This window comes from Actinomadura rifamycini DSM 43936, assembly GCF_000425065.1.
GTDB classification, from domain to species: Bacteria; Actinomycetota; Actinomycetes; order Streptosporangiales; family Streptosporangiaceae; genus Spirillospora; species Spirillospora rifamycini.
On record NZ_AULB01000030.1, the window covers coordinates 57,517 to 113,528 of the forward strand.

The 56,012-nt window shown below is 73.4% G+C and carries 59 protein-coding genes (2 of these 59 only partly in view); 17 read left to right on the plus strand and 42 right to left on the minus strand.

Translation table 11 applies throughout. The features are described 5' to 3' along the window. Positions 1-242 carry the 3' portion of a YbaB/EbfC family nucleoid-associated protein gene (locus H505_RS0126590; RefSeq protein WP_026404409.1) on the plus strand. 229 nt of this gene lie to the left of the window's left edge, so the window shows 242 of its 471 coding nt (coding positions 230-471); its start codon lies off the left edge, out of view; it ends in the stop codon at positions 240-242. Positions 243-296: 54 nt separating this feature from the next. On the opposite strand, the gene H505_RS0126595 is transcribed toward H505_RS0126590, so the two are convergent. From H505_RS0126595 to H505_RS0126625, 7 genes are all read right to left on the minus strand, one after another. Further along, positions 297-800, minus strand: coding sequence for a hypothetical protein (locus tag H505_RS0126595; protein WP_157433139.1), 504 nt, complete (start codon positions 798-800; stop codon positions 297-299). Positions 801-926: 126 nt separating this feature from the next. Then, entirely contained in the window at positions 927-2,054 is a 1,128-nt protein-coding gene (locus tag H505_RS0126600) for a hypothetical protein (RefSeq protein ID WP_084550861.1), read from the minus strand. Between the two features lie 409 nt (positions 2,055-2,463). Beyond that, positions 2,464-2,775 carry a hypothetical protein gene (locus H505_RS50095; RefSeq protein ID WP_026404412.1) on the minus strand — a complete coding sequence of 104 codons (312 nt, stop codon included), beginning with the start codon at positions 2,773-2,775 and terminating at the stop codon, positions 2,464-2,466. A gap of 222 nt (positions 2,776-2,997) precedes the next feature. Next, positions 2,998-4,245: a hypothetical protein gene (locus tag H505_RS0126610; protein ID WP_026404413.1), complete on the minus strand. Its 1,248-nt coding sequence runs from the start codon at positions 4,243-4,245 to the stop codon at positions 2,998-3,000. 11 nt (positions 4,246-4,256) lie between these two features. Beyond that, positions 4,257-4,559: a hypothetical protein gene (locus H505_RS0126615; protein ID WP_026404414.1), complete on the minus strand. Its 303-nt coding sequence runs from the start codon at positions 4,557-4,559 to the stop codon at positions 4,257-4,259. Positions 4,560-4,748: 189 nt separating this feature from the next. Next, positions 4,749-6,203, minus strand: a complete 1,455-nt coding sequence (locus H505_RS48105) for a hypothetical protein (protein WP_051301197.1) — start codon at positions 6,201-6,203, stop codon at positions 4,749-4,751. A gap of 50 nt (positions 6,204-6,253) precedes the next feature. Continuing rightward, positions 6,254-6,553 (minus strand): hypothetical protein, encoded by a 300-nt coding sequence (locus H505_RS0126625; RefSeq protein ID WP_026404415.1) that lies wholly within the window; start codon positions 6,551-6,553, stop codon positions 6,254-6,256. A 300-nt stretch (positions 6,554-6,853) separates the two neighbouring features. On the opposite strand from H505_RS0126625, the gene H505_RS44515 reads away from it, so the two are divergent. Beyond that, positions 6,854-8,050 (plus strand): S8 family serine peptidase, encoded by a 1,197-nt coding sequence (locus H505_RS44515; RefSeq protein WP_051301199.1) that lies wholly within the window; start codon positions 6,854-6,856, stop codon positions 8,048-8,050. Between the two features lie 24 nt (positions 8,051-8,074). On the opposite strand, the gene H505_RS0126635 is transcribed toward H505_RS44515, so the two are convergent. Next, on the minus strand, positions 8,075-8,824 hold the full coding sequence (locus tag H505_RS0126635) for a hypothetical protein (protein ID WP_026404416.1): 750 nt from the start codon (positions 8,822-8,824) through the stop codon (positions 8,075-8,077). Positions 8,825-8,988: 164 nt separating this feature from the next. Between H505_RS0126635 and H505_RS0126640 the strand changes: the two genes are divergently transcribed. From H505_RS0126640 to H505_RS50100, 3 genes are all read left to right on the plus strand, one after another. After that, on the plus strand, positions 8,989-9,600 hold the full coding sequence (locus tag H505_RS0126640; RefSeq protein WP_026404417.1) for a DUF4352 domain-containing protein: 612 nt from the start codon (positions 8,989-8,991) through the stop codon (positions 9,598-9,600). Then, positions 9,597-10,196 (plus strand): hypothetical protein, encoded by a 600-nt coding sequence (locus tag H505_RS0126645; protein ID WP_026404418.1) that lies wholly within the window; start codon positions 9,597-9,599, stop codon positions 10,194-10,196. Before H505_RS0126640 ends, H505_RS0126645 begins: the two co-directional genes overlap by 4 nt. Positions 10,197-10,762: 566 nt before the next feature. Continuing rightward, positions 10,763-11,422: a hypothetical protein gene (locus H505_RS50100; protein WP_157433140.1), complete on the plus strand. Its 660-nt coding sequence runs from the start codon at positions 10,763-10,765 to the stop codon at positions 11,420-11,422. On the opposite strand, the gene H505_RS0126655 is transcribed toward H505_RS50100, so the two are convergent. The 9 genes from H505_RS0126655 to H505_RS0126690 all read right to left on the minus strand — a co-directional run bounded on the left by H505_RS0126655 (position 11,304) and on the right by H505_RS0126690 (position 17,200). Next, complete coding sequence (locus tag H505_RS0126655) at positions 11,304-12,614, minus strand: hypothetical protein (protein ID WP_157433141.1); 1,311 nt, start codon at positions 12,612-12,614, stop codon at positions 11,304-11,306. The two genes, H505_RS50100 and H505_RS0126655, sit on opposite strands and share 119 nt — an antisense overlap. 119 nt (positions 12,615-12,733) lie before the next feature. Then, complete coding sequence (locus tag H505_RS0126660) at positions 12,734-13,042, minus strand: DUF1416 domain-containing protein (protein ID WP_026404420.1); 309 nt, start codon at positions 13,040-13,042, stop codon at positions 12,734-12,736. Positions 13,043-13,102: 60 nt separating this feature from the next. Next, positions 13,103-13,942 (minus strand): sulfurtransferase, encoded by an 840-nt coding sequence (locus tag H505_RS0126665; protein WP_026404421.1) that lies wholly within the window; start codon positions 13,940-13,942, stop codon positions 13,103-13,105. Between the two features lie 330 nt (positions 13,943-14,272). Next, positions 14,273-14,338 carry a putative leader peptide gene (locus tag H505_RS52785; RefSeq protein WP_353819285.1) on the minus strand — a complete coding sequence of 22 codons (66 nt, stop codon included), beginning with the start codon at positions 14,336-14,338 and terminating at the stop codon, positions 14,273-14,275. Positions 14,339-14,456: 118 nt separating this feature from the next. Continuing rightward, positions 14,457-14,771: a TlpA family protein disulfide reductase gene (locus H505_RS0126670; protein WP_026404422.1), complete on the minus strand. Its 315-nt coding sequence runs from the start codon at positions 14,769-14,771 to the stop codon at positions 14,457-14,459. 103 nt (positions 14,772-14,874) lie between these two features. After that, complete coding sequence (locus H505_RS0126675; RefSeq protein WP_026404423.1) at positions 14,875-15,618, minus strand: zf-HC2 domain-containing protein; 744 nt, start codon at positions 15,616-15,618, stop codon at positions 14,875-14,877. Further along, positions 15,615-16,133 (minus strand): sigma-70 family RNA polymerase sigma factor, encoded by a 519-nt coding sequence (locus H505_RS0126680; RefSeq protein ID WP_026404424.1) that lies wholly within the window; start codon positions 16,131-16,133, stop codon positions 15,615-15,617. The genes H505_RS0126675 and H505_RS0126680 overlap by 4 nt, the downstream gene beginning before the upstream one ends. A gap of 28 nt (positions 16,134-16,161) precedes the next feature. Beyond that, the gene (locus tag H505_RS0126685) at positions 16,162-16,866 is read right to left on the minus strand and encodes an LmeA family phospholipid-binding protein (protein ID WP_026404425.1); all 705 of its coding nucleotides are present in this window, start codon (positions 16,864-16,866) and stop codon (positions 16,162-16,164) included. Positions 16,867-16,945: 79 nt separating this feature from the next. Next, positions 16,946-17,200: a MoaD/ThiS family protein gene (locus tag H505_RS0126690; protein ID WP_026404426.1), complete on the minus strand. Its 255-nt coding sequence runs from the start codon at positions 17,198-17,200 to the stop codon at positions 16,946-16,948. Between the two features lie 202 nt (positions 17,201-17,402). On the opposite strand from H505_RS0126690, the gene H505_RS0126695 reads away from it, so the two are divergent. Next, positions 17,403-18,122, plus strand: coding sequence for a winged helix-turn-helix transcriptional regulator (locus H505_RS0126695; protein WP_026404427.1), 720 nt, complete (start codon positions 17,403-17,405; stop codon positions 18,120-18,122). Positions 18,123-18,173: 51 nt separating this feature from the next. Here H505_RS0126695 and pstB read toward each other — a convergent pair whose 3' ends face one another. From pstB to H505_RS0126745, 10 genes are all read right to left on the minus strand, one after another. After that, positions 18,174-18,950 (minus strand): phosphate ABC transporter ATP-binding protein PstB, encoded by a 777-nt coding sequence (gene pstB / locus H505_RS0126700; protein ID WP_026404428.1) that lies wholly within the window; start codon positions 18,948-18,950, stop codon positions 18,174-18,176. 39 nt (positions 18,951-18,989) lie between these two features. Further along, positions 18,990-19,901, minus strand: a complete 912-nt coding sequence (gene pstA, locus H505_RS0126705) for a phosphate ABC transporter permease PstA (RefSeq protein ID WP_051301201.1) — start codon at positions 19,899-19,901, stop codon at positions 18,990-18,992. Further along, entirely contained in the window at positions 19,898-20,815 is a 918-nt protein-coding gene (gene pstC / locus H505_RS0126710) for a phosphate ABC transporter permease subunit PstC (protein ID WP_084550873.1), read from the minus strand. The genes pstA and pstC overlap by 4 nt, the downstream gene beginning before the upstream one ends. Before the next feature lie 160 nt (positions 20,816-20,975). After that, positions 20,976-22,082, minus strand: a complete 1,107-nt coding sequence (gene pstS / locus H505_RS0126715; protein WP_026404431.1) for a phosphate ABC transporter substrate-binding protein PstS — start codon at positions 22,080-22,082, stop codon at positions 20,976-20,978. Positions 22,083-22,479: 397 nt separating this feature from the next. Continuing rightward, the gene (gene mshD / locus H505_RS0126720; RefSeq protein ID WP_245592635.1) at positions 22,480-23,355 is read right to left on the minus strand and encodes a mycothiol synthase; all 876 of its coding nucleotides are present in this window, start codon (positions 23,353-23,355) and stop codon (positions 22,480-22,482) included. Between the two features lie 91 nt (positions 23,356-23,446). Further along, positions 23,447-24,652 (minus strand): inorganic phosphate transporter, encoded by a 1,206-nt coding sequence (locus H505_RS0126725; protein ID WP_245592636.1) that lies wholly within the window; start codon positions 24,650-24,652, stop codon positions 23,447-23,449. After that, complete coding sequence (locus H505_RS0126730) at positions 24,649-25,269, minus strand: DUF47 domain-containing protein (RefSeq protein ID WP_026404434.1); 621 nt, start codon at positions 25,267-25,269, stop codon at positions 24,649-24,651. Before H505_RS0126730 ends, H505_RS0126725 begins: the two co-directional genes overlap by 4 nt. A 397-nt stretch (positions 25,270-25,666) precedes the next feature. After that, entirely contained in the window at positions 25,667-25,861 is a 195-nt protein-coding gene (locus H505_RS0126735) for a hypothetical protein (RefSeq protein ID WP_325052979.1), read from the minus strand. Between the two features lie 163 nt (positions 25,862-26,024). Further along, positions 26,025-31,082, minus strand: a complete 5,058-nt coding sequence (locus tag H505_RS0126740; RefSeq protein WP_157433142.1) for an AAA family ATPase — start codon at positions 31,080-31,082, stop codon at positions 26,025-26,027. Between the two features lie 33 nt (positions 31,083-31,115). Continuing rightward, complete coding sequence (locus H505_RS0126745; protein WP_026404437.1) at positions 31,116-31,643, minus strand: gamma carbonic anhydrase family protein; 528 nt, start codon at positions 31,641-31,643, stop codon at positions 31,116-31,118. Between the two features lie 273 nt (positions 31,644-31,916). Between H505_RS0126745 and H505_RS52505 the strand changes: the two genes are divergently transcribed. The 3 genes from H505_RS52505 to H505_RS44525 all read left to right on the plus strand — a co-directional run bounded on the left by H505_RS52505 (position 31,917) and on the right by H505_RS44525 (position 33,930). Further along, positions 31,917-32,999 carry a DivIVA domain-containing protein gene (locus tag H505_RS52505; protein ID WP_051301203.1) on the plus strand — a complete coding sequence of 361 codons (1,083 nt, stop codon included), beginning with the start codon at positions 31,917-31,919 and terminating at the stop codon, positions 32,997-32,999. A 62-nt stretch (positions 33,000-33,061) separates the two neighbouring features. Next, on the plus strand, positions 33,062-33,583 hold the full coding sequence (gene def, locus H505_RS0126755) for a peptide deformylase (protein WP_026404438.1): 522 nt from the start codon (positions 33,062-33,064) through the stop codon (positions 33,581-33,583). 131 nt (positions 33,584-33,714) lie between these two features. Then, positions 33,715-33,930, plus strand: a complete 216-nt coding sequence (locus tag H505_RS44525) for a hypothetical protein (protein ID WP_034519943.1) — start codon at positions 33,715-33,717, stop codon at positions 33,928-33,930. On the opposite strand, the gene H505_RS0126765 is transcribed toward H505_RS44525, so the two are convergent. Together H505_RS0126765 and H505_RS0126770 are read right to left on the minus strand one after the other, a co-directional pair. Continuing rightward, the gene (locus tag H505_RS0126765; RefSeq protein WP_084550867.1) at positions 33,927-35,507 is read right to left on the minus strand and encodes a sensor histidine kinase; all 1,581 of its coding nucleotides are present in this window, start codon (positions 35,505-35,507) and stop codon (positions 33,927-33,929) included. The two genes, H505_RS44525 and H505_RS0126765, sit on opposite strands and share 4 nt — an antisense overlap. Beyond that, positions 35,504-36,235, minus strand: a complete 732-nt coding sequence (locus tag H505_RS0126770) for a response regulator transcription factor (RefSeq protein WP_051301204.1) — start codon at positions 36,233-36,235, stop codon at positions 35,504-35,506. Before H505_RS0126770 ends, H505_RS0126765 begins: the two co-directional genes overlap by 4 nt. Before the next feature lie 371 nt (positions 36,236-36,606). On the opposite strand from H505_RS0126770, the gene H505_RS48110 reads away from it, so the two are divergent. Then, entirely contained in the window at positions 36,607-38,004 is a 1,398-nt protein-coding gene (locus H505_RS48110) for a S1C family serine protease (RefSeq protein ID WP_051301205.1), read from the plus strand. Between the two features lie 181 nt (positions 38,005-38,185). Here H505_RS48110 and H505_RS0126780 read toward each other — a convergent pair whose 3' ends face one another. After that, on the minus strand, positions 38,186-39,019 hold the full coding sequence (locus H505_RS0126780) for an oxygenase MpaB family protein (RefSeq protein ID WP_026404441.1): 834 nt from the start codon (positions 39,017-39,019) through the stop codon (positions 38,186-38,188). Positions 39,020-39,098: 79 nt separating this feature from the next. On the opposite strand from H505_RS0126780, the gene arfB reads away from it, so the two are divergent. From arfB to H505_RS0126795, 3 genes are all read left to right on the plus strand, one after another. Then, positions 39,099-39,524, plus strand: a complete 426-nt coding sequence (gene arfB / locus H505_RS0126785) for an alternative ribosome rescue aminoacyl-tRNA hydrolase ArfB (protein WP_026404442.1) — start codon at positions 39,099-39,101, stop codon at positions 39,522-39,524. 148 nt (positions 39,525-39,672) lie between these two features. Beyond that, a complete protein-coding gene (locus tag H505_RS52510; RefSeq protein ID WP_026404443.1) occupies positions 39,673-41,070 on the plus strand; it encodes a hypothetical protein in 1,398 nt (465 codons plus the stop codon). Positions 41,071-41,085: 15 nt separating this feature from the next. Then, positions 41,086-41,943 (plus strand): transporter substrate-binding domain-containing protein, encoded by an 858-nt coding sequence (locus tag H505_RS0126795; protein ID WP_026404444.1) that lies wholly within the window; start codon positions 41,086-41,088, stop codon positions 41,941-41,943. Positions 41,944-41,965: 22 nt separating this feature from the next. Here the strand turns inward: H505_RS0126795 and H505_RS0126800 are convergent, their stop codons facing one another. Together H505_RS0126800 and H505_RS0126805 are read right to left on the minus strand one after the other, a co-directional pair. Continuing rightward, complete coding sequence (locus tag H505_RS0126800; RefSeq protein ID WP_026404445.1) at positions 41,966-42,766, minus strand: SAM-dependent methyltransferase; 801 nt, start codon at positions 42,764-42,766, stop codon at positions 41,966-41,968. Between the two features lie 153 nt (positions 42,767-42,919). Beyond that, a complete protein-coding gene (locus H505_RS0126805) occupies positions 42,920-43,342 on the minus strand; it encodes a MarR family winged helix-turn-helix transcriptional regulator (protein ID WP_026404446.1) in 423 nt (140 codons plus the stop codon). Positions 43,343-43,479: 137 nt separating this feature from the next. On the opposite strand from H505_RS0126805, the gene H505_RS0126810 reads away from it, so the two are divergent. Next, entirely contained in the window at positions 43,480-44,691 is a 1,212-nt protein-coding gene (locus tag H505_RS0126810; protein WP_026404447.1) for an MFS transporter, read from the plus strand. Between the two features lie 55 nt (positions 44,692-44,746). On the opposite strand, the gene H505_RS44535 is transcribed toward H505_RS0126810, so the two are convergent. Then, complete coding sequence (locus H505_RS44535) at positions 44,747-45,949, minus strand: MFS transporter (RefSeq protein ID WP_051301207.1); 1,203 nt, start codon at positions 45,947-45,949, stop codon at positions 44,747-44,749. Between the two features lie 85 nt (positions 45,950-46,034). Here H505_RS44535 and H505_RS0126820 point away from each other — a divergent pair, with 85 nt between their 5' ends. Then, positions 46,035-46,493 carry a winged helix-turn-helix transcriptional regulator gene (locus H505_RS0126820; protein WP_026404448.1) on the plus strand — a complete coding sequence of 153 codons (459 nt, stop codon included), beginning with the start codon at positions 46,035-46,037 and terminating at the stop codon, positions 46,491-46,493. 106 nt (positions 46,494-46,599) lie between these two features. Further along, positions 46,600-47,655, plus strand: a complete 1,056-nt coding sequence (locus H505_RS0126825; protein ID WP_026404449.1) for an NAD(P)/FAD-dependent oxidoreductase — start codon at positions 46,600-46,602, stop codon at positions 47,653-47,655. A 175-nt stretch (positions 47,656-47,830) separates the two neighbouring features. Here the strand turns inward: H505_RS0126825 and H505_RS0126830 are convergent, their stop codons facing one another. The 3 genes from H505_RS0126830 to H505_RS0126840 all read right to left on the minus strand — a co-directional run bounded on the left by H505_RS0126830 (position 47,831) and on the right by H505_RS0126840 (position 50,601). Then, on the minus strand, positions 47,831-48,901 hold the full coding sequence (locus H505_RS0126830) for a hypothetical protein (RefSeq protein ID WP_026404450.1): 1,071 nt from the start codon (positions 48,899-48,901) through the stop codon (positions 47,831-47,833). Between the two features lie 153 nt (positions 48,902-49,054). Further along, positions 49,055-49,819, minus strand: a complete 765-nt coding sequence (locus H505_RS0126835) for a crotonase/enoyl-CoA hydratase family protein (protein WP_026404451.1) — start codon at positions 49,817-49,819, stop codon at positions 49,055-49,057. Positions 49,820-49,827: 8 nt separating this feature from the next. After that, a complete protein-coding gene (locus H505_RS0126840) occupies positions 49,828-50,601 on the minus strand; it encodes an SDR family oxidoreductase (protein ID WP_026404452.1) in 774 nt (257 codons plus the stop codon). A 212-nt stretch (positions 50,602-50,813) separates the two neighbouring features. Here H505_RS0126840 and H505_RS0126845 point away from each other — a divergent pair, with 212 nt between their 5' ends. Beyond that, positions 50,814-51,662 (plus strand): SDR family oxidoreductase, encoded by an 849-nt coding sequence (locus H505_RS0126845; RefSeq protein WP_026404453.1) that lies wholly within the window; start codon positions 50,814-50,816, stop codon positions 51,660-51,662. 47 nt (positions 51,663-51,709) lie between these two features. On the opposite strand, the gene H505_RS0126850 is transcribed toward H505_RS0126845, so the two are convergent. The 6 genes from H505_RS0126850 to H505_RS0126875 all read right to left on the minus strand — a co-directional run. After that, positions 51,710-52,471, minus strand: coding sequence for a metallophosphoesterase family protein (locus H505_RS0126850; RefSeq protein ID WP_026404454.1), 762 nt, complete (start codon positions 52,469-52,471; stop codon positions 51,710-51,712). Then, positions 52,468-52,713 (minus strand): BON domain-containing protein, encoded by a 246-nt coding sequence (locus H505_RS0126855; RefSeq protein WP_026404455.1) that lies wholly within the window; start codon positions 52,711-52,713, stop codon positions 52,468-52,470. The genes H505_RS0126850 and H505_RS0126855 overlap by 4 nt, the downstream gene beginning before the upstream one ends. Then, entirely contained in the window at positions 52,710-53,246 is a 537-nt protein-coding gene (locus tag H505_RS0126860; protein ID WP_034520007.1) for a nucleotidyltransferase family protein, read from the minus strand. Before H505_RS0126860 ends, H505_RS0126855 begins: the two co-directional genes overlap by 4 nt. Positions 53,247-53,457: 211 nt before the next feature. Beyond that, positions 53,458-53,853 (minus strand): SCO5389 family protein, encoded by a 396-nt coding sequence (locus H505_RS0126865; RefSeq protein WP_026404457.1) that lies wholly within the window; start codon positions 53,851-53,853, stop codon positions 53,458-53,460. A gap of 101 nt (positions 53,854-53,954) precedes the next feature. Then, positions 53,955-55,280 (minus strand): family 1 glycosylhydrolase, encoded by a 1,326-nt coding sequence (locus H505_RS0126870; RefSeq protein WP_026404458.1) that lies wholly within the window; start codon positions 55,278-55,280, stop codon positions 53,955-53,957. Between the two features lie 101 nt (positions 55,281-55,381). Beyond that, positions 55,382-56,012 carry the 3' portion of an alkene reductase gene (locus H505_RS0126875; protein WP_211238571.1) on the minus strand. It continues 446 nt past the right edge of the window, so only the last 631 of its 1,077 coding nucleotides appear in the window; its start codon lies beyond the right edge, outside the window; the stop codon is at positions 55,382-55,384.

Below are 56,012 nucleotides of genomic sequence, written 5' to 3' on the forward strand. Positions count from 1 at the left end.
GCACCGCCGTCAACGCCGCCGCCACGGACTTCCAGACGAAGGTCCGCGAGGCCAGCTCGTCCGTCTTCGGCGACCCCGAGAAGCCCCTCGACCCCTCGAAGGCCCTCGCGTCCCTCGACAAGCTCGCGAACGGCTTCGCGGGCCAGATGCGCGACCTCGCACGGGAACTGGGCGTCCAGCAGCAGCGCGCCCAGGAAGCGATGAACAACTACAAGGGCAACCACCCCGGCGACCGCCGCTGACGTCCCCCCGCGACGCCCCGGCTCCCCCACCCCCGGAGCCGGGGCGCCCCCATGTCAGGCCCCGTCGAGCAGATCGAACGCGACAGGCGAAGCGATCACCAGCATCCGCAGATCACCCGCCACCTCCCCCTCGAACTCGATCCACGAACCGTCGAAGTCGGCAATCGGCGTGCGGTCGCCGTCGAAATATTGATATTTCCCGGCAGAAAAGGTCGCCCTCCCTTTGCCCACCACTTTCTCCTCGATGTCGCACAGGACGGCATCTTCCGCGTCGATCACCTGCCACCGGCGCTGCTCGATCGACTTCGTAACGGAGGCGTCGGCCCCCCCGACATGGTTCGTCACCACCTTGCCGCAGACAGCCCCATCAGGCGTGCGAATGATGGGCATGACGGTCACAGGGCCGCCGGCGACCGACTCAACCGGCGCCCGCTCGATACTAAAAAGCGTATCGCGATTCATATCAAGAAAACGCAAGAAAACAAAAGAGCGATCACGTTCACCTGCGAACATACGCCCGAGTCGACCCCTGGGCTTACCGCCAACGATCTGCTCCACCGATGCGAGCACACGATTCGCCGTGTCGCGATATTCGTACGAACGCCGCGACCTGTTGTCAAATCGCACCTTGGACGTCTCTAGAAGAGTCACCAACCCACCCTCCCGCCCCATCTACCGGGCCGGTTATTTCCCACTGTCCCAGGGCGGGTCGAAGTTTTTCTCTTGGCTACCCCAGGGGGCCACCCAGGCCGCCTTGTTATCGCTCGTACCGTCCGGATTAGCGGTACCTTCATAGGCTCCTTTGGCTCCTGTCTGGGGTTGCTCCAATCCGACGCTGTAGGTAGTCTTCCCCTCCCCTTCGGCGTCCCATTCTCGCTTGACGCCTCCAGCCAGATCGACTCCCGGACCAGGCTGCTTGCCCTTGACCTCAAAGTCCCCGCCGGCATAACCTTCGGGACCATATTTTCGGTGTCCGGACACCTCGAACTCCGGCCCCATTTCGTGCGGAACTTTAACCTTTGCGCCACCACCGATATTCCAGGTCGTATCGTAGGCGCGATCTGCATCCAGGTCGATCGACTGCAGTCCGTACCCGCGATGCCCCCAATCAGAGTTTCTCACCCCTTCGATACGACCGACCTCGCCGTTCGCGCGGTTCAGCCAGGACAGGCCCGCGTTGGCGGCGCCTTCCAGGAGGTTCGCGCCGGCGCCTGCCGAGCCGGTGATCAGGGCCTGCTTGAAAGCGGTGGCGGCCTCCTTGCTTCCGTGCTCGGCCTGCTTGTTCGCGGTGACGGCGGCGCCGCCCGCGAGGACCCCGGCGCAGAGTTCACCGGCCGTGGCGAGGATCCCCGTCATCACGTACACGACGGTGAGTGCCGTCCCGGCGAGGGACACGCAGGCCGCGTACAAGGTGCCCAGGCTGGCCAGGGCAGCGGTCGCCAGTGCCGCCAGGAAGGCTGCGATGGCGATGGCGGCTACGGCGTAGACGAACAGCGCCCAGGCCAGTGAGATGAGGGCGTAGTGGACCGCCATGCAGTAGTTGTGCAGGTACTCCATCTGCAGGCAGTAGTCGTCCACCGTCTGCTGGTACTTCTCGCGGTCGTCGGCGTTCCAGTCCGCGTGCGGGATGCCGCTGACGAAGCTTTTCCACTGTTCGGTGGCCGTCCGGACCTCCTGGGCCGACTGGGCCCACTTGTTCGCCGCTTTCTCCAGGTTCTGCGGCTTTCCGGAGGCGAGCTTGAACTGGAAGGCGATGACCAGGGCGGGCGGAAGGACTCCGGCGGCCGCGGCCATGGCGACCGCCCCGCTCATCAGGCCCTCGGCGGCGCCGACCACGGAATTACCGGGGACGAACGCGCCTATCGCGGCGGCGCCCGCGGCTCCGGCGCCTGCACCCGCGCCGGCCGTTGCCGCTTTTCGCTGTGTCCCGGAATCGAGGCTTTGCCAGGCTTCACGTGTGGTCGGGCCCTGGTTCTGGCCCTGCGCCCCTTGGGGGGCCGTTCCCCCCTGCGGGGCCGTCCCGCCCTGCGGGGCCGTCCCGCCCTGCGGGGCCGTCCCGCCCTGCGGGGCCGTCCCGCCTTGGGGGGCCGTCCCGCCTTGGTCGGCCGTTCCACCTTGGGGGGTGGATTCGGGCTGTGCTGGGGGCTGTGCGCCTTCGGGCGTGCCGGTGCCTTGTTCGGGTGGTGGAGCCAACTCGCGTCCCTCTTCGTTGCCAGGGCGGTCACGAACGCTTGAGCTTGTTCTTCTCCTCGGCCGTTCCGTAGGTCGCCGCGGTCTTCGACAGCCGTTCGACGTACGACTCGGCGACCCGCTTCTGCGCCTTCAGGTCCTCGAAGGCGAACTGGACGGCCAGGGGGTAGGCGACGGACGCGTGCAGGCAGATGATGCTGAAATCGCCGCCTTCGAGGTCGTAGACGCCCGACTCGCTCAGCATCTTCCCCGCGTTGTCGATCTTGGGAATGACGGTCGCGGAAAGGTCCGCGCCGTGCTTGTCGATGCGCTCTGGGTTGACGTCTTTCCGTCCCGGTGCCACGGTCCCCGCTCTCGTTGAGTCGCCTGTGCGCGGGGGAGGCTAGTGGACGTCCCGGCCCGGAAACGCGGAAGGGCCGTTTCGGCCGGTGCGCGCAAAGGGTTCCGGACTGGACGATCGGGGCCTACTCGACGCTCGTGGTACAAGTCCGCAGGTGGGCGGGCATGACGAATGCCGCGCGGACGAGTTGGACGGCTCGTCCGCGCGGCGTTCGCAGGGTTTGCGCTACTGGTCCCAGGGTGGGGTTTCGTCGCCTACGGGGATGTCGGCGACGGGGGTGTTCACGTTGCCGTTCCAGTGGGACTGGCCGTCGCCCGAATACTGGTAGTTCTGCGTGTAGCCGGCCACGTCGCCGCCGTTGTAGGTGCCGGACGCCGAGACGGACGTGCTGCCGTCGCCCGACTCGAAGTCGTGCTCGCCTTCGACGCCGACGGTGCCGCCGTAGTTGTGCCCGCCGCCGTTCTCGGCCTCGTAGCCGCCGGAGGCGCTGTAGTTGAGGGTGCCGGCGTCGCCCTGCCCGACGCCGTCGGAGTCGGTGTAGCCGACCTCGCCCTCCGCGCTCCAGCCGCCCTGGGTGCTCACGCCGCCGGAGACGTCGCCGCCGACGAAGCCCTCGTCGTCGCCCCACTGGACGTGCGCGCCGCCGGTGATCTCGGTCTGGCCGGCGGTCTCGAAGGTCGCGCCGCCGCCGGCCGTCCAGATGCCGTCCGCGTCGCGGTCGGCGTCGAGGTCGATCTCGCTGAGCGGGGACGAGCCGCCGCCGCGGGAGTCGATGAAGGCGAGGGGCGCGTTGACGGCGTTCTGCGCGAGGTTCGTCAGCGCCGTCGCGGAGCCGTTCATCTGGGCCTGCGTGAAGTCGGTGAGGGCCGCCTCGTTGCCGCGCTGGTAGGAGGTGAACGCGGCGAGCATCGAGCCGCCCTGGAACACCACCGCGGCGAGCGACGCGGCGGCGGCGAGGATGCCCGTCGCGACGCCGGTGATGGCGACGCTGGTGGACGCGAGGCTCACGCAGGACGCGTAGACGGGTGCGCCCACGACGCTGAGGAGCGCGGCGAGGGCGATGCCGGCGAGGACCGACAGGAAGGTGCCGAGCGCGATCGCGAAGATCGCGAACGCCATGAGGGCCCACGCGAAGACGAGGAGGGCGATCTGGACGGCCTGGCAGAACACCTGCATGGCGTCGAGCTGGGAGACGAATTCCTGGACTTTCGCCTCGTAGGCGCGGCGGTCGGCGGCGTCCCAGTCGCGCTGGGAGATGGCGCCGAGCCGTTCCTGCAGCATCGTCTTCGTCTTCTCGATGCTCTGCGCGGCCGTTTCCCAGGCTTTCGCCGCCGTCTCGAGATTCGCGGGGGCGCCCTTGGACGCCTTGAACATGAAGGCGACCGGAATCACCGTGGGCAGCGGGACGGACGCGATGGTCGTCTGGGTCTCGGCCGTCCCCATGAGGACGTCGTAGGAGTTGAAGAGGCTCACGGCGGGCTCCCTCAGACCTGCTGGATCGTGCTGGCCGTCTCGGCGTTCCCGTAGGTGCGCGAGGCGGTCTGCAGGTTGGACGCGTAGCCGTCGAGCATTTCGAGGTGGGTCTGGAGGTCCTCGAAGGCCCACTGGAGGGCCATCGGGTACGCCATCGCCGCGAGGGTCCCGGTGATGCTGAAGTCGCCGCCCTCGATGGTGCCGTTGCCGTTGAGTTCCTGGAGCCCCTTGTCGAGTTCGGGACGGATCGTGTTCGTGATCTCCTGCGCGTGCTGCATGATCCGCGCCGGGTTGACATTGAGCTGAGTGCCCAAGACCGCCTCCTGAGGAATGCCGGGTGCGTCCCGGCCCCGTTCGGCTTTGCCTTCTCGGGAGCTCTTTCAGGCACGGCTCACGGTCTCCGGGCACGCGGTTCCACCATTCGACGCGGCGCGCGTTGGAACGGTTTCAACGAAATGACGAACGCCGCCCCGGGGGCCGGGGCGGCGTTCGTCCGGGAGGCGTTACTTGTCCCAGGGCGGGGTCTCGTCCTTGGGCCCTTCGGCCCACGAGCCCTCGGTGTTGTAGACGGGGGTGTTGACCTTGTACTTGTCCGAGTAGTCGCCCTCGTGGCTCCAGTTGCCTTCGTACTCGGCCTGGCTGCCGCTCGGGGTGTGGCCGCCGCCCACCTTGAAGCCGCCGCCGACGTTCTCGTTCTCGTCCCAGGTGACCTTGCCGCCGACGGTGCCGTTGACGGTGCCGCTCGGGTCCTCGTACTTGTGGTTGACGCCGACCTCGCCGCCGGCCCAGCCCTCGTCGTTGTGCTTGATGTTGCCGGCGACCTCGGTCTCGCCGAGGGGGCTGTTCACCTTGGCGCCCGCCCCGTACGTCCAGGTCTCGGTGATGTCGCGGTCGGCGTCCAGGTCGACCTCGCCGACCCCGAAGTTGTTCGCGACCGGGTTGCGGGTCAGGAACGCCAGGCCCGCGTTCGCGCCGCTCTGGACGAGGTTCGCGGCGGCGCCCGCGGCACCGTTCTTGAACGCCTCGCCGAACGCGTCGCCCGCGCCCGCGTTGCCGTGGTCGCCCTGGTAGTCGGCGGTGATGGCGGCACCGCCGAACATCACCCCGCCCGCCATCACCCCGGCGGCGGCGAGGATGCCGGTCGCGACCGTGGTGATGGTGAGGCCGGTGGAGGCGAGGCCGACGAGCGCCGGGTAGCTGACCGAGCCGACGACGGACGCGAGCGCGGCGACCGCGAGAACGGCGAGGGCGCCCAGGTAGACGGCCATGCCCACGGCGAAGATCGCGTAGGTGAACATCGCCCACGCGAGGACGGTCAGCGCGATCGACACGGCCATCAGGTAGTTGTGCAGCGCGTCGAGCTGGAGGCAGTAGTCGCCGACCTTGCTCTCGTAGGCGGCGCGGTCGTCCATGTTCCACGCCTGCTGCGGGATGCCCTTCGCGAGGTTCTGCAGGTCCTGGGACGCCTGCTGCAGTTCGGCGGCCGCCGTGCTCCAGTCGCCGGCGGCCTTCTCCAGGCTCGCGGGCTTGCCCGTCGAGAGCTTGAACTGCAGCGCGACCATGATGGACGGGGGCAGGATGACGGCGGCGCTCGCCGTGGTGACGGCGATCGACATCATCGACTCGGCCGCGCCGAGCGCGGACCCGCCGGTCAGCGCGGTGATCGCCGCGCCGCCGGCCGCCGCGCCGCCCGCCGCGAGGCCGCTGTTGCGCGCGCCCGTCGTCGGCGACGTGGTGGAGCCGCCGGAGTTGTTCGAGCCGCCGGAGTTGTTGGTGCCGCCGCTGTTCGTGCCGCCCGAGTTGGTCGTCCCGCCCGAGTTGGTCGTGCCGCCGCTGCCGGTCGTCCCGCCCGAGTTGGTGGTGCCGCCACTGCTGGTGGTGCCGCCGGAGCCGGTCGTCCCGCCGCTGTTGGAGGTGCCGCCGCTGTTCGAGGAGCCCCCGTTACCCGGTGTGGTCACCTGTCTCGCCTTTCCTCATGGTCGCCCGTCGGCGCGCCGCTGCCGCCGCTCTACTTCTGCGTGTTGGCCTGTTCGGCGTTGCCGTACCTCTTCGCCGCGGTGTTGATCTTCTCCGCCATGCTCTGGGCGGTGTCCATCAGCAGCTTGATGTCCTCGAAGCCGAACTGGACCGCGATGGGGTAGGCGGTGGACGCGCCGACGCACGTCACGCTGAAGTCGCCGCCCTCGAGGTTGAAGGTGCCGTCGGTGTTGAGAGTGTCGCCGGCCTTCTGCAGGCGGGGGACGACCTGGTCGGTGATGTCCTTGCCGTGGAGCGCGATCCGCTGGGGGTCGGCGGACTTCTGGGTCACGTCTGTCCTTCGCCGATTGTGTCCCGGGGGACTTGTGGCCGGGGTCGGCCAAGATACTAGGGGACACCGGCGGGGCATACCAGTTGAAACGAGAACGTTCCACCCCGTCATCACGGCTGGTGAAGCGCCCGCGCCCGTTCCGGTCCGCCGGCGCCGCCCCGCGCCCGCCGCCGCGGCCCGTCCGGCCCGGGGGTGCGCGGGGGGCGGCCGGACGGGACGGGACGAGCGGTCGGCGTCCGGCACCGCGCGTCCTCTACAGTCTCCTTTGGCGTGTAGGGCGTTGGATGGGAGGCTTTCGGGATGAGATGGTCCGCGGTCGCCGTGCTGGCCGGATGCCTGCTCCCCCTGTACGCCGCGTCCCCGGCGCACGCGGCCCCGCGGGCTCCCGCGAACTGCAACCCGCCCGCCGGGTCGATGAGCGCGCAGGCGCTGAACGAGGGCGGCGAGCCGTGGGCGCAGCAGATGCTCAACATCGAGGCCGCGCACGAGAAGGCGACCGGCAAGGGCGTCAAGGTGGCGGTCGTCGACAGCGGCGTGAGCGCGCGGAACCCGCAGCTCGCCGGGCAGGTCGTCGACGGCGTCGACCTGACGAAGACGGGCGCGGAGGACTGCCTCGGCCACGGCACCTACGTCGCCGGCATCATCGCGGCCAAGGCGGGGGTCTCCCCGTTCGTCGGCGTCGCGCCCGACGCGAAGATCATCCCGATCAAGTTCGCCGCGCAGGCGAACAACATCGACAGCGGGCTCGCCGCCAAGGGCATCGACGAGGCCGTCAAGCTCGGCGCGGACGTCGTCAACGTCTCGACGCAGTCGATCGGGGACGACCCGCGGCTGCGCCAGGCCGTCCAGAACGCGCTCGCCAAGGGCGTCGTGGTGGTGGCCGCCGCGGGCAACATCGACCGGCAGAACGGCAAGGTGCCCGCGCTGATGTACCCGTCGGCGTACCAGGGCGTCATCTCCGTCGGCGCGGTCGGCCTGGACGGCAAGATCACCGAGTTCTCGAACCCGAACACGCCCGTGTCGGTCATCGCGCCCGGCAACGACATCGTGACCACGTCCCCCGACGGCCACTACTCGGTGCAGAAGGGCACGAGCTTCGCGACGCCGTTCGTGGCGGGGCTGGCGGCGCTGGTCCTGGAGGCGTACCCGCAGGCCACGCCCGCCGAGGTCAAGCAGCGGATCGAGGGGACGGCCGAGGGCAGCAAGGGCGCGGGCAGCGGCAACGGCATGATCAACCTGTTCGAGGCGCTGACCGCGGTGAACCCCGGCGCGGGCGGCGCGGGCGGTACGGGCGGCCCCGGCGGGCCGGTGAGCATCGCGATGCCCGACCGGCCCGACGCGACGACCCGGGCCGTGGCGCTCGGCGTGGCGGGCGGCGCGATCGGGGCGGCGGCGCTGGTCGTCGCGGGCGGGCTGCTGATCCCGGCGGGACGCCGGCGCGGCTGGCGTCCGGGCCCCGTGGAGCCGGTCGGCGAGGGCACCGGCGAGTCCGCGTAGCCCCCGTCCGTCCTGCCCGCCCCGTCAGGACGCGGCGTCGTCCTTCGGCGGCCGGATGTCGCCGTCGGCGAGGTCGCGGCCGAGGACGGCGGCGGCGCGGACGAGCGCGTCGCGCGTGCGGGCCGCGATCTCCACCGAGTAGTCGCGCATCCCGGTGTCGTGCAGGACGATGACGTCCGGTCCGCCGTACGCGGTGGTGCACGCTTCCAGCTCGCGCCACGGCTCGAACCCCATCGGACGGTACGACGCCTGCAAGCGCTCGATGAACGGCGCGTCGCCCGCGAAGTCGTCCTCGCTCATCTGCAGCAGCCAGCCGCGGTAGTGCGGGATGCGCTGCACGGCGAGCTGCACGAAAAACTCCGAGATCGACCGGGCCTGCAACACCCAGGTGTCGTCGTCGACGGTGACCAGGACGCGCGGGTCGTCCTGGCCGGCCTCGGCGGCGAGGTAGCCCCACTCGTTGCAGTACTCGTACTCGGCCATGAACACGCAGACGCGCACGTCGTCCCCGGGACCGACGAACGGGTTGCCGGCGGGCAGGCCGCCCGCGACGCCGTGGCCGGACGGGTCGGGGCGCACGCTCGGCGGGTACTCGGGGTGCGTCCAGTACAGGCGCGGGCTGCGGGTGAAGGAGTTGAACGGCAGCTCCCACCACTCATCGAGCGCTTTCGGGACCGGCAGCGCCGGATCGACGCCCGCGAAGCGGTCGGCGTCCTCCCCGGTGAGCTCGCCGCGGAGGTGGCGCACGTAGGCCGCGTGCTCGGCCTCTCCCATTTGAGCCACACCGGTCCGTCGGCGGGCGGCTCGTACCCCCACTCGTCCTGGACCTCGCGGAGCAGCGCCCAGCGGTCGCGCGGCGCGGCGAGCCGATCCGCGAAGCGGGCATAGTCCACGATCTTCGGCATGTGGGGAGGCTGGCCGCGTATTACGATCGCCGGGTGCAATACACCGCTCCGGTCCCCTACCAGAACGCCGCCGGCGGGCGCCGCCGCCGCCTGGTGTGGGCGTCGGCCGCCGTGGGCGCGCTGGTCGTGCTGACGGCGGTGCTGTGGGCGACCGGCGGACTGGACGAGAAGGCGAAGCAGCCGGTGAAGTCGCCCGGCAAGGCCGTCGACGTCGGGCTGTTCTCCCTGACCGTGCACGACGTGCGGGCCGGGGTCGCCGACACCGCGATGGGCGGGAGCGAACGGTTCCTCATCGTCCGGATGCGCGTCGTCAACAAGGGCCAGGAGACGGTGGGGCTCGGCCCCAGCGGGCTGCAGGACGGCGTCGTCGCCCGCACCAAGGCCGGCAAGTGGGTGAAACCGGACGAGGTGACGGGCGTCGCCGCGGGCGCCGCGACCTCCGACGTCCAGCCGGGCCTGCCCGTGGAGGCGTCGGTAATGTGGAAGCTCGGTCCGGCGCAGCCGCCCCCGACGTTCACGTTCGGGCTGCGCGACTGGGAGTACGACCACGGGTTCACCGACAGCGACTACACGTGGCGGGTGCAGACGGAGGGCGGCGAGCTGGCCGCGCGCTACACCCTGCCCGTCGGGACGGGGACGCCGTGAACGTGCGCAAGCTCGCCATCAAGGGCGGTGCGGGCCTCGGCGGGACGATCCTGCTCGCGGGAGCGATGTGGCTCCACGCCTACCAGCCGAAGGTCGAGGCGCGCATGCTCGACCCGATCCGGACGGACGGCGGCGTCGGCGAGGAGGTCGCCACGCCCGCGTTCACCGTCCGCGTGGACGGCGTGGCCGCCGCGCGGTCGCTCGCGCCCGACTCCATCCTCGACGGCGAGCCGGCCGTCGGCACGGACGGCGTCTACGTCGTCGTCCGGGCGCGCGCGATGAGCCGCGACGAGCCCGTCGAACTGCGGTCGGCGGTGCTGGAGACGCCCGGCGGCTACACGTACGAGGCGGAGCCGCGCCCCGGCGGCGGCCAGGTTCCGGGGGCGGTGCTCCAGCCGATGCTGTGGACGAGCACCGCGTTCGTCTTCGAACTCCCGAAGAACCGCCTCGCGGGCGCCCACCTGGTGGTCGGGACGGGCGGGCTCCTGCCGCAGCTGTCGTCCGCCGCCGACATCGACCTCGGCCTCACCGGCCCCCGCGCGGCCGACCTCGTCCGGAAGGCCCCCGAACGGTACAACGTGCGGGAGGGTTCATGAGCGATCCGCACCACCGGCCGCCGCAGGGACGGTACGGACGGCAGGGGCCACCCGCCGACGACCGGCCCCCGCCGCCGCCCCCGTCCCACCCGAACGACCCCCCGTCGGCTGCGCCGTCCTGGCAGGGGTGGTTCGGCCCCCCGGCCGGACAGGCCCCGAGCCCCCCACCGCCGTCCTCGTCCACGGGTGGATACCAGCAGCCTTCCGGTTGGCAGCAGCAGCCGAGTGGCGGCTACGAGCAACCGACCGGACCGCAACAGCCCTCCGGCTGGCAGCAGCAGCCCACGGGTGGGTACGAGCGGCCGGCCGGGATGCAGCAGCCTTCCGGCTGGCAGCAGCAGCCAAGCGGCGGGCAGCAGCAGCCCACCGGGGCCCAGCAGTCCCACAGCGGGCAGCAACAGCCCACCGGCTGGCAGCAGCAGCCCACGGGTGGGTTCGGGCAACCGGCCGGGATGCAGCAGCCGACCGGGGCGCAGCAGGCTGTGCCGGGGGGTGGGTTCGGGCACGGGGCTGGGGGGCGGTCGCGGGGGCGGCATGCGCGGCCGCCTGAGCAGGCGGGGCCCTTCGTGCACCAGCAGCAGCCGCAGTTCCAGCCTCCTCCCCCGTATCCGCCGGGCGGGCCGCAGGCGCACGGGCAGCAGCAGCCCGTGTCCCCGTACGACCCGCGACCGGACGGGCGGGACGGTGAGGCGTCCGCGGAGCGGCGGCGCACGTGGCTCGGGCCCCGGGCGCGCCGTGTCGTAGAGGTGTGCGTGCTCGCGGTCCTGCTGCCCGGGCTGCTCGGCCTGTACTGGGTGGACGAGACGGGACGCGCGGAGAGCCTCGAGCCGCCGGTGAAGGTGTCGTCCGTCGCGCGCGGGAAGATCGGGGAGCTGGTGGGCGCCCGGTGGACGGTGTACAAGCGCCAGTCGGCGCCCCAGGGCGGCCCCGCGGGGCAGGACGCCGTCCAGCTTCAGGTGGTCCTCGCGGTGAAGGCCCAGGACGCGAAGAGCGCGAAGACGGTCGGCGGCTACGGGATGGAGTTCCGGTTCGTCGGCCGCGACGGCCGGGAGTGGACGGCGGACGCGTCGAAGCCCCCGCAGGTGACGCCGGGGCAGGCGTTCCCGATCACGGTCCGTGGGACGGTGCCCCGTGCCAGGGCGGAGTCGCTGGCGCTGGTGGTGCGGCCGCCGGAGTCGGAGCGTCGGGGGGCGGATCCACTGCCTTCGCTGCGGTTCGAGCCGTGACGCGCGTGACCATGAGGTTGAACGCGGCGGCGAGCAGGCAGATGCGCAGGATCTCGAAGACGAGCCCGGCGGCGTAGCCGACGAGCGGCATCCGCGGCAGCCACCAGGCGACGTCGTGGGCGCCGATCAGCTCGTACGCCTTCCGGCCGGCGGCCTGCTCGCCGACGTGCAGCGCCGCGAACAGCAGGCAGAACGTGGCGAACGGCATCATTCCGGACCGGCGGACGAGGCGGAGCCCGTACCAGGCGGGCAGCAGCATGTCGCGGAGGCCGCGGGTGAGGACCTCGCGGGGGCTGTTCACCCGGTCGATGGCGCCGACGCTGGCGATGCGCCGGGCGGTGCGGGACTCGCCGAGGACGAGCCGCTCGTCGCCGGTGTCGAGGCCGAGGATGACGCCGGCGATGACGATCCAGATGAGGGCGCCGAGGACGGCGTGCTTGAACGGCGGCCACACGTCCAGGAGGGGTCCGGCGGCGTCGGTGAACCACTCCCACGCCTGCCGGTCGGTGAACCACTCCGCGCCCTTGTCGCGGAGCTGGTCGATGGTGAAGATGCCGAACAGCGCGAAGTTGATCTCGAGGAAGCCGGCGAGCGGGCCGACGGTGCGGGGCAGCCGGTCCTCCAGCAGCCACTCGACGAGGACCTTCACCACGAAGAACGCGGCGGTGAGGACGATCGCGAGCTTCACGTGCTTCTCGAGGGAGAGCAGCAGCCCGATGCCCTCGATCTGGCCCTGGAGGCCGCCGTCGGTGAAGCCGCGGCTCGCGGCCATGTCGGCGAACTCGCGGGCGTCCTCGCTCTGCTGCCCCCACGCGAGGTAGAAGATGACGAACGGGAGCGCGGCGCGGCCCATCGCGCTGAGCGCCGACTCGTCCTCGTTGCCGACGGCCCAGGACGTCAGGTCGCCGCCGGGGGACCGGGCGTGCACGACGTCGAGGCCCTCGCGCACGCAGTGGATCATCAGGGCGGTCGTCGTCAGCGTGATGACGACGAGGAGGCCGATGGTCAGCAGCGGCGCGACCGTAGCGGCCGTCCCGTCCATCTTGCCGAGGCGGTAGCCGCCGTACATCACCCCGTACCGCAGCAGTTCCCCGAGGGTGAACCACAGCGTGAGGGGCAGCACGAAGCGGCCCGCCAGCTTGAGCGTCGCCCACGGGAGGATCAGCGGGGATTTGGGGGAGAGTCGGAGCATCGCGCCGATGGTACCGAGCGGGGCCGACACCAGGGAGTGCGCTCGGCCGGAAACGGCGGACCCCGCCGTCCGCGCTGGGCGGGACGGCGGGGTCCGTGCGGACGTCGCGTCCGCTCGGGTCAGATGGCGACCTCGAGCGCGGCGACCTCACCGGTCTTGGCGGTGACGGTGTTGTCGACGCTCACACCGCCCGCGGCGAGGACGCGGACCGTCCAGTCGCCGTCGGCCGCGAAGAAGCGGAACACGCCCTCGTCGCCGGTGACGACCTCGGCGGTGAACTCGCCGGTGGCGTCGAGCAGGCGGGCGTAGGCGCTGGACACGGGCGCGCCGTCACGCGTGACGGTGCCCTGGATGACGGCCTCGTTGGTCAGGTCGACGGTCGCGGGCAGATGCGCCGTCTGAGCGGGCGCTGCGCAACCCTGGGTCATTGTTCCTCCATCTCCGTGTGCACGGAAAATCTGCTCCGCCGGGCGGCGGACGGCGGACGGTTACTTGGGCTCGCCCAGCTCGACCGGGACGCCGACGAGCGAGCCGTACTCGGTCCAGGAGCCGTCGTAGTTCTTGACGTTCTCCAGGCCGAGCAGCTCGCGCAGGGCGAACCAGGTGTGCGACGAGCGCTCACCGATGCGGCAGTAGGCGATGGTGTCCTTGTTCAGGTCGACGCCGGCCTCGGTGTAGAGCTGCCGGAGCTCCTCGTCGGACTTGAACGTGCCGTCGTCGTTGGCGGCCTTCGACCACGGGATGCTGCGGGCGGTCGGGACGTGCCCGGCGCGCTGCGCCTGCTCCTGCGGAAGGTGCGCGGGAGCGAGCAGCTTGCCGCTGAACTCGTCCGGGGACCGGACGTCGATCAGGTTCTGGGTGCCGATGGCGTCGACGACCTCGTCGCGGAACGCGCGGATCGACAGGTCCTGGTCCTGCGCCTTGTAGTCGGTCTTCGGGCGGGACGGCACGTCGGTGACCAGCTCGCGGGAGTCGAGCTCCCACTTCTTGCGGCCGCCGTCGAGCAGCTGCACCTTCTGGTGGCCGTACAGCTTGAAGTACCAGTAGGCGTAGGCGGCGAACCAGTTGTTGTTGCCGCCGTACAGGATGACCAGGTCGTCGTTGGCGATGCCCTTGGACGAGAGCAGCTCCTCGAAGCCGGTCTTGTCGACGAAGTCGCGGCGGACCGGGTCCTGCAGCTCGGTCTTCCAGTCGATCTTCACGGCGCCACGGATGTGGCCCTTGTCGTAGGCGGACACGTCCTCGTCGACCTCGACCAGGACGAGGCCGGGGTCGTCCAGGTGCTCTTCGACCCAGCTGGCGTCCACCAGAACGTCGGCGCGGCTCATGCGGGAACCTCCCTGTCGGAGCGAATCTTCGCGGTGAATTGTCGGATCAGCGGATACTTCGCGCAGCCCCCGCGACGCGGCGCGGGGCGGTGCTCGCGCATCGCACGGGCGGCGGCATCGGTACCGAGCCGGATGTTCGTGAGCCGGATGGTCCCCGTCGCGCGACCGGCCGAACCCGCCGGGACGGAGCGGGGGGCGACACGGGACTCCGGGGCGGACGCGCCGGGGCGCGGCCCACACGGGTCGACCTGCATCGGGGTGCTCCAGGCGGGGAGGCGTGCGTACGAGCTGAATAGCGGGAAAGTGCTCGGAACGGTCGGGCTCGATGCCTCAGGCCATGCGACAGAGCGAGGCGGCCACGCGGCAGAAGTCGACCGCGCGGCGCTTCGTGAGCATCTGCTCTGTTCGGTCACGCACGGACACGATGGTAAGCCGACAATCCACGTGGTGTCACATCCGTCTCGCGTTGCGAGACAGTGACATTCGTCTTAGGGCTGGTCACGAGAGTGTCCCCTCAGCGGACGGCCGCGCCGAGAGCCGCGATCACGTCGGCCTTGCGGGGCGCCCCGGCGGCCCGCCGCACGACGCGCCCGGCGGCGTCCAGCACCAGCACGGTCGGCGTGCCGGTGACGTCCAGTTGCCGGACGAGCGGCAGGTTCGCCTCCGCGTCGATCTCGACGTGCGCGACGCCGTCCACCATGCGGGCCACGTCGCCGAGGACCCGCCGGGTGGCGCGGCACGGCGCGCAGAAGGCGCTGGAGAACTGGACGAGCGTCGCGCGCTCGCCGAGGTCGGCGCCCAGATCGTCCGGTCCGAGCACGTCCGCCACGTGATCCCTCCCATCGCCGCCGTCCGGTACAACCGCGCGGGACGGCCGCGTCTTCCTGCGGCCGTCCCGTTGGTCGCCGCCGGCGCTTCCGTCCCGGCGGGGCTCACATCGGGATGGTCAGCACCGAACCGCCGTCGAGCCCGACGATCTCGAACGACGACAGCTCGCCGCGCGGGAACATCGTCGAGCCGCGGTACTCGCCGTACCCGTCGTCGTAGGGCACGTACCAGCTCCCGAGGGCGTCCTTGCGGCCGTCCCGGGCGATCACCTGGAGGCGGCAGCGCGCGCCCCGCTCCAGCCCCGACAGGTGCAGTTCTACCTCGGTGCCCCAGGTGCGCTCGTACAGGAGCACGTAGCCCCGGACGCCCGTCGCGTCGTTCGCCGCCGCGATGCGCTCCGCGGTGACCACCTGCGTGGGCGCGGGCGGCGCGGACGTCGCGGGCGGTGCGGCGGCCGTCCCGGGCCCGCCGCCCGCCGCGGTGATCAGCCCGCCGGCGAGGCCCCCGACCGCGAGCGTCAGGCAGGCCGCCGCGGCGACCGGCGCCCACCGCCGCAGGCGCGACCGGTCCCGCCGCGGGCGGGGGCGGCGCAGCGGCCCGCGCCGCTGCTCGGCGGCCCGCGCCAGCAGCGCGTCCAGCAGTTCCGGCGGCGGCCCGGCGACCCGGGTGAGTTGCTCCTCGTCGACCCGGCCGAGCAGCGCGGGCAGGCCGGCGAGCCCGGCCAGCTCGTCCCGGCAGGCCGGGCAGCCGGCCAGGTGCGCGTCCACCCGGGCCCGCTCCGCGGGGTCGATGGCGCCGACGACGTACACGCCGAGGGCGGCGCGCACGTCCGTGCAGGGATCGGTCATGGCGCCAGCCCCCTCTCCTCCAGCGCCAGCTTCAGCGCACGCAGCGCGTAGTACGTCCGGGACTTCACCGTTCCGGGCGGGATGCCGAGCACGTCGGCGGCCTCCGCCACCGACCGCCCCCGGTAGTACGTCTCGACGAGCACCGCCCGGTGGCTCGGGCTGAGCTGCGCGAGCGCCTCCGCGACCGTCCACGACTCCAGCGCCCGGTCGATGTCGTCCGTCCCGGCCGTCATGGCCTGCTCGTCCATGTCCGTCTCCTGCGGCCGCGCGCGCCTGGCCCGGTGCGCGTCCACCACCAGGTTCCGGGCGACGGTGAACAGCCACGGGCGGACGGGCCGCCCCGCGAGCGCCTCGGGATGCCGCCACGCCCGCAGCAGCGTCTCCTGCACGATGTCCTCGGCGTGCGTCCGGTCCCCGCCCGTCAGCCGCAGCACGTAGCCGAGCAGGGGTCCGCCGTGCTCGCTGTAGAGGGCGCGCAACAGTCCCTCGTCCGCAGTGGGGCCCACGCCACTCACACGTACGCCGCGCCGGAACGGTTCACCGTCAGCGCACGTTCTCCAGATCGCTCAACTGGACGTTCCGCGCGGTCGCCGACACGCGAAGCCCGTCCGCCGTCGGCTCGATCCGGCTGATCCGCGACCCGACCGGCAGGTCGGTGACCGGAACCGACCAGGTGAGCTGCCGCTTCACCAGCGCCAGCGGGATCTGCGGGCCGCCGTCCGGCGCGACCGACACCGGCGTCACCGCGATGCCCTGGTCCGTCGCCTCCAGCGACACGACCGCCTTGCCCGACAACCGGACCCCCATCACGGCGCCCGCGAGGTCGACCTCCAGGTCGTCGCCCTTCGGCGCGAGCCCCTCGACCTCCTTCGGCGCCCGCTCCTCGATCACCGAGTACGGCACGACCGCCGACGCGGTCGCCGTCCGGGCCGTCACGTTCGCGGTGTTGCCGTTCGCGATCTCCGACAGCGGCGCCCGGACGCCCCGCATGTCGACCCGGACGCCCGAGAGCGTCACGTCCTGCTCGGTGTAGTCCCCGATCAGGACCTCGATGTGGTCGTACTCGCCGCCGACCGCCTGCGTCAGGAACGGGAACCCGTGGATCGACACGTCCGGCTGCCGCGCGAGCCCCTCCTGGGCCGCGACCTGCCGCGCGATCTCGCCCTGCGCGACGCGCACCCCGATCCGGTCGGCGGCGATCAGCCCTCCCACCACCAGGACGAGCAGAACCACGAGTGCCTTGCGCATGTCTCTCCTCCGGACGGCCGCGCGATCGCCACACCTTAACCGCCCCGGCGAGCCGCCCGAGTCGCTCCACGGAGTGACATCAGCCCCCGGCGAACGGCGGCAGGACCTCCACGACCCCGCCCTCCGGGAGCTCCACCGCCTCGTGCTCGCGCGTCCCGACCGGGTCGCCGTCCACGAGGAACGAACTCCGCGCGACCACCCGCGCGAACTCCCCGTCCCGCCCGGCGGACGCCGCCGCGAGCGCCTCCGCCAGCGTCCCGGCGTCGTACGGCTCCTCGGCGCGGCCCGCCGCCGCCTTCGCCGCCGCCCAGTACCGGATCGTCCCCTTCGCCATGCCCCCAGGATCCCACCCGCCTCCCCCGGCCCGGGACGGGCGGGGCCGACTCGGATATGCTCAACGCAGGGATCCGGGCAACGAGGCCGGGGAGTTCACCCGAACACCCTGCATGGCCTCGTCTCGCGCGCGTCGGCCGTGCCGGGGCGGGCGGGAGTGAGCAGCCTGGGTCCCACGTCTGTTTCAAGACGAGGAGGCGGCATTGAGCAGTCTGCTCTTGCTGACCAACGCACTGGAACCGTCCGACGAGGTGCTGCCCGCGCTGGGCCTGCTGCTGCACTCGGTGAGGGTCGCCCCCGCGGAGGCGTCCGCGCTCATCGACGCGCCGCCCGCCGACATCGTCCTGGTGGACGCGCGCCGCGACCTCGCCCAGGCCAAGAGCCTGTGCCGCCTGCTGCGCACCACCGGCCTCGACAGCCCCCTGCTGGGCATCGTCACCGAGGGCGGGCTCGCCGCCCTCAGCCCCGAGTGGGGACTGGACGACCTGCTCCTGCAGACCGCCGGCCCCGCCGAGGTCGAGGCGCGCCTCCGCCTCGCCGTCGGCCGCGCCGCGGCGTCCGCCGACGCCGAGGAGGACCCCGGCGAGATCCGCAACGGCGACCTCACGATCGACGAGGCCACCTACACGGCCCGCCTGCGCGGCCGCATCCTCGACCTCACCTTCAAGGAGTTCGAGCTCCTGAAGTACCTCGCGCAGCACCCGGGCCGCGTCTTCACCCGCGCCCAGCTCCTCCAGGAGGTCTGGGGCTACGACTACTTCGGCGGCACCCGCACGGTCGACGTCCACGTCCGCCGCCTCCGCGCGAAGCTCGGCGCCGAGTACGAGGCCCTCATCGGCACCGTCCGCAACGTCGGCTACCGCTTCGTCCCCGACGAGCGGCCGGGCGGCGAAGCCGAGGAGAAGGCCCCCGCCCGGACCTGACCCGGCCGCCCGTCCCGCCCGCCTGACCGGACGGACGGGCCGCGGGGCGGGTCAGCCGAAGCGGCCGGTGATGTAGTCCTCGGTGGCCTTCTGCTCCGGGTTCGTGAAGATCTTGCTGGTGTCGTCGATCTCGATGAGCTTGCCGGGCCGGCCGGTCCCGGCGATGTTGAAGAACGCCGTGCGGTCGCTGACGCGGGCGGCCTGCTGCATGTTGTGGGTGACGATCACGATCGTGTACTGGGACTTCAGCTTGGCGATGAGGTCCTCGATCGCGAGGGTCGAGATGGGGTCGAGGGCCGAGCACGGCTCGTCCATCAGCAGGACCTGCGGCTGCACGGCGATGGCGCGGGCGATGCACAGGCGCTGCTGCTGGCCGCCGGAGAGGCCGGCGCCGGGCTTGCCCAGCCGGTCCTTGACCTCGTTCCACAGGTTGGCGCCCTGCAGGGACTCCTCGACGATCTCGTCGAGGCGGCTCTTGCGGCGGACGCCGTTGAGCTTCAGGCCCGCGGCGACGTTGTCGTAGATCGACATGGTGGGGAACGGGTTGGGCCGCTGGAACACCATGCCGACGACGCGGCGGACGGCGACGGGGTCGACGGACGAGTCGTAGAGGTCCTCGTCGTCCAGCATGACCTTGCCCTCGACGCGGGCGCCGGGGATGACCTCGTGCATCCGGTTGAGGGTGCGCAGGAAAGTGGACTTGCCGCAGCCCGACGGCCCGATGAACGCGGTCACCGAGCGCGGCTCGACCGTCATCGAGATGTCCTCGATGGCGTGGACGCCGCCGTAGTAGGCGTGCAGCCCGGAGACTTCGATCCGCTTGGCCATGGGTCAGGTGCTCCTATCGGGGTCGTGCCGGAGGTCGGGTCAGCGGCCGGCGGGGGAACGGCGCCGGGCGATCAGCCGCGCCACCAGGTTCAGCAGCATGATCAGGCCGATCAGGACGAGCGCGCCGGTCCAGGCGCGGTCCAGCGAGTTCTGGTTCGGGTCGCCGGCCTGCTCCCAGATGAAGGTGGGCAGCGAGCCCTGGGGGCCGTCGAACGGGTTGTTGTTGATCGCCTTCGTGAAGAAGATCGTGAGGAGGAGCGGCGCGGTCTCGCCCATGACGCGGGCGACGGCGAGCATGACGCCGGTGACGATGCCGTTCATGGCCGTCGGCAGGATGACGAACAGGATCGTGCGCCACCGCGGGACGCCGAGGGCGTAGGACGCCTCGCGCAGGTCGTTCGGGACGAGCTTGAGCATCTCCTCGGCGGACCGCGTGACGGTCGGGATCATCAGGATCACCAGGGCGAGGGAGCCGGCGAAGCCGGAGTACTCGAAGCCGAAGGTGAGCAGCCACAGCGCCAGGACGAACAGGCCCGCGACGATCGACGGGATGCCGATCATGACGTCGACGAAGAAGCTGACGACCTTGCCGAGGCGCCCGTTGCCGGCGTACTCCACCAGGTAGATGGCGGTGAGGACGGAGATCGGCACGGCGATCAGGGTGGTGATGCCGACCTGCATGAGGGTGCCGACGATGGCGTGGTAGGCGCCGCCGCCCTCGTCGATGCCGCTGACCGCGTTCATCGAGAACTGGAAGAACGTCGGGTCGAGCCGTTCGAGGCCGTTGACGACGACCGTCCACAGGACCGACACCAGCGGGATGACCGCCAGCGCGAACGCCAGGTAGACGAGCCCCTGGACGGTCCGGTCCTTGATCTTCCGGGACGCCGACACCGACGTGAGGGACGGGCCGGACGGGCCGGACGGCTTGGTGAGCGAGGGGGAGGTCACACGAACTCCTTGCGGCGCGCGACGACCGCGCGGGCGGCCATGTTGACGAGCAGCGTGATCACGAACAGCACGAGGCCGGAGGCGACGAGGGCGCCGCGGCCGGTCTCGGTGGCCTCGGCGAAGCTGTTGGCGATGTTGGCGGCGAAGGTGTTGCCGCCGTTCTCGAGGATGCTCCAGTTGATGCCGGGCACGAAGGTCAGGACCATCGCGACGGCGATCGTCTCGCCGAGCGCGCGGCCGAGGCCGAGCATGGAGGCGCCGATCATGCCGGAGCGGCCGTACGGCAGCACCGACATGCGGATCATCTCCCAGCGGGTGGCGCCGAGCGCGAGGGACGCCTCCACGTGCGCCTGCGGGACCTGCAGGAACACCTCGCGGGAGATGGAGGAGATGATCGGCAGGATCATGATCGCGAGGACGACTCCGGCGGCGAACATCGAGTTCTTGCCGGGGCTGTCGGTGGAGAACAGCGGGATCCAGCCGAGCAGGGTGCTGAAGAACTCGCCGGCGTCGTCCATGTACTCGGACAGGAAGATCAGGCCCCAGAGCCCGTAGACGATGCTGGGCACGGCCGCGAGCAGGTCGACGATGTAGCCGAGCCCGGACGCCAGCCGCCGCGGCGCGTAGAACGAGATGAACAGCGCGATGCCGATCGCGACCGGCGTCGCGATGACCATCGCGATCAGCGACGACATGATCGTGCCGAAGGCGAGCTGCGCGATGCCGAACTCGGGCGGGTTCGCGTTGGGGTTCCATTCCTCGCTGGTGAGGAAGCTCGCCTCGTTCTCCTGGAGCGCGGGGACGGCCTTCCAGATGAGGAAGACGGCGATGGCGGCGACGATCGCCAGCACGGTGAGGCCGGAGCCGCGGGCCGCGGAGACGAAGATCTTGTCTCCGGCCCGGCCGGTGCTCATCGCGCGGGCGAGGCCGCGCTCCTTCGCGGCGGCGTGCGCCTGGACGCCGGTGTCGCTGGTCACGGGGACTCCTCCTTGAAGATCACGTCGTCGGCCGAACGCGGACCGGCCCCGCCGCCGAGTACCTCGGCGGCGGGGCTGCTGGTCGGTCGGGCTGCCGTCAGGACAGGGCCTTCACGGACGCCTGGACCTTGGTCAGCACGGTCTGCGGAAGCGGGGCGTAGCCGATGTCGGTGAGGATCTTCTGACCGTCCGCGCTGGACGTGTAGGTCAGGAAGGACTTGACGAACTCGGCCTGCTCGGCGGGCAGGCCCTTCTCGCAGGCGACCTCGTACGTCACCAGGACGATCGGGTAGGCCCCGGCCTCCTTGGCGGTGTAGTCGATCTCGAGCTCAACGTCGTTGCCGGTGCCGACGACCTTGGCGCCCGCGACGCCCTTGGAGGCGCTGTCGGGGGTCAGCTCGGTGTACTCACCGGCGCCGTTCTTCACCGAGACGGTGTTGAGGGAGTTGTTCTTGGCGTAGGAGTACTCGACGTACGAGATGCTCCCGGGCGTGCTCTTCACCAGCTGGGTGACGCCGTCGGACTTGTTGGCACCCTGGCCGGTGCTGTTCGGCCACTTCTTGGCGGGCTCCCACTTCCAGACGTCGCCCGCGGTGGCCTTCAGGTAGTCGGTGAAGTTGTCGGTCGTGCCGGACTCGTCCGAGCGGTACACCGGCTTGATGTCGGTGTCGGGCAGGGTGACGCCCTCGTTCTGCTCGGCGATCTCCGGAGCGTTCCACTTGGTGATCTCGCCCGCGAAGATCTTCGCGAGGGTCGGGGAGTCGAGCTTGAGGCCGTCGACGCCGTCGAGGTTGTAGGGGATCGCCACCGGGCCGACGACCATCGGCAGGTTCAGCGCGGGGCCGCCCTCGCAGCGCTGCTGCGCGGCGGCCTTCTCCTCCTCGTCCAGGGCGGAGTCGGAGCCGGCGAAGGACACCTGGCCCTCGGTGAACGCCTGGATGCCGGCGCCGGACCCGGTCGGGTTGTAGTTCAGGGTGGCGCCGGGGCACGCGGCGGCGAACGCCTTGGACCACTCCTCGACGGCGTTCTTCTGCGCGCTCGAGCCGGCGGCGTTGATGCTGCCCTCGGCGCACTCGATCGAGCCGGCGGCCGGGGCGTTGGCCGAGGCTTCGGTCTCGTTGGCATCGCTCCCGCAGGCGGACAGGGCAAGCGCCCCCGCGACGACCACGCCGCTCAGTGCGGCAAGTCGGGAACCGTTCTTCACCGGAGGGTCTCCTCTTGATTCTTCGTCAGGGCGGGCTTCCCCGGTCGGCGCCCTGGTGGGCCGGCCGGGGGCGGGGGGTCACCGTCGGATTTGAAGGTAGGCAGGCGAGGTGACCAGCCGCCCCGCTCCGGGTGAACGGACGATGAACGACGCCGGGCACGGTTGCGAAGAATGCCCCGATTCGTGATGGCGTTCCGGTTAACAGCGCTGCTCAGAACACCCACGGTCCAGTAAAGGACTCTTGGGCATGCGCCATCGCGAGGGCCACGCGAGAGGGTCATCCGGCATGAAACCGGGTATGGCTACGGAATTCGGTCGCGACGCTCCCGGGGCGGGAAGTGCCCGGGGCGGAAGGCAGGGACGCCCGCAGCGGGGCGGGAGGGCCGCCGAGAGCCGGTCAGGCGGCGGTGGCGTACATGACGTCGACGGCGTACCGCGTGAAGCCGAGGGACTCGTACAGCCGGACGGCCGCGGTGTTCGACTCGTCGACGTACAGCATCAGCTGGTCGAGGCCCAGGCCGCGCAGGTGGTGCAGGCCCGCCAGCGTCAGCGTGCGGCCGAGGCCGAGGCCCTGCGCGTCGGGGTCGACGCCCACGACGTACACCTCGCCGATGCCGCCGGGGTGCACCTTCGTCCAGTGGAAGCCGACGAGCCGGCCGTCCCGCTCGGCCAGGAAGAAGCCCGCGGGGTCGAACCACGCCTCGGCCTCGCGGTCGCGCACGTCCTCGATCGTCCAGGCGCCCTGCTCGGGGTGGTCGGCGAACGCGCGGGCGTTCACCCGCAGCCACGCGTCCTCGTCCTCGCCGGGACGGAACGCGCGCAGCGCGACGCCCTCGGCGGCCGCGACGGCGGGGAGGGGGTCGGCCGCGGGGCGCCGCATCTGGAACAGGGCGCGGACCCGGTCGAGCCCTTCGGCGCGGGCGAGCGCGGCCGCGGCCGGCAGGTCGCCGTGCGCCCACACCCGCAGCGGGCCGCCCGCCTCCACCGCCAGGGCGCGCAGCAGCGCCCGCCCGTGGCCGCGGCGCCGGTGGCCGGGGTGGACGACGAGCTCGCCGGACGCGGGCTCGCCGCCGTCCGCCGGGTCGAACCGGGCGTAGCCGACGACCGCGCCGTCCTCGACGGCGAGCAGGCCGGGACGTCCGGCCTTCAGGGCGAGCTCCGAGTGCTCCGACAGCGCGCCGACCCCGTCGGCCGCGGCGGCCGCCTCGGCGACCGCCAGCGCCCCGGCGATCTCGTCCGTCCCCAGCGTCGCGCGCGCCCGCAGTCCACTCACGCCCTCACCCTATTCGCCCCGAGCCGGCCCGCCGTCCTCCGCACCGGGCGGCGGACCGGCCGGGAGATCGCACCGGACGCCCGGGCACCGGTCAGGCACCGAACAGGTGCACGATCCAGTACACGACGGCCGCCACCAGGGCCGCCGCCGGCATCGTCAGGATCCACGCCGTGACGATGTTCCCGGCCACGCCCCACCGGACGGCCGACAGCCGCTTCGTGGCGCCCGCACCCATGATGCAGGACGTGATGGTGTGCGTCGTCGAGATTGGAGCGTGCCAGATGTAGGCGGTCGCGTAGAGGATCACCGACGCGGTCGATTCCGCGGCGAACCCCTTGGGCGGGTCCAGCTCGATCACCTTGCGGCCCAGCGTCCGCATGATCCGCCAGCCGCCCGCGTACGTGCCGAGCGACAGCGCCCCCGCACAGGCCAGGATGACCCACAGCGGGACGCTCTGCCCGTCCGAGTGCCCGGTGGTGACCAGCGCGAGGACGATGATGCCCATCGTCTTCTGCGCGTCCTGGAGGCCGTGCCCGAGCGCCATGGACGCCGCCGACAGCGACTGCGCGATGCGGAACCGGCGCCCGAGCCGCCCCGGGTTGGACCGCCGGAAGATCCACAGGATCGCGACCATCACCAGGTAGGTCAGCCCGAACCCCGCCACCGGGGAGATCACCATCGGGAGCGCGACCTTGTCCACGACCGTGCTCCAGCTGACCGCGGACGCCGACGCGACGCCCGCGCCGACCACGCCGCCGATCAGCGCGTGCGAGGACGACGACGGCAGCCCGAAGTACCAGGTGATCATGTTCCAGGTGATCGCGCCCAGCACGCCCGCGGCGACGACCGTCAGGCCGTGCAGGCCCGTCGGCGGGGTGATCACCTCGCTGACGGTCTTGGCGACCTCGACGCCGAGCAGCGCGCCGACCAGGTTCATGACGGCCGCCATCAGCAGCGCGGCGCGCGGCGTCAGCGCCCGCGTCGACACCGAGGTGGCGATCGCGTTGGCCGCGTCGTGGAACCCGTTGGTGTAGTCGAAGACCAGCGCGATGACCACGACCACGATGAGGACGGCCGTCTGCGCCTCCGACTGGAGGCCCACCGCGCCCGAGATGATCACGGCGAGCAGCCCGATGCCGAGCAGCGGCCAGAACCGGTCCGGCCCCCGCCGCGCCTGCTCCGCCAGCGACGGCTCGCCGCTCGGCGGCGTCGGCTCGGTCAGGACCGCGCCGACCTTCCCCCCGACGTCCCGGCCGGTGTCGCCGCCCCTGCCGGGCGGCTCCTCCGCAGTGCTCATGATTCCTTGACCGCGATGGTCTCGACCGTGTTGGCGACGTGCTCGAAGGCGTCCGCCGCCTCCTCGAGCCGGTCGATGACCTGCTTCATCTTCATGACCATGAGCGTGTCGTGACCGCCGTTGTTGAACAGGTGCGCCAGCAGCTTGCGGTAGACCTGGTCGCCCTGGTTCTCCAGCCGGTTGATCTCGATCCAGTACTCGTTGAGCTCCTTCATCGACCGCAGCCGCGGCATCGCCTCCGCGGTGAGCTCGGCGGCGCGCTCCAGGACCTCGACCATGTGGACGATCTCCTTGGGGAACTCGTCGATCTTGTAGAGCACGACGAGGTCCGCGGCTTCTTCCATCTCGTCCATCACGTCGTCGAGCGTGGAAGCCAGCCGGTAGATGTCCTCCCGGTCGAAGGGGGTGATGAACGTTTCGTTGAGCCGGCGCATGATGGCGTGAGTCGACTCGTCGCACGCGTGCTCGCATGCGCGCATCTTCTCCGCGATCGCCGGCCGGTCGGCGCCGTCGCTGATGAGCTCCACGAGCAGCCTGGCACCGGTGACCAGGTTGTTCGCCGAGTCGGCGAACATGTCGTAGAAGCTGTCCTCACGCGGCGTGAGACGCAAGCGCACGTCGTTCTCCTGATGTGCCGGAACAGTCCGCAGAGGATCGTAGGCGCAACCAGCCGTAAAAAGAACCTTTGCCCCAGCTTCGGCTGATGTTCCCCAACCCTCTTCCCTATAAGACTGCCCTAGGCGGTGAGTCGCATACTTGCCGGGATGCCCTGAAGGGTGTGGCCCGCCGGACGCATCTGCGTCCCTGCGGCCGTCCCCCGCGAACGCCGAGGTGACATTGGTTACAGCCGCCGCTCGCTCCCCCGGCGGCACGCCCGTCCGGCCGTGGCGGACGGCGCCCCGGACGGCCCGCGGGCCAGGCGCGCGCGGTCCGGTGCGGCGGGCGTGCCGGACGCCGAAAAAAGAGACCGGGGGCGCCCCTCGCGGGCGTCCCCGGTCACGGACCGTTGTTCGGCTAATCCTGCGGTGTCAGCTCGCGACGACCGGCGTCGCCGGGACCCAGCCCGAGCACCATGTCGATCTCGGCGTTGGTCAGCGGCTCCTTCGCCGCCGCCACCGCGCTCAGCATCTCGGCATAGAGTTCGATCTCGTCCAGCGCAACGCGGTCGTGGACGCGCAGATCGAGGTCGTGCCGGCGCACCGCGTCCACCTCCCGGTTTCGTTCCCCGCACCCCGCGTTCGAGGCTACGCGGATGGCCCCGCGACGCACATGACCCAAGAGGGCCATTCGCGGGCCACTCCCCCCGGTGGTCTTCCCGGGTGACCCCCGCATGATGCGCGCCGCCCGCCGCGAACTCGCGGCGCCGCCCCGCTCAGCCGTTCCGGAAGTCGCCCATCATCTGCTCCAGCGGCGACTCCGGCAGGTCCCGCGCGGTCAGCCGCGACACCGTCGCCGCGTTCACGTCCGCGCCCGCCAGCCGCGCCGCCTGCCGCGCCACCGTCTGCTCGAACAGCGCCCGCACCGTCCGGGCGTAGGCGAACGCCGGGTCGTCCCGCATCCGCTCCAGCCGCGTCAGCACCTCGACCTTCAGCTCCTCGTCGAGCATGTACAGGTCGCGTTCGGCGTACGACTGGAACAGCCGCATCAGGTCGCGGTCGCCCATCCCGGTGAACTCCAGCGTCCGGCCGAACTCCGCGCGGAACGCCGGATGGCCCGCCAGGAACCGCTCCGTCTCGTCCTTCGGCCCCGAGCACACCACCAGGAACCGGCCGCGCCGCTCCGCCATCTCCCGCAGCAGCTCCCGCACCACCGCCGGGGACCGCCCCAGCAGGTGCGCCTCCTGGATCAGCAGCACGCCCCCGAGCGCCTGCTCCACCATCCCGGTCACGCGGCGCCGCACGTCCGCGTCGTCCCGTCCCGCCAGATGCACCGGACGGCACCCCACCACATGCCCCGACCCGAGCCGGCCCAGCGCCGCGTAGATGCCGCCGAGCAGGCCCGCGACCGTCGTCTTGCCCGTCCCGGACGGCCCCGTGAACAGCAGGTTCCGCGCGCCCGGCGTCGGCACCCCGTGCCGCTCCCGGTCCGCCGCGACCTGCGCCTCCTCCGCGAGCTCCCGCACCGCCGCCTTCACGTCCGCGAGGCCCGTCAGCTCGTCCAGCCGCGCCAGGTGGACGCCGATGTCGCCCGGCGGCCGCAGCGCCGGCTCGATGCCCTCCGCGACCCCCTCCAGGTCGTCCGGCGTCAGGACGAGCCGGTCGTGCGACGCCCCCGCCCGCTGCATGTTCCGCCGGCACGCCTGATCCAGGTACGTCTCGACGAGCCGCGCGTTCACGAGGTCCCCCGGCCCGCGCAGCCGCTCCAGGTCGGCCCGCGCCCGCTCGAGCGCCTCCGCCCCGACCGTCACCCGCCGCTCCTCCGCGAGCAGGTGCAGCAGCGTCATCCGGTTGTCGACGTCCGCGAAGTCCGGCATCCGGTGCACGCGGAACGCCTGCACCAGCTTGGGGTGGTCCTGCAGCAGCCGCTTGTACGCGCGGGGCTCGCACGTCGCCACCACCGGCGTCGTGTTCACCGGGTCCCGGCGGGCCCGCCGCACCGCCCCCGCCGCCGCGTGCGGATCCGCCGCCTCGGTGATCGCCGCGCCGAGCCGCTCGAACAGGATCACCGGCCCCGGCTCCGCGAGGAGCCGCCCGAGCCGCTCGTCCGGCGCGTCCCGCACGTCCTCGGCGTCGTGCGCCCGGACCGTCCCGTCCCCGATCCCGCCGTCGCGCAGCGTCAGCGCGATCAACCGGGCGAGCCGCCGCTGCCCCGAGTGCGGAGCCCCCACCAGCAGCACGCCCGGCGTGCCCGACCGGATCGAGCTCGGCGCCCCGTCCACCCGGGTCTCCTCGAAGCCCGCGCCCGCGGGCGCCGTCAGCTCCACCGCCTGCTGCCGCAGCTCGTCGAGCAGCACCGCCGTGTCGTGGCCGCCCGACACGTACGCGATGCCGAACCGCTCCATCGCCCGCCGCTCGCTCCGATCGCGCGGCGGCGGGATCTCGTGGACGGGCGTCTCGGGGGACGGCGTGTCGTCCAGGAAGTCGAAGTTCCCGACCATCGTCTCCGACATGACCCGCGTGCCCGGGCCACTCGCGTCGGGCGCCGTGGCCTCGTCGTCCATGCCGCCGGGTCCGAGCACCCGCGTCCCCGGCGGCCGTCCCGGCGCACCGGGCCCGCCCTCCACCCGGGTCGAGCGCGGATCGAACCCGCCCGGCGGGACCGCCTGGCCGTACCCCGCGTACGGCGCGGCGTTCGCGTCGTCCTCACCGGGCCACCCGATGCCCGGGGCCGCCGAGCCCGCGGGCCCGCCGCGCGGGGCGTCCTGGTCCTCTCCGGGCCACCCGGTCCCCGGCGGCGGCTGCGCGCCCGCCGGCTCCTCCCCGGGCCACGGGTGCCGCCCCGCGGCCGCACCGGACGGCCGGAACCCCAACTCCGTGTAAGGCGGCGCGGCCGACTCGTCCCCCGCCGCGTCCTCCCCGGGCCACGCGGGCCCCTGCGCCGCACCCGCGCCGCCCGGCCCGGACGGCCCACCGGGCCCCGGAGGCGGAGGCTGCGCGCTCCGCACCGCGGCCGCGTCCTCCCCGGGCCACCCGGGCCCCTGCGGCCCGCCTGCGGCCCCACCCGGCCGTCCCGGCCCCGGCGGCGGAGGCTGCGCCCCCGGTCCCGGCATCGCCGCACCGGACGGCTGGAAGCCCAACTCGGTGTACGGCGGTGCTGCCGCCTCCCCCGGCCCGTCCCCCGCACTCCCGACGTCCCCACCGGCCGGCCCCCCGGCCGCCGCAGCCGCCGCACCGCTCGCGCCCCAACCGCCCGCAGGCCCGTCAGCCGCGCCGCTCGCGCCCTGCCCAGCACCACGCCCGTCCGGCCCAACACCCGGCATCCCGGACGCGGCAGCAGCCGGATCCCCAGCGCCCCAACCGCCCCCGGGCCCGTCAGTCGCGCCGCTCGCGCCCCAACCGCCCCCGGGCCCTCCAGCTCCAGCACCCGGCATCCCGGACGCCGCAGCGGCCGCGTCACCCGGGCCCCAACCGGCCCCAGGCCCGTCAGCCCCACCGTCCGGCCCAACGCCCGGCATCCCGGACGCGGCAGCGGCCGCGCCGCCGGGACCCCAACCGGCCGCGGGCCCTTCAGGCCCAGCGCCCGGCATCCCGGCACCGGCCGGACCACCCGGGCCCCAACCGCCCTCGGGCCCATCCGACCCGGCAGGCGGCATCCCGGACGCGGCGGCAGCCGAACCGCTCGCGCCCCGTCCAGCACCACGCCCGCCCGAACCAACGCCCGGCATCCCGGACGCGGCAGCAGCCGGATCGCCAGCACCCCAACCGCCCCCGGGCCCTCCAGCTCCAGCACCCGACATCCCGGCCGCCGCAGCGGCCGCGTCACCCGGGCCCCAACCGGCTCCAGGCCCGTCAGCCCCACCGCCCGGCGGAACACCCGGCATCCCGGACGCGGCAGCGGCCGGATCGCTTGCGCCCCAACCGGCTCCAGGCCCGTCGGCCGCAGCGCCCGGCGCCCCGGACGCCGCGGCGGCCGCACCGCCGGGGGCCCAACCGGCCCCAGGGCCCTCCGGGCCGCCGCCGCCCGGCGGGATGCCCGGCATGCCGGACGCCGCGGCGGCCGCATCACCCGGGACCCAAGCGGCCCCGGGGCCGTCCGGGCCGGGGGCCGCGGAGGCGGCCGGGGTTCGGGCGCCGTGCGGGGGCGGGACGTTCGGGTTCTCGTTCGGGGCCGACCAGCCGCCGGGGGCGGCGGGGCCGCCGCCGGGCGGGGGGACGGCGGACGGGCCGAAGCCCAGTTCGGTGTACGGGGGCGCGGCGTCGTCGCGGTCCTCCGCGGGGCCCTCCCAGGCGCGTCCGGCCGGGGGCTGGACGAACGGGCGGTCGGGCTGGGCGGGGTCCGGCGGGACCGGGGCGGCGCCGGGGGCCAGGCCGGGCTGGCTCTGCATCGCGGACGCCGGGGGCGGCATCGCGGGGCGCGGCGTGGACGTGTGGGTGGGCGACTGCGCGGTGGCGCGGGCCCGGTTGCGGCCGATGATCCCGGCGACGACGGCGGTGGGGACGGGGAAGCCGCGGGGGCGCGCGGGCATGCCGCCGAGGCGGCACCAGGCGAGGTCGACCTCGTACATGGCGGCGAGGAGGGCCTCGGCGCCGGGGCCGGACCCGGCGGCGGACCGGAGCGGTTCGGGGAGGCGCATGTCGTCGGGCCACAGCCGGCGCAGCGGGTGGCCCTGCTGGTCGGTGACGGCCTGCACCGTGTAGCGGATCTCCGGGTCCAGCCAGGGGACGATCGAGCCCGCGACGTCGCGCCGGACGACGGCGAGGTCGGCGGCCAGCAGCGCGGCGGCGACGAGGCGGGGCTCGATGTAGGCGGGGTCGGCGGGGTCGCCGGAGAGGTCGGCGATGACCTCGGACAGCGTGTAGAACACGTGCCGCAGGTCGTCGCCGGGCGAGCTCTCGTTGCGCAGCGCGGGCACGAGGTTCGGCGGGCAGCGGGTGAGCCACTGCTGGGCGATGGCCTGGTCGCCGTACGGGAGCGCGTCGTAGTCGACGGTCGGGTTCGCGAGGGTCGTGCCGAGGATCGCGAGCAGCGCGTCGGCCCGGGTCTGGAACCGGACGTCCTCGCGCAGGGCGTTCGCGACCGCCCACATGGTGCGGAGGACGACGACGGCGGCGTCCACGCGGCTCGCGCGGAGCCGTTCGGCGTACAGGCCGACGAGGGACTCGAGGGTCGGCGGGGTCAGCCAGCGGGGGCCGTCGACGTCGGGCAGCGGGGCCGCCCGGTAGGGCTTCCACAGGTCGAGCATCTGCGCGTCGAGCCGGGAGTCGAAGGCGGGCGCGGGCGCGCACCACAGCATGACGCCCCACGCGGCGACGACGGTGGACGGCGTCTCGGGCGTGAACTGCGACCACCAGTGCGGGTACTCGGACGCGGTCAGCGCGGCGGCGGACTGGACGGTCGCGGCGACGCGGGACGTCAGGTCGGTCGCGAAGCCGCGGCCGACGAACGGGAGCCCGGCGGGCGGGTCGTAGGCGAAGTCGGGTCCGGCGGGGACGACGTGCGGGGGCAGGTCGGGGACGCGCCCGCCGCCCTGCCGCGCGGGCCGCGCGGCCATCCGGACGGCGGGGGTGCGCGGCGGCGGGCACAGGTACCACTGCCCGTCGGACGGGTGCAGCCGGTACCAGCGCGCCCAGGCGCCGAACAGCCACCACGTCCCGTCGGGCAGCACGAGCATGCGGCCGCCGATCGAGTGCTGCCGCTGCTGCGGCGGCGCCGACGGCCACCATGCCGCGGCCACCATCGCCCGCGTGTCGCGCTCGGCCTCCGTGAACGGATCAGACCCCCGCAGGGGGCTGGGCGGCGGAGCACTGCCATAGCCCGGTCCCCACACCACGCCCGTCATCGTAGTCAGCCGGGCGGCGGCGGGTCACTCGATCCAGGTCGCGGTGGTGCGGTGCTGCCGCGCCTTGCGGACGTAGATGTCCGGTGTGTGCTCGAGGACGAGCCGGTCGTCGTCGCGGAGTTCGCGGACGACCTTGCCGGGCGTGCCCGCGACGAGCACCCCGGACGGGATGGTCTTGCCGGGCGGCACGAGGGCCCCGGCGGCGACGAGGGTGCCCGCGCCGATGCGGGCGCCGTTCAGGACGATCGCGCCGATGCCGATCAGCGAGCCCGTCTCGACGTGCGCGCCGTGCACCATCGCCTTGTGCCCGAGGCTGACCCGGTCTTCGAGGACGGCGGGCATGCCGGGGTCGGCGTGCAGGCAGCAGAGGTCCTGGATGTTGCATTCGTCGCCGACGACGATCTCCTCGTCGTCGCCGCGCAGCACGGACCCGTACCAGACGTTCGCCGCGCGCCCCAGCTTCACCCGTCCGACGACGACGGCGCCGGGCGCCACCCACGCGTCCGGGTGGATGTCCGGACGGTCGGTCCCCAGTGATCCCACGTAGCTCATGGGGCCCGATGCTAGGCGGCGCCGTCCACAGGGCTGTGGACGGCCTCGCGACACGGGCCCGCGGTGGGGCGAGATTTTCCTATAGATCAGGTAGTTTGTCGGGCCTACCCGGACGAAGAAACGGCAGCAAGAGCGGCGTTCCGGTTGCGCGCACCCGTGGTACCGGACGAGAGTCGAACCTGACGTTTCCACCGCGGGCCCGCTCCACCGGCGGGTGAGGATGCATCCGACCCTGACGGGGTGATACCCCCGCCAACGACCCCCCAAGGCATCATGAGCAACGAAGCCGAAATCCTGCCGAATCTCCTCAAAGACGAGCAATTCGAGATCGTCATGCGCGGCTACAACCGCCGCCAGGTCGACGACTACATCGCCCGTGCCCACCAGAAGCACCGCGAGCTCGAGGCGCGGCTGGCGCGGGCGCAGGACGACGCCGAACGCATCCGCCGCGAGATGGCCGAGCTGCGCGAGGCGCGCAAGCCGACCGGGGACGACCTGTCCGACCGGCTCCGGCAGATCATCAATCTCGCCGAGGACGAGGCGCAGGACAAGATCGCCCAGGCGGAGGCCAAGGGGGAGGAGATCCGCGAGGACGCCGAGCAGGAGTCCAAGCGGATCCTCGACGACGCCCGCGGGCACGCGGAGAAGAACCTCGCGACCGCGCAGCAGAAGGCCGAGCAGGTGCTGGGGGCGGCCGAGAAGGAGGCCGACCGGGTGCTGTCGTCGGCGCAGCAGGAGGCCGAGCAGACGGTGACGACCGCGCGGGTCGAGGCGGAGCGCACCCTCACCACCGCCGAGCGCCGCGCCGGGGTCATCAACGACGGCGCCACGCAGCGGCTCAACGCGCTGACCAAGAACCACACGCAGGCGCTCCAGCGGCTCACCGAGATCAGCGAGACCCTGCACCGGCTGCTGACCGCCGAGAACGAGGCGGGACCGCTGGAGAAGATGGTCGAGGACGCCGTCAAGCAGTCGTCCGCGCCGCGCAAGCAGGCCCCGGCCGCGGGCAAGGCGGCCAAGCCCGCCGACGCGCCGGCCGCCGAGCCGAAGCCGCGCCCCGCGCCCGCCGCCCCGGCCGCCCCCGCCGCCCCGGCGGCGCCGGAGGCCGCGCCCGCCGCCGCCAAGCCGGTGCCGCCCGCGCCGGCGGGCCCGGTCGCGCCGGACGCGCCGTCGGCCGCCGCCCAGTCGGCCCCCGCGAAGCCGCAGCCCGCGGTGCACAAGCCCGGGCCCGAGGCGGCCGACGTCCCCGCGCCGCCGGTCGCGAAGCACGCGCGTCCGGCCGCGGAGCCCGGCCCGTCCCCCGCGGGGCACGGACCGGTGCCGCCGCAGCCGCGCGGCCCGCTCGACCCCGCCTGAGGCGCGTGCGGTGCGCCCGGCGGCGTCCGGGCGCACCGCGGCGCGTTCTATAGGATTTTCGGGTGAGCAAGCGAACCACCACGCGCAAGGGGAATCCGCGCCCGATCCGGGTCGTCGGGGACCCGGTCCTGCGGACCGAGTGCGACCCGGTGCGGACGTTCGACGCCTCCCTCGAACGCCTCGTCGACGACATGTTCGCCACCATGTACGCCGAGAACGGCGCCGGGGTGGCGGCGAACCAGGTGGGGGTCGGCCTTCGCGTGTTCGTCTACGACTGCGACGACGACCGGGGCCGCCGCCACGTCGGGCACGTCGTCAACCCGGTCCTGACGGTCGCCGACGGCGCCGCGCTCGTCGAGTCGGAGGGCTGCCTGAGCGTGCCCGACCTGCGGTTCGACACCCCCCGGGCCGAGCACGCGGTCGTCGAGGGCGTCGACGTGAAGGGCGCCCCGGTCCGCGTCGAGGGGACGGGGTACTTCGCCCGCTGCCTCCAGCACGAGTGCGGGCACCTGGACGGGCGCCTCTACATCGACGTCCTGTCCGGGGACGCCCGCCGCGAGGCGATGCGCGCCCTGCGCGCCTGACCCCGGTCCCTGCTGGGCGACATCCTCCGAAAGTGGGGGTCGCGGGATAGGGAAATGGGTCCTCGCACCGATGGTGGCCGCCCGGTTCTTTGCGTCTCATGGAAGGAGACGCGGAACCCCGGAGGACGGCCATGGTGGAGTACGGCGAGGCGGCCCGGACGACGGAGCGGCGCCGCCCGTGGTGGCGCGGCCGCCCGCTGCTGTGGGTGCTGCTGGTCGCGGCGCTCGCGATGCTGGTCACCGGCATGGTGCTGCACGAGGTGGGGCTGATGTCGCTGGGCCTGATCGGCGCGGGCGTGACGGCGTCGCTGCTGGACCCGCACGGCTTCCGCGGCCCGCCGCGCTAGTCGGTGTCGAGGGGGATGACGACGCGGAAGACGGCGCCCTCGCCGGGGGTCGAGTCGACCTCGACGACGCCGTCGTGCGCGGCGACGAGGGCCGCGACGATCGCGAGGCCGAGGCCCGTGCCGCCGTCCTCCCGGGACCGGGACGCGTCCGCCCGGTAGAAGCGCTCGAAGACGCGCTCCTTCGCCTCCGGGGAGAGGCCCGGCCCCTCGTCGGCGACCTCGACGGCGGCGGCGGGCGCGCCGCGCAGCGTGCCGGACGCCAGCCGCACCTCGACGGGCGTCCCCGCGGGCGTGTGCGCGAGCGCGTTCGTCAGCAGGTTGCCGAGCACCTGCCGCAGCCGCGGCTCGTCCCCCCGAACCTGGTAGGCCGTGCCGCCGGCGACCTTCAGCTGGACGGCCCGGTCCGGCGCGAGCACGCGGGTCTCCTGGACGGTGTCGGCGGCGACGGCGAGCAGGTCGACGGGGCGGCGCTCGATGGGGCGCTGCCGGTCGAGGCGGGCGAGCAGGAGGAGGTCCTCGACGAGCAGGCCCATGCGGGCGGCGGTGTCCTCGATGCGGCCGATCAGCCGGCCCTGTTCCTCGGGGCCGCGCGCGGCGCCCTGCCGGTAGAACTCGGCGAAGCCGCGGATGGCGGTGAGCGGGGTGCGCAGCTCGTGGCTGGCGTCGGCGATGAACCGCCGCATCCGCTCCTCCGAGCGCCGCGCGGACTCCTCCGACCGGCGCGCCGCCTCCTCCGACTCGGCGCGGGCCCGGAACGCCGCCTCGATCTGCGCGAGCATGCTGTTCAGCGACCGGCCGAGCCGCCCCATCTCCGTCCGCCGGTCGGCCTCGGGGACGCGCCGCGACAGGTTCCCCGCCGCGATCGCCCCCGCCGTCGCCTCGATCGCCGACAGCGGCCGCAGCGCCGCCCGGACGACCCACGCGCCGAGGCCCACGAGCACCGACAGCACGGACAGGCCGACGATCAGGTCGATCGCGACGAGCCGCCGGACCGTCTGCTCGATCTGCGCCATGCTGGTGCCGAGGACGAGCGTGCCGCCGCCCGGGATCGGCGCGGCGAGCACCCGCCACGGGGACCCCGAACCGCCCGCGCCCGGCACGGTGAACGGCTCGTCCAGCCGCCCGGACAGGTCGGCGGGCAGCCGCGGGTAGCCGCGCTCGTCGAGCGCGGTGCTGCGGTCGACGACCCGGTTGCCGGTCGTGCGGATCTCCCCGTACGTCTCGCTGGGGATCCGCAGCTCGATGGGCCGGACACCGCGCTCCAGGTACGGCCGGACCTGCTCGATGGTGCGGTCCACCGAGCTGTACAGCTGCTCGTCGGCGCGGTTCACCAGGTACTGCCGCAGGACGGACGCGCCCGCGACGGCCATCACGGTCATCCCGAGGGTGACGAGCACCATCATCCCGGCGATCAGCTTGACGCGCAGCGACGTCCGCCCCCAGAGGCGCCCGAGCCCGGTGAGCGGCCGCCGCCCGGGCGGGCGCGCCGGGTGCGCGCCGTACGGGCCCGGCGGCGCGGGCGGGCCCGCGCCGTACGGGCCCGGCGGCGCGGGCCCGCCGGGCGGCGCGGCGGTCATCCCGTCTTCGGGGGCTCGCGCAGCACGTAGCCCACGCCCCGCAGGGTGTGGATCAGCCGCGGCTCGACGTTGTCGACCTTGCGGCGCAGCGCGGACACGTACGACTCGACGATCCCCGCGTCGCCCTGGAAGTCGTAGTTCCACACGTGGTCGAGGATCTGCGCCTTCGACACGACCCGTCCGGCGTTCGCCATGAAGTAGCGCAGCAGCTTGAACTCGGTCGGCGAGAGCTGGATGGCGCGGCCGTTCCGCCACACCTCGTGGCTGTCCTCGTCGAGCTCGATGTCGGCGAACACCAGCCGCGGCGGGGGTTCGGCGGTCCCGCCGCGGAACCGCCGCAGCACCGCCCGGATGCGGGCGATGACCTCCTCCAGGCTGAACGGCTTGGTGACGTAGTCGTCGCCGCCGATCGTGAGGCCCTTGATCCGGTCCTGGACGGCGTCGCGGGCCGTGAGGAACAGGACGGGCGTGTGGTCGCCCCCGGACCGCAGCCGGCGCGCGACGTCGAACCCGTCGATGTCGGGCAGCATCACGTCGAGGACGATCAGGTCGGGCCGGTGCCGCCGCGCCGACTGCACCGCGTCCGCCCCGTTCGTCGCCGTCACCACCTCGAAGCCGGTGAACCGCAGGCTCCCGGCGAGCAGTTCGAGGATGTTCGGCTCGTCCTCGACGACGAGCAGGGTCGCCTCGGGTGTCCGGCCGCCGTTCGCGCCCGTCCGTTCAACCAACTGACACAGCTCCCTCCACCATCACGGTAGAGGTTCCCATCCGAAGCTGAATGCTCCCTGAACGTTCCCGGGGGATGCGGTGACCGCCGCCGCGGCGGCGGACGCGCACGGGAGATCGGCAGCGCGCGTTCAGCGAACGGTCAGGTAGGTGCGGTTGGGTGAGGGCACAGGGCGCGCCCGGTCCCGGCCAGGGAGCGGGGGTCCCGCGCCCTGGCCAGCGACCGCGGCCGGAGGGGGACGAACCGCCGCACGTCCCCCTCCGGCCGCGGTTTTCCCGTACGGCGGGCGTTCAGGACACTTTCAGGTCGGATGCAGCCCGGATGCAGTTCCGCGACGCAGGCTCATGGACGAGCCACCACGAGGGGGATGAGATGAGCGGCGAACGGACGCACCGGTCGGAGCCCGAGCGACCCGACTTCCACCCGCACGGAGGCGTGCCCGGGACGCCCGCCGAGCCCGCAGACCCGCACCGCGAGCCGTCCACCGGCCCGGCCGCCGAGACCCCGCCCCACGGCACCCCGCGCCCACCCGACCACGGAACCCGCGGCGCCCAGGGCGCGTACGGGACGGAATCGGCGCCGGGCACGCCCAGCGCCCCCGGCACGGCGGGCGCAGCGGGCACGCACGGCGCGGCGGGCACGTCCGGCGCGCCCGGGGCGGCGGGCGCGCACGGCGTGTCCGGGGCGCTGGGGACGCCCGGCACGTACGGGGTGCCCGGCACGCCCAGCGAGGCGGGCACGTCCGGCACGCACGGCCCCCACGGGGCGCCCGGCACGTCCGCCACGCACGAGGCACCGGGCCACGGCACCTACGGGGTGCCAGGCGCATACGGGGCCACCGGGACGGCCGGGGTGCCGGGGGCGTACGGGGCGGGTGACGCTCGGGGCGGGCCCGGGGCATTCGGCGTGCCCGGCGGGGGCGGGGCGGGGGCGCGGCGGCCGCGCGGGGTCCGGCGGGCGGTCGCGCTGGGCGCCGCCGCGCTGGCGCTCGCCGTCGCCGCGGGCGCGGGCGGCGCCGCGGCGGCGCTCGCGCTGACCGACGAGCCCGCGCGGTCCGCGCCGACCGCCGTCACGGGCGCGTCGAACGCGAACGGCTCGGTGTCGGCGGTCGCGGCGGCCGTGCTGCCGAGCGTCGTGTCGATCACGGCGCAGTCGGGGGCGGGCAGCAGCGGCGGCTCGGGGGTGGTCCTGGGCGAGGACGGGACGATCCTCACGAACGCGCACGTGGTCGACGGGGCTCAGCAGGTCGCGGTGAAGTTCAGTGACGGGAGCACCGCGCGGGCGCAGGTCGTCGGCGCCGACCGGACGAACGACATCGCGGTCCTGAAGGCGGAGGGCGTCTCGGGTTTGAAGCCGGCGTCGTTCGGTACCACCGAGGGGCTCGCGGTCGGCGACCAGGTGCTCGCCGTCGGCAGCCCGCTCGGCCTGGACGGCTCGGTGACGTCGGGGATCGTGAGCGGGCTCGGGCGGCAGGTCAGCGAGGGGAGCGACCGGCCCGAGCGGCAGGCGCCCTGGCTGCCCCCGGGCCTCCAGGAGGAGCTCAGTCAGGAGGAGCGGACGGTGATCGAGAACGCGATCCAGACGGACGCGCCGATCAACCCGGGCAACTCGGGCGGCGCGCTCGTGAACGCGTCCGGGCAGGTCATCGGGATCAACACCGCGATCCTCACGTCCGGCGGCGGCTCGGGCAGCATCGGCCTCGGGTTCGCGATCCCGATCGACAGTGCGAAGCAGACCGCCGCGAAGATCATCGCGGCGGCCGCGGTCTGACCGCGGGCGCCGTCCGGCCGGAGCTCTGGGGGGAGCGGGCGGACGGGCGGCGCCGCGGTCGGAGGACGTTCCCGGCCGGGCCGGGCTCGGGAGCGCCCTCGGCAGGACGGCCGCGCGTCCCTTACCAGCGGGGACGCGCGGCCGTCCCGTGTTCGGCGGGCGGATGCGGCGGGCGGATGCGTCAGACGCGTTCGGCGGGGGCCGGGATGGTGGGCTTGTGCCGCACCTTGGAGAGCATCGTGCGGGTGGTGGCGAGGTAGTAGTCGCGCGGGATGGTCCGGACCCGGACCGGCAGGCGGGGGTACACCAGCGACAGCGCGCCGAGCAGCAGCCGGAACCGGAGGCGCCGCGCCGCGTTCCACTTCCAGCCGTACTGCTCGCGGATCGGCGCGGGCATCAGCCCGACGGTGAGCAGCCGGATCGCGGCCAGGCCGGGCGCGGCCAGGATCCCGCCGGGCAGCTTCGGGTTGAGCACCTGGTCGGCGACGGCGCGCGACGTGTCGTTGACCTTGATCGTGTGCAGCATCCCGGCGTAGTACTCGCGGAAGTCCCGGTAGGTCTCGGGCATCCGCCCTTCCGGGCAGCCGAGGATGGTCGCGTAGACCTTCGTCTGCCCGTAGAACTCCTCGAGCTCGCGTTCGTCCAGTTTCCGGCGGAAGAGCGCCTGGTAGAACTGCGCGGCCACGGCGAACAGGGTCGCGGCCACCCACACCTGGAGGTCGGGGTCGTTCGCCCGGTAGCCCGGGCCGGTGACCTGCTCGTGTCCCTTCCAGACGAGGGCGCTGAACGTCTCCGCCTCGTCCTTCGTGCCGAACTGGACCGCGTACAGCCACCCCATGGTGTTGCGCAGGCGGCGCAGCGGATCCTCGTGCGTATAGCTGTGGTCGTATACCCCTTGGGCCACCTGCGGGTGGGCGGTCTGCAGCAGTGACGCCGCCCCGCCCGCCGCGATGAGCGCGCCCTCGCGGGTGATCACCCGGATCAGGTCCTCGTCCCGGAACAGTCCCTCGGTCATGGCGATCAGTGTAAGTAAGTACTTGCATGCGTGGAAACCCGGAGGACAAGATCACCCCGCAGCGGGGATAATCACCCGCATGTCCGACTCGATCCCGATCCGCGGTCCGGTCTCGATCCCCGAGGCCGAGCTGCGCTGGCGTTTCTCCCGCTCCTCGGGGCCGGGCGGGCAGCACGTCAACACCAGCGCGACCGCCGCCGAACTGTCCTTCGACGTCGCCGCGTCGCCGTCCCTCCCCGAGCCCTACCGGTCCCGCGCCCTCGAACGCCTCGCGGGACGGCTCGTCCGGGGCGTCCTGACGATCCGCGCCGAGGAGTACCGGTCGCAGGTGCGCAACCGCGACGCCGCCCGCGCGCGCTTGGCGTCGGTCCTCGCCGAGGCCATCGCACCACCGCCGAAGAAGCGCATCCCGAAGAAGATGCCGCGCGGCCTCAACGAGCGCCGGCTGGAGAACAAGAAGCGGCGCTCGGCCGTCAAGCGCGAACGCTCCCGCCGCTGGGACTGACCCGCCTCCCCCGTCCGGACGGGCCCGTTCAAGGTCATTCGCCGCATTTCGGCGGGCCGGAACCGGGCACGCCGGTCGTCTTGCCCGGGACCGGCGGCGCCCCAAGACTGGAAAGCGATCTCGGCGTCGCATCTGGAGGGGGCCGGACGTGCCCGTCAAGCCGTGGGGTGTCGGCACCGTCGCGGGTCGCGTCCGGGCACTGGCCGCCCTGGCCCTGCTGGCGCTGGCGGTCCTGGCCGCCTCGGCGTACGCGGCGGTCGGGGACGCCCGTGCGGGGGTGCGGACGCTCGGCGAGCGCGAGGGCCCCCTGGCGGAGCGCATCGGCGGCATGTACCTCGCGCTCACCGACATGGACGCGCAGGCGACCCGGGTCCTGCTCGCCGGGGGCGAGGCCGACTGGCTGTGCGCCCCGGAGCCGGCGGGCGCCGGCTGCGAGCGCAGCGGCGCCCGGTACATGTACGACATCCGCCGCGAGGACGCCCAGCGCGCCGCGCTGGCCGCCGCCCGGACCGGACGGACGGACCGGGCCCGCATGCGGACCGTGCAGGCGCTGCTGAACGGGCTCCACGACTACGACCAGCACGTCCAGGCGGCGATGGACGCGGCGGCGGACCCCGGGGCGCCGCCGCCCGAGGCCGTCCGGGAGTACCGGACGGCGACCGCCCTCATGACCCGGGAGCTGCTGCCCCGGGCGTCCAACCTGGCCGCCGAGGAGGCCGCCGGCGTCACGACCGCCTACCGGGAGGAGCGCGCGTCCGTCCTCGCCGGCCGGCTGCGCGTGCTGGGCGCGGGGCTGGCCCTGGTAGCGGCCATCGCCGGGCTCCAGGTGTACCTGGCCCGGCGGTTCCGCCGCCTGGTGTCCCTGCCGCTGGCCGCCGCGCTGGTGGGCGCGCTGGCGCTGACGGCGACGGTGGCGGCGCGGCTGACCGGCGAGGCGGAGCGGCTGCGGACGGCCAAGCAGACGGGCCTGGACCCCGCCCTCGGCCTGACCCGCGTCCGGGCGCTCGGCACGAGCATGTACACCGACCGGGCCCGGCAGATCCTCGACCCCGAGCACGCCGACCGCTACGACCGCCGGTACCTCGACAAGTCCCAGGCGATCCTCTACGTCGCCGGGGCGTCCGACCTGGACGGCTACTACCGGGCCCTCGGCCGGAGCGTGGACTTCGGGGGCTACTTCGGCGGGCGGGAGCGCCGGGAGGCGAGCCGTCCGGAGGCGTCCGGCACCGCCGCGCTGCTGGCCGCCTACCGGACCTACCAGGACCTCGACCGGACCGTCCGGGGGCTCGCCGAGGACGGACGCCTCGACGCGGCGGCCCGGGCGCACCGGGACCCCCGCTGGCGGAAGCTGCCGCATCCCGCCTTCCGGGCGTACGACCGCGAGATCGACGCCCGGATCGGCCGCCACCAGGCCCGCCGGGTCCGCGCCGCGCTGGAGGCCGAGCGGGCGCTGCGGCCGATGACCCGGCTGCCGCCGGTCGCGGCGCTGGCCGTCGGCGCGCTGATCGCGGCCGGGATCCGGCCGCGCCTCGCCGAGTACCGCTGAGAACAGGAGCCGTCCGTGCGCACCGTCCGCAGCGCCCGCACCCGTGTCGCCACGGCCGTCCTCGCCGCGCTGTCCGCCGCGCTCCTGGCGGCGGCCCTGGCGGCCGCTCCCCTGGTGTACGGCGGCGAGCCCGAGTCGGTCACCGGACGGGACGCGCTGGTGATCGGCGTCGACCACGACCTCCCCGGCCTGTCCGCCCGGACCGGCGGCGGCCCGCTCGAAGGCTTCGAGATCGACGTGGCGGCCTACGTCGCAGGACGGCTCGGCGTCGCCCCCGCCGACGTGACCCTCCGGCCGCTCCGCTCGGCACGCCCCGAGGACGCGCTGCGCGACGGCACGATCGACATGGCCGTCTCGACCCGTCCGATCACCGCGGCGCGCAAGGACCGGGTCACGTTCGCCGGCCCGTACTACCTCGCGCACCAGGACATCCTCGTCCGGCAGGGCGACCGCGCCGTCCGCACCGTCCGGGACCTGCGCGGCAAGCGGATCTGCAAGGTGTCCGGCTCCGACTCCTGGTGGGTGGTGACCGGCGACCGGGAGGTGGCGGCCGTCCCGGTGCCGATGGCGTCCTACGCGGCGTGCGCCGAGTCGGTGGCCGCCGGACGCGTCGACGCCGCGACGACCGACGACCTGGTCCTCGCCGGGCTCGCGGCGGCCGTCCCCGGCACCACCGTCGTCAACGCCCCCTTCACGGACGTGAAGTACGGCATCGCCCTCCCGGAGGGGGACCGGGAAGGCTGCCTCGAGGTGAACCGCATCCTGACCGGCATGTACCAGAACGGTGCCGCCGCGACCATGCTCGACCGCTGGTTCGGCACGTCCGGCCTGGACCTCCCCGCCTCGGTCCCCCAGTTCGAGGGCTGCCCCTGAGCACCGCCCCCGGCCGCTCCCGTTAGGGCTTGCGGCCGACGCCTCCGGTCATGAACCGGACGTCGATGGTGCCGGCGTCCAGGATCGGCTCGTCGGGGCGCCACAGCGGCAGCGGGACGAGGCCCGGCGCGAGGATCTCCAGGCCGTCGAAGAACGCGGCCAGCTCGGCGGGCGTCCGCACCCGGCCCGTCCCGAGCTGCTCGAGGAGCTGCTTCTCCAGCGCGACCGACTCGGGCGCGTCGCCGAGCCGGGTGAAGTTGGTGATGAAGAAGTACGACCCGCTGGGCACGGCATCGCGGAGCGTCTCCACGATCTCCCCGGGCTTCTCGTCGTCGGCGAGGTGGTGCAGGATGCCGCAGAGCATCACGCAGACCGGCTTGGAGAAGTCGAGGAGGCGGCGCACCTCGGCGCGCTCCAGCAGGGCCCGGGGGTCGCGGATGTCGGCCGTCACGACCGTCGTGTTCGGGTTGTCGGCGAGGATCGCGCGGCCGTGCGCCAGGACGATCGGGTCGATGTCCACGTACACGACGCGGGCCGCCGGGTCGATCCCGTGCGCCACCTCGTGGGTGTTGCGCGCCGTCGGCAGGCCCGAGCCGAGGTCGAGGAACTGGGTGACGCCCTCCTCCGCCGCCAGGTACCGCACCACTCGGTGCAGCATCGCGCGGTTGTGCAGGGCGATGTCCCGCAGCTCCGGCATGATTTTCAGGCTGGCCTCGGCGACCTGGCGGTCGACGGCGAAGTTGTCCTTGCCGTTCAGCATCACGTCGTACACGCGGGCGGCGGTCGGGACGTCCGTGGGCACGTCCGGGGGCACCTCGGCCATGCGGGCCTCATTCAGTTGGAGGGGATGTCCCGGCATCGTAGCCGCGGCAACCCGAAACCGACTCCGTTTCGCCGACCTCGCGCCCCGGCACCCCCGTCCGCATCCGCCTGCGGTCCTCCGGCAACGGGTTCGCCGTGGCCGACCCCGCGCGGTTCAGGACGACGGGAGAGCGTCCAGGGCCCGGACGAGCGGGGCCAACCCGGGGTCCTCGGCGGCTTCGGCGAGGGCGTCCTGGAACGCGGCGTCGTGGGTGGGGGTGGCCCTCCCGAGGAGTTCGCGCCCGGACTCGGTGACGTCGGCGTAGATGCCGCGGCGGTCGGTCGGGCAGATGTAGCGGGCGAGCAGGCCCCGGTCCTCCAGGCGGGTGACGAGCCTGGTGGTGGCGCTCTGGCTGAGCACGACGGCCTCGGCGAGCCGCTGCATCCGCATGTGGTCCTCGCGCTGCTGGGACAGCAGGTGCAGGACGCAGTACTCGTTCACGTTCAGGCCGTGGGCCTCCTGCAAGGCGCGCTCGATGCGGTCCTCGATGCGGTCGTGCAGCGCGGCCAGGCGCCGCCACCCCTGCGCTCGTGACATGCCTCACACTCCCTGACGGTGGCCCGCACCATGCTTGCATGGTGAGATAGCACGCGTCTGCAACTATCGTCTTATGCAACTACCGCTGTGCGCGTTCTATTGCGCACGCTGTTAATGCTATCCGAGGAGGAGGCGGCGTGCCCGTCGCACTGCTGGCGCTGATCATCAGCGCGTTCGGCATCGGTACCAGCGAGTTCGTCACGATGGGGCTCGTCCCCCAGCTCACCGCCGAGTTCGGCGTGTCGGTGCCGGCCGTGGGGCTGCTCGTGTCCGCGTACGCGTTCGGCGTGACCGTCGGCGCGCCCGTCCTGACGGCGCTCGGCGCGCGGCTGCCCCGCAAGACGATGCTGCTGGGGCTGATGGTCCTGTACCTGGCCGGGAACGCCCTGTCGGCGCTCGCCCCCACGTACGGGGTCCTCATGACCGGGCGGATCGTGGCGTCGCTGACGCACGGGGCGTTCTTCGGCATCGGGGCGGTCGTCGCGGCGGAGCTCGTCGCGCCGGACCGCAAGGCCCGCGCCATCGCGCTCATGTTCACGGGGGTGACGCTCGCGAACGTGCTGGGCGCGCCCGCCGGGGCGTTCATCGGCCAGCAGGTCGGGTGGCGCGCAGCGTTCTGGGCGATCGTCGCGATCGGGCTGGTCGCCTTCGCGGGCCTCGCGGCGCTCGTCCCGTCCCGGCCCCGCCCCGCGGACGCCGGATTGCGCCGGGAGCTCTCCGCGTTCGCGCGGCCGCAGGTCTGGCTGGCGCTCGGCATGACCGCGATCGGCTACGCGCCGGTCTTCGCCGTCTACACCTACATCGAGCCGATCACCACCCGGGTCGCGGGCTTCGACGGCGGCGCGGTGCCGGTCGTGATGGTGCTGTTCGGCGCCGGCCTGGTCGCCGGGAACCTGTTCGGCGGCCGGATGGCCGACCGGGCGCTCATGCCCGCGATCTACGGGACGCTCGGCGGCATCACCGTCGTGTCCCTCGCGTTCTGGTTCACCGCGCACTCGCGGGTCGCGCTGGTCGTGACGGTCGTCCTGTTCGGGTTCATCGGGTTCGCGTCGGTTCCGCCGCTGCAGACGCGGGTGCTGGACGCGGCCGAGGGCGCGCCCGCGCTCGCGTCCGCCGCCAACATCGGCGCCTTCAACCTCGGCAACGCCCTGGGCCCCTTCCTGAGCGGGATGGCGATCGACGCGGGCCTCGGCTACACGTCACCGTCCTGGATCGGCGGAGCGCTGGGCGCGGCGGGCCTCGCCATCGCCGTACTCGCCGGGGCCCTGGCACGGGGCGCCGGAAAGCAACCCTCGGGGGACGGCCGCGTCGGCGCGGTCCCGGAGCCCGCGCAGGGACACCGGCCATGACCGCCGACGGCCCGGCGGTTCGGCGGGCCGCTCGGCCCTGCCGCCGTCCCGCGGCCTAACCGGGCGTGGAGCGGCAGGGTGCGGGACGCCCGGACGGGCGCGGCCCGCGGGCCGTCGCGGGGTCGCCGATCGTCCGGACGGCGAGCGCGCAGAGCGCGAACGCCGCGCCGAGGACGGCCGACCCGGTCCAGCCGGCGGCGTCGTACAGGGCCGCGGTGGCGGCGGCGCCGAGGGCGGAGCCGAGCGAGTAGAAGACCATGTAGCCGCCGATCACCGAGCCGGCGCGGTCCGGGTAGGCGGCGGTGAGCGCGTGCTGGTTGCTCACGTGGACGGCCTGGACGGCGAAGTCGAGCACGATCACGCCCGCGAGCAGCAGCGGCAGCGACCACGGGAGCTGCCCGATCGCCGCCCAGGAGGCGAGCAGGAGGGCGAGCGCGAGACCGGTGACCCGGCGCGCGTGCCCGGCGTCGGCCCAGCGTCCGGCCCGGGTCGCGCCGAGCGCGCCGGCGAGCCCGGCGAGGCCGAACAGCCCGATCTGCGTCTCGTCCAGGTACCGGGGCGGTCCGGCGAGCGGCAGCGCCATGCCGCTCCACAGCGTGCCGAACGACGCGAAGAGGAAGAACGCGACCAGCCCGCGGCCGAGGAACGGCGGCTGGACGAACAGCCCGCCGAAGGACCGCAGCAGCCGCCCGTACCGCGGCGCGTCCGGACGGACGGGCGCGGGCGGCAGCGCGAAAGCGAGCGGCGCGAGGGCGGCGGCGAGGACGGCCAGCGCCAGGTAGACGCTCCGCCATCCCCACACGTCCGCGAGGGCGCCCGCGGCGACGCGCCCCCCGAGGATGCCGATCACCACGCCGGACGTCACGGCGCCGAGGTCGCGCCCCCGTTCGGCGTCCGGGGAGACGGCGGCCGTGTGCGCGACGGTCGTCTGCACGACGACCGCGAACAGGCCCGCGACGGCCAGCCCGGCGAACGCGGCCGGGGCGTCCGGGGCGGCGGCGGTGAGCGCCGATCCCGCGGCCACCAGGGCGAGGTGCGCGGCGATCAGGCGCCTGCGGTCGAGCACGTCGCCCAGCGGCACCAGCAGCACCAGCCCCGCGAGGTAGCCGAGCTGGCCGGCGGCCACGAGCCCGCCGAGCGCGTCGGCCGGGACGCCCAGGTCGCGGCCCATCGGCTCCAGCACCGGCTGCCCGGCGTACACGCTCGCCACCGCGACCCCGCACACGACCGCCGCCAGCAGTCTCGCCCACCGGTTCACGCCCGCCCCCTCCAATTGGTTTCGTTTTGCAACCGATCGGAGCGTAAGGCAGAATGGTTTCAATAAGCAACTCTCTGGAGGGGTGATGACCGGCGGCGACACCGGCGGGACGGGCCCCGCCTGGACGGACCCCGGCTGCCCGGTCGCCCGCACGGCCGACCTGGTCGGCGACCGGTGGAGCCTGCTCGTCCTCCGCGACGCGATGGACGGCGCCCGCTCCTTCACCGACTTCCAGCGGCGCACCGGCATCGCCCGCAACATCCTCACCGACCGGCTCCGCCGGCTCACCGCCCACGGCCTGCTCGCCCAGGTCGAGGCCCCCTCGGGCAGGCGCAGGCACTACGCGCTCACCAACGCGGGCAAGGACCTCTTCCCCGTGATCGTCGCGATGCGGCAGTGGGGCGAGCGCCACGCGTTCGGCGCCGGCGAGCCGCACTCGGTCCTCGTCGACGGCACCGGCGCGCGCGTCCCCGTCCTCGTACCCGCGGCGGCCGACGGCACCCCGCTGACGAGCGACACCACCTCGGTGCTCCGGCCCTCCTGACGCCCGCCCCGGCCCCCGGACGTCCGTCCAGACCGGCCGGTGCGTGTTCACCGGCTCGCCACCGCACGGCCACGGGCCCCATATCGGCGTGTCCCACCGTGGGCCTATGCGAATCGTCATCGTCGGGGGCGGCGTGCTCGGCACGATGCACGCCGCCGAGGCCGTCCGGCGCGGCCACTACGTCCTCCAGGTGGACCGCGGGCCCGGGCCGCGCGGCGCGCCCGTCCGCGACTGCGGCCTGGTGCGGGTCGGGGGGCGCGCGGACGGCGCCGGGCTCGCCGCGGCGCTCCGCGCACGCGAACTGTGGGAGCGGATCGGGCGGGACGTCCCCGGCGCGGGCTTCCGCGCCACCGGGTCCCTCACCGTCGCCCGCACCGACGCCGAACTCGCCGCGCTCGGGGACCTCGCCGAGCGCCCGGACGCCGCCGAGCGCGGCTGCAAGCTCCTCGGCCCCGACGAGGCCCGCGCCGTCGACCCCGCGCTGCGCGGCGCGATGCTCGCGGCGCTGTGGTGCGAACGGGACGCGGCCGTCGAACCCCGGACCGTCCTGCCGGCCGTCCGGGAGCGCCTCGCCGGGTCGGGCCGGTACACGTGGCTGCCCGGCCGCGACGTGCGCGGCCTCGGCGACATGCGCGACGTGGGCACCGCGTCCGTCCGCGACGATCGCGGCGCGACCCACGAGGCGGACGCCGTCGTCCTGTGCACGGGCGCGCCGCCGACCGGGTGGGTGCGCGGCCTCGCGCCCGACCCGCCCGTCCGCCGGGTGCGGCTGCGGATGCTGCGGACCGCGCCGCCCGACGAGCCGCTCGCGACGTCCGTCGCCGACGCCGCCGGGCGGCTGCTCATCGTGCCGGGCCTCGACGGCGGTCTGGCCGTCGGCGACCCGCGCGCCTGCGGCGAGCCGGGTCCGCCCGGCGCCGACGACGCCGACGCCGACGCGTACGACCGGCTCCTGGACGCCGCCGAGGCCGTCCTCGGGCGCCCCCTCCCGCCCGTCCGCCACCGGTGGACGGACGTCCGCGCGCGGTGCGCCGACCCGTCCCGGATCGTCCACCGCGAGCGGGTCGCCGAGGACGTGTGGCTCGTCGCCGGGGCCGGCGAGCGCGGCATGACCTGCTCCCCCGCCATCGCCGAGGACACCGCCGCCGAACTCGGCCTGTGACCGCGCGCGAAGCCGGCGGAACGGCGGCGGCCCGGCGGGCAGGCCCGTGAGGACCCGCCCGACGAACTGGCCTGTGACCGCGCGCCAAGGCGGCGGAACGGCGGCGGCCCGGCGGGGAGGTCCGTGAGGACCTGCCCGCCGGGCCGCCGCGGTCGGGGTTCGTCGGGGTTCGGGGTCAGCCGAAGTACTCGATGAAGGGGACCTTCTTGCTCGGGTCGGACGCGGTGCCGGCGCTGACGACGGCGGACGTGCCGGGGCGGGCGTCGATGTCGCTCGCCTGGACCGTCCCGGTGCGCGACGGGCCGTCGTAGGTGGTCCAGCGGGCGCCGTCGTAGTGCATGTACTGGGACTTGGCGCCGGTCGTGATCGGGAGCATGACCACGCCGCTCCCGCCGTCCGACGACAGGCCGATGCCCGCGGCGTTCAGCGGGGTGTCGATCGTCCGCCAGGACGAACCGTTCCAGTGCATGAGCGCGTTGGTGATCTGCGCGTTCTGGCGGACGCGCAGGACGTACACGTTGTTCGGGCCGTGCGCGACGATGCGGTGCATCGTGCCCTGGTAGCCGGGGACGCCCATCGCGCCCGGGACGACCATCGTCGTCCACTCCGAGCCGTTCCAGTGCATGACGAGGCCGTTGACGGAGGTGCCGGTGGACGACACGGTCCCGGCGAGCCACACGTCGTTGGCGGAGTTGACGTCCACGGCGGTGATGGTCGACGAGGGCGGAAGCGGGACCTGCGGGTCGACCCAGGCGCTGCCGGTCCAGCGGAGGATCGCGCAGGGGCCGCCGGCGGCGGCGTCGATGCCGGCGATCGACCAGGCGGTGCCGTCGGGGGCGGCGTCGACGGCCGTCGGGAACCCGACGAGCGGGTACGACACCTCGCTCCACTGGGTGCCGTTCCAGTAGAGGCCCTTGGTGCCGTTCCAGCTGTAGCCGATCACCCACGCCTTGTTCGGGCCGGCGACGGCGACGTCGGTGGGGGTGAAGCCGATGGGGCTCTGGTCGGCGACCCAGCCGGAGCCGTTCCACCGGACGAGCTTGGCCTGCGGGCTGAAGATGTTCCCCGCGGACCCGACGGCCCAGCCCGCGTTGGTCGCACCGAAGTCGACCTTGTCGAGGCTGCCGTCGTAGTTGAGGGCCGCGCTGGGGATGTCCCGCCAGCCGGCGGCGTGTGCGGGCGCCGCCAGGGCGAGCGTCCCGGCACCGAAGGCCACGGCGGTGACCATCGCCGCTTTCCGTCGCATATCCGCTCCCAAGATCCAGTTTTGGCAGGGATCACAGTACGGGACCGCTTACTCGGCGGTAAGGGCTGTTCCGCATCAGGCCACAGAAAAAGAAGAAAACGCCCGAAACCGAAGTTCCGGGCGTTCTCTGCGTGACGCGCGAGACGCGAACGGTTACTCGCCCTTCCAGTTGGGCTTGCGCTTCTCGGCGAAGGCCGCCGGGCCCTCCTGGGCGTCCTTCGACGTGAACACCGGCAGCGTGATCTCCTGCTGCTTCTGCCACGTCTCGGCGTCCGACCAGTCGGGCGACTCGACGATGATCCGCTTGGTGGCGGCGAGGGCCAGCGGGGCGTTCTCGCCGACCTTCAGCGCCAGCTCCTTGGCCGCGGCGAGCGCGCCGCCCGGCTCGGTGAGCCGGTTGACGAACCCGAGCTCGGCCATCCGCTCCGCGGCGTACTTGTCGCCGGTCAGCGCCATCTCCATGGCGATGTGGAACGGGATGCGCTGCGGCAGCCGGAGCAGGCCGCCGCCCGCGGCGACGAGGCCGCGCTTCGGCTCCGGCAGCCCGAACTGGGCGTCCTTCGCCGCCACGACCATGTCGCAGGCGAGGGCGACCTCGCAGCCGCCGGCGAGCGCGTAGCCCTCGACGGCCGCGATCAGCGGCTTGGCGGACGGCCGCTCGACGATGCCCGCGAACCCGCGGCCCTCGACGATCGGGTTGTCACCGGTGAGGAACCCCTTGAGGTCCATGCCGGCGCAGAACGTGCCGCCGGCGCCGGTGAGGATGCCGATCGACAGGTCCTTGCGGGTGTCGAGCTCCTCCATCGCGGCCGCGATGCCCTGCGCCACGGCGCTGTTGACGGCGTTCTTGGCCTCGGGACGGTTGATCGTGATGGTGAGGACGGCCCCGTCCTCTTCGGTCAGAACAGCGTCGGACATTCAGTGCCTCACTTCGGCTGGAAGCGGATACCACCGTCGAAGCGGATGGTCTCGCCGTTCATGTAGTCGTTCTCGATGAGGGACTTGACCAGGTGCGCGAACTCCGCGGCCGTGCCCATCCGCTTCGGGAAGGGGACGGGCGCGGCCAGCTTGGCCTTGAACGCCTCGGCGGCCTCGCCCTCGCCGTAGATCGGGGTGTCGATGATGCCGGGGCAGATGGTGTTGACCCGGACGCCGACCGCGGCGAGGTCGCGGGCGGCGGGCAGCGTCATGCCGACGATGCCGCCCTTGGACGCCGAGTACGCGACCTGGCCCGTCTGGCCCTCGAGGGCGGCGACGGACGCGGTGTTGATAACGACGCCGCGCAGGCCGTCGGCGTCCGCGGGCTCGGTCTTGGAGATGGCGGAGGCGCCGATCCGCATCAGGTTGAAGGTGCCGATGAGGTTCACCCGGATGACGGTCTCGAACGCGCTCAGGTCGTGCGGGGAGCCGTCGCGGCCGACGGTCCGCGAGGCCCAGCCGATGCCGGCGCTGTTGACGACGACGCGCAGCGGGGCGCCGGTGTCGACGGCGGCCTGCACCGCGGCCTGCACCTGCTCCTCGTTCGACACGTCCGTCTTCACGAAGACGCCGCCGACCTCGTCGGCGAGGGCCTTGCCCTTGTCCTCGTTGAGGTCGGCGACGACCACCTTGGCGCCCGCGGCGGCCAGCGATCGGACGGTGGCCTCGCCGAGGCCGCTCGCGCCACCGGATACGACGGCGGAAACTCCGTTCAGGTCCATAAGCAGCACCTTACGTGAGGGACCGAATGTGGTTCGGGGTGATGTTACCCAGACGTCACCGCGCGCTCTGCTCACACCCCGGCGGATCGCGGAGGCACGGATGTTACTCCAGGGTCACAATAGGGCCCGGCGTTTGCCGCCGACCGCTCCGGGCACCCGCCCTACCTACCGGATCCAGCCCTCTCCGAGATCCAAGGGGTGTACGGACGGACATGAGCGAACGACCGGCGCAGAGCCAGCCCTACCCGGGGCGCACGCGGGACATGACGCCCGAACCGAAGGACGAGATGCGCGACTACACCGGCAGCGGGCTGCTGGACGGGCGCCGCGCGCTGATCACCGGCGGGGACTCCGGCATCGGCCGGGCCGTCGCCGTCGCGTTCGCCAAGGAGGGCGCGGACGTCGCGATCACCTACCTCGACGAGGACGACGACGCCCGCCGCACCACCGGCCTCGTGACCGCGACCGGCCGCCGCTGCGTCGCGTTCCGCGGCGACCTCGCCGAGGAGCGGCACGCCCGCGAGGTCGTGCGCAACGCCGTCCGCGACCTCGGCGGGCTGGACGTCCTCGTCCTGCACCACGGCACGCAGACCCCGGTCCAGGACGTCCGGGAGATCGACGACGCGCAGCTCCGCCGCACGTTCGAGGTCAACGTCTTCGCCGTGTTCTGGACGATCCAGGAGGCGCTCGACCACCTCGGCCCCGGCTCGTCCATCGTCATCACCGGCTCCATCAACGGGCTGCGCGGCAACAAGACGCTGATCGACTACTCGGCGAGCAAGGCGGCGGTGATGGCGCTGACCGCGTCCCTCGCGCAGAACCTCATGGAGCGCGAGATCCGGGTCAACTGCGTCGCGCCCGGCCCGGTCTGGACGCCGCTGATCCCCGCGACGTTCGACGCCGAGAAGGTCGAGGACTTCGGGCAGCAGGCGCCGATGGGGCGCGCCGCCGACCCCGACGAGGTCGCGCCGTCGTACGTCTTCTTCGCCGCGAACCGCACGTCGTCGTACTACTCGGGCCAGACGCTCGTCCCGGCCGGCGGCGAGATCCACCCGGGCTGAGGCCCGCTGAGGCCCGGCCGGTCGCCTGGCGGGCCGGGCCCGCGCGGTCACCAGGCGGACACGCGCTCCGCGATCCGCTCCGCCTCCGCGCTCTCCGGCACCTCCAGGTGGTACAGCGCGTACGCGTGCTGGAGCACCGGCAGCGCCACGTTCCGGACCCGCACGCCGCCCTTCGTGAGGCCCTTCTCCGTCCCCTTGTGCGCGTGCCCGTGGACGGCGAGGTCCGCGCCCGCCGCGTCGATCGCCTCGCCCATCAGGTAGCTGCCGAGGAACGGGTAGATCTCCGGCGGCTCGCCCTCCAGCGTGTCGTCCACCGGCGAGTAGTGCGTCAGCGCCACCCGCACGTCCGCGTCGAGCTCCAGCAGCGCCGTCCCGAGCCGGGCCGAGAAGTCCTTCGTGTGCCGGACGAACTCCTTCATCTCCGGCTCCCCGAACTCCCCCGCGCACCTCCCCTCGAAGCCGCCGCCGAACCCCTTGCCGCCCGCGACGCCGAACCGCGCACCGTCGCAGTCCACGACCGTCCCGTCCCCTTCCAGCACGGTGACGCCCGCGTCCCGCAGCAGCGCGGCCATCTCGTCCTCGAGGTCGCTGTGGTAGTCGTGGTTGCCGAGCACGGCGATCACCGGGAGGCCGAGGTCGCGCAGCTCGCCCGCCGCGACCCGGCCCTCCTCCAGCGTGCCGTGCCGGGTGAGGTCGCCCGCCACCAGGAACACGTCCGCGTGCTCGGCGATCTCGTGCAGGTGCGCCCGGTACATCCCGGCCGACTCCGGGCCGACGTGCAGGTCCCCCGCCGCCGCGACACGGATCATGAGATCCTCTCCTCCCGGTCCGGCTCCCGGACCTCGAAGACGGACACCTCGTTGCAGATGCGATGGCCCTCCGCCGCGGCGCGCGCGGCCTCCTCGACGTCCCGCCGCTGCTCCTCGCTCGCCACCTGCCCCCGCAGATGGACGACGTCGCCGCGGACGTCCACGCGAATGCCGAGCTCGTGCGCCTCGGTCGCGAGCCGCTCCTGGATGTGGGCCGATATGTATGCGGACGGGTCGGTCACAGCACGCCCCCTTCGATGACGTTCAGCCGGGCGAGCAGGGTCAGGAACGCGTAGGCGTACGGGGACCCGGCGGTCTCGGCGGCGACCCGGGCCCAGTCCACCTGCTCCCGCAGCGCCCGGCACACATGCAGGAACCCGCTGAAATCGCACGCCGTCTCGGTGAACGCCAGCAGCCGCATGATCGCCAGGTCGGTCGGGTGCAGCACCGGCATGAACACCGCCCCCACCGGGATCTCCGTCGTCCGGCCCAGCAGCTCCGCGTCCACCGGCCGCCCCGACGGCGTGTGGATGAGGTCGATCACGTGGTCGCCGTCGCAGGCTTTCTCCAGCCAGTTCTCGGGGCTCTCCAGATGCGTCATGCCCGCCTCGCCGAGCGCCTCCAGCGCGGCCCGGACGTCCTCCGGCCGCACGACGAAGTCGACGTCGTGCGTCGACACCGCCGCCCCGTGCGCGTACGCCGCGAACCCGCCCGCGAGCGCGTACCGGACGTCCGCGTCGCGCATCGCCGCCGCGGCCCGCTTCAGGCTGGGCATCAGCCCCTCCGCGGGGCCGCCCGGCCCCGGCGCCCCGGACCCGCGCCCGGCCGTCCACGACCGGGTCTGCACATCAACCACGCGATCCCCTGACCTCGATGGCGCTCGCGGTCGCGGTACCCACTGAAACCCGCCCTATTCGACCTTTCCTTCGGGCGGGAGACGCCGGCGCGGCCCGGGCCGCCGGGCTCCGGGCCGCGCCGGCGGCCGGTCAGCAGTCGATCAGTTCGGGGGACTGGTTGAGGAGCTGGGCCCGCGGGGAGACGAAGCGGTCGTAGCGGTCGGCGGCGCCTTCGGCGCGCGGGTCGAAGGCGGCGACGCGGTGGCAGTTCTGGAAAGCCAGGCGGACGCCGAAGTGGCGTTCGAGGGCGCCGCGCATCGCGTCGCTCGCGAGGGTGCGCAGGAGTTCGCCGCGGGCGCGCTCGTCCGGCGGCGGGGCCTGGTTGTCGGCGAACCCGTCGCCGCCGTCCCGCATCCGCTCGACGACGCCGCTGATCACCTCCCACGCGTACGGCAGCGACGCGCGCACGCACGCGACGAACGCCGCGTCGTCCACCTCCCCCTTCTTCGCGGTCTCCATGAGCCGGTCGTCGACGGTCAGCGACATGACGCACTCCCTCTCTGCGGGCTGGGCAGGACGCCTCCACTCTCGCATGGAAACGGTTGTCATTTCCAGTCGCGCGGAGTTGGGAGTTTCCGGACGGACGACTACGAAGCGGGCGGCATCGCGGGGCTGCCGAAGCAGCTGCCGAGGGGATCGCCGATCGAGCACCAGCCCGGCTTCCGGACCGGGACGTACCCGGACGGGACGCCGCGCCGCGCGATCAGCGACCGGTAGGTGGGCACGGCCTCGGTGGGCCGCCGGGTCAGGGACGGGTCGGTGAGCACGTCGACCGTGTAGAGGCCGAAGCGCGGCCGGTAGCTGCCCCACTCGTAGTTGTCGGTGAGGCTCCAGTAGTTGTAGCCCATCACCGGCACGCCCTCCGCCATGGCCCGCTGGATCCAGTAGACGTGGTCGCGCAGGTGGTCGGAGCGCGTGTAGCCGTCCGGGCGCGGCTTGCCGTCGTCCATGGGCATGCCGTTCTCCACGATGAAGACCGGCAGGTCGGGCACGCGCAGGTGGTACTGCTTCAGCGCGTAGTACAGCTCCTCCGGGGCGGGGTCGATCTTCCACAGCTCGCCCGTCAGCGCGTGGGCGGCGCTGATGTTCTCCAGGTTCGCGCCGTAGTAGTAGTCGAGGCCGATGAAGTCGAGCTTGTCGGTGGCCTCGTTGAACAGGGCCGCGTCGAACAGTCCGTTGATGACCGTGCCGTACGCGACGTTGCTGGACACCATGGCACCTGGGTCGACGCGGTGAATCATGTCGTAGGCCGCCCTGTGGGTCTTGACGAGCGCCTTCTGCATCGTCAGGACCTGCCCCAGGTCCAGCGGACGGTGCGTCAACTCCCGGTAGATGTACGAACTGGCCTCGTTGAACGTGACCCACAGGACGTCCATGTCCTTGTAGCGGTTCACGACGAACTCGGCGTGCCGGAGCCAGTCCTGCTGGGTGCGGGGGTTGTCCCAGGCGCCCTGGTCCGCCACCCAGCCCGGGTACACCCAATGGTCGAGGGTCAGCATCGGCCGCATCCCGGCGGCCCGGATCCGGCGGACGAGGTCGTCGTAGTAGGCGATCGCGTCCGGGTCGCGGTGGCCGCGGCGGGGTTCGACGCGGGCCCACTCGACGGACGTCCGGAACACCTGCACGCCGAGGCCCCGGGCGAGCCCGATGTCGCCCGGGTAGCGGTGCCGGAAGTCGACCGAGTCGCGGTACGGGTCCTCGACCTCGCCCGCGCGGCTCTCGACGTAGCGCGTCCAGTTGCTGTCGGGGAAGGACCCCTCGCTCTGGAAGCCGCTCGTCGAGACGCCCCAGAGGAAGTCGGCGGGGAACCGGACGGTGCCGCGGGCGTCCGCCGCGGCCGGGAGCGCCGTCCCGGCCGCGACGAGCAGCACCAGGACGGCCAGGAGACGTGCGCAACGGGATCTGCCGGGCACGGGGAACCTCCGAGAAACGTGAGTCTTTCTCGGACTACAGATCCCGGAGAGGTCCCCGTCAATCCCCTCGGACGGCCACATCCGGCGCGCCCCCGCGCGCTTCAGCCCGCGAGCACCGGGTAGTCGGTGTAGCCGCGGTGGTCGCCGCCGTAGAACGACGCCGCGTCGGCCTCGTTGTACGGTCCGCCCGCCCGGATCCGCCGCGGCAGGTCCGGGTTCGCCAGCCACAGCTGCCCCAGCGCGACCGCGTCCGCGACGCCGTCCCGCAGCGCCGCCGCGCCGTCCTCGGGGCTCGCCGGCGACCCGTCCGCCACCGGGTGCGGGTTCAGGACGAGCGCGCCCGGCCAGCCGTCCCGGATCAGCCGCGTCACCTCCCGGTTGCCCGCCTCCATGACGTGCAGGTACGCGAGGCCCAGCGGGGCGAGGGCCGCGACGAGCGCCCCGTACAGCTCCGGCACGTCGCTCTCGGCCACCCCGCCCGCGCCGTTGCCCGGCGACACCCGGAAGCCCGTCCGCTCCGGCCCGATCGCGTCCGCGACCGCCCGCGCCACCTCCGCGGCGAACCTGATCCGGTTCGCGACCGTCCCGCCGTACCCGTCCGTCCGGACGTTGCTGCCGTCGCCCAGGAACTGGTGGATCAGGTACCCGTTCGCGCCGTGGACCTCGACCCCGTCGAAGCCCGCCTCGATCGCGTTGCGCGCGGCGGCGGCGAAGTCCGCGACCGCCTCCGCG

Coding starts and splice junctions, on each gene's coding strand:
- H505_RS44525 (WP_034519943.1), top strand. CDS start 33,715: ATGGTGGAGTACGGCGAGGCGGCCCGGACGACGGAGCGGCGCCGCCCG.
- H505_RS0126805 (WP_026404446.1), bottom strand. CDS start 43,342: ATGTCACGAGCGCAGGGGTGGCGGCGCCTGGCCGCGCTGCACGACCGC.
- arfB (WP_026404442.1), top strand. CDS start 39,099: ATGTCCGACTCGATCCCGATCCGCGGTCCGGTCTCGATCCCCGAGGCC.
- pstB (WP_026404428.1), bottom strand. CDS start 18,950: ATGGCCAAGCGGATCGAAGTCTCCGGGCTGCACGCCTACTACGGCGGC.
- H505_RS0126745 (WP_026404437.1), bottom strand. CDS start 31,643: ATGAGCTACGTGGGATCACTGGGGACCGACCGTCCGGACATCCACCCG.
- H505_RS0126765 (WP_084550867.1), bottom strand. CDS start 35,507: ATGACCGCCGCGCCGCCCGGCGGGCCCGCGCCGCCGGGCCCGTACGGC.
- H505_RS0126850 (WP_026404454.1), bottom strand. CDS start 52,471: ATGATCCGTGTCGCGGCGGCGGGGGACCTGCACGTCGGCCCGGAGTCG.
- H505_RS0126690 (WP_026404426.1), bottom strand. CDS start 17,200: ATGGCGAAGGGGACGATCCGGTACTGGGCGGCGGCGAAGGCGGCGGCG.
- H505_RS0126685 (WP_026404425.1), bottom strand. CDS start 16,866: ATGCGCAAGGCACTCGTGGTTCTGCTCGTCCTGGTGGTGGGAGGGCTG.
- H505_RS48110 (WP_051301205.1), top strand. CDS start 36,607: ATGAGCGGCGAACGGACGCACCGGTCGGAGCCCGAGCGACCCGACTTC.
- H505_RS0126675 (WP_026404423.1), bottom strand. CDS start 15,618: ATGACCGATCCCTGCACGGACGTGCGCGCCGCCCTCGGCGTGTACGTC.
- H505_RS0126600 (WP_084550861.1), bottom strand. CDS start 2,054: ATGAGCGGGGCGGTCGCCATGGCCGCGGCCGCCGGAGTCCTTCCGCCC.
- H505_RS0126865 (WP_026404457.1), bottom strand. CDS start 53,853: ATGTCGCTGACCGTCGACGACCGGCTCATGGAGACCGCGAAGAAGGGG.
- H505_RS0126860 (WP_034520007.1), bottom strand. CDS start 53,246: ATGCCCAGCCTGAAGCGGGCCGCGGCGGCGATGCGCGACGCGGACGTC.
- H505_RS0126660 (WP_026404420.1), bottom strand. CDS start 13,042: ATGACCCAGGGTTGCGCAGCGCCCGCTCAGACGGCGCATCTGCCCGCG.
- H505_RS0126845 (WP_026404453.1), top strand. CDS start 50,814: ATGAGCGAACGACCGGCGCAGAGCCAGCCCTACCCGGGGCGCACGCGG.
- H505_RS0126835 (WP_026404451.1), bottom strand. CDS start 49,819: ATGTCCGACGCTGTTCTGACCGAAGAGGACGGGGCCGTCCTCACCATC.
- H505_RS0126825 (WP_026404449.1), top strand. CDS start 46,600: ATGCGAATCGTCATCGTCGGGGGCGGCGTGCTCGGCACGATGCACGCC.
- H505_RS0126820 (WP_026404448.1), top strand. CDS start 46,035: ATGACCGGCGGCGACACCGGCGGGACGGGCCCCGCCTGGACGGACCCC.
- H505_RS0126665 (WP_026404421.1), bottom strand. CDS start 13,942: ATGAGCCGCGCCGACGTTCTGGTGGACGCCAGCTGGGTCGAAGAGCAC.
- H505_RS0126635 (WP_026404416.1), bottom strand. CDS start 8,824: ATGGGAGAGGCCGAGCACGCGGCCTACGTGCGCCACCTCCGCGGCGAG.
- H505_RS0126800 (WP_026404445.1), bottom strand. CDS start 42,766: ATGGCCGAGGTGCCCCCGGACGTGCCCACGGACGTCCCGACCGCCGCC.
- H505_RS0126840 (WP_026404452.1), bottom strand. CDS start 50,601: ATGGACCTGAACGGAGTTTCCGCCGTCGTATCCGGTGGCGCGAGCGGC.
- H505_RS0126830 (WP_026404450.1), bottom strand. CDS start 48,901: ATGCGACGGAAAGCGGCGATGGTCACCGCCGTGGCCTTCGGTGCCGGG.
- H505_RS0126780 (WP_026404441.1), bottom strand. CDS start 39,019: ATGACCGAGGGACTGTTCCGGGACGAGGACCTGATCCGGGTGATCACC.
- H505_RS52505 (WP_051301203.1), top strand. CDS start 31,917: ATGAGCAACGAAGCCGAAATCCTGCCGAATCTCCTCAAAGACGAGCAA.
- H505_RS44515 (WP_051301199.1), top strand. CDS start 6,854: ATGAGATGGTCCGCGGTCGCCGTGCTGGCCGGATGCCTGCTCCCCCTG.
- pstC (WP_084550873.1), bottom strand. CDS start 20,815: ATGAGCACCGGCCGGGCCGGAGACAAGATCTTCGTCTCCGCGGCCCGC.
- H505_RS0126725 (WP_245592636.1), bottom strand. CDS start 24,652: ATGAGCACTGCGGAGGAGCCGCCCGGCAGGGGCGGCGACACCGGCCGG.
- H505_RS0126655 (WP_157433141.1), bottom strand. CDS start 12,614: ATGCTCCGACTCTCCCCCAAATCCCCGCTGATCCTCCCGTGGGCGACG.